Raw genomic sequence first — 57671 nt, forward strand, 5'->3', positions numbered from 1 at the left:
CTCAGCCCCGTGGGAGAGGGCCGGGGTGAGGGCATCAGGCCCCACCCTTTTTTAACTCTCTTTCACCTGCCCCCGTAAAACCGGCACCGGTAACCATGCGCGAATGCTCAAACCACCCCGTTCGCTGGTGCCAATTTCCAGCAGTCCGTTATGGTTATCAACAATACGCTGCACAATCGCCAGGCCTAAGCCGGTTCCGCTGGTGCTGCGCGCGCTGTCGCCGCGCACAAACGGCTGGAACAGGTGCTTACGCTGCTCAGGCTTGATGCCCGGGCCATCGTCTTCCACCTGGAACCAGGCGCGGTTGAGTTCCGTACCGCTGCTGACTTTGATCCAACCGTTGCCGTAGCGCGCCGCGTTGACCACCATATTCGCCACCGCGCGTTTGATGGAGAGCGGGTGCATACGTACCTGAATCTCGCCCGCCTGAAGGTCGGTCGCAATTTCACGTTCATAACCGCTTTCGGCGGCAACAACTTCGCCCAGAACCGCGTTCAGATCCGCCATCTCCATCGGCATCTCCTGCCCGGTGCGCAGGTAGTCGATAAACTGCTCGATGATGGCGTTACACTCTTCGATATCCTTGTTGATGGACTCTGCAAGATAACCATCCTGCTCGCCCATCATCTCTGTTGCCAGCCGGATACGTGTCAGCGGGGTGCGAAGGTCATGGCTAACCCCCGCCATCAGCAGCGTACGGTCGTCAGCCAGCTGTTTAACGCCTGCCGCCATGTGGTTAAAAGCACGCGTTACCGAGCGCACTTCCGATGCGCCATACTCGCGCAGCGGCGGTGGGATAATACCTTTACCAACCTGCAATGCCGCATGCTCCAGGTCGACCAGCGGTCGGTTCTGGATACGAATAAACAGCCATGCGCCACCGATGGCCAGCAGCATGATCGCCAGGGTGTATCGGAACAGCGGTGAGAAGTCGCCCTGATGAATCTCGGTGAGCGGAACACGCACCCAGATGTTGGGTGACAGCCAGGTTTTCAGCCAGACAACCGGCGAGCTTTTATTGACCTCAACGCGCACTTCCGTCGGGCCGCCAAGCTGCTGCGCCATCTGCTGGCTAAGGAATTCATAGTGCTGCGCCCAGCGCAGGCCGGCATCTTCCGCCGCTTCGTTCGAGTAGAGAGAAATGCCCAGCTCACGGTAGATTTCCCGACGGAACGCCGGGGGGACAACCAACTGCGTGCCGTCCTCCAGTTGCAGTTTGTCGGTCATCAGCATACGCACTTCGTATGCCAGCACCTTATTAAACTGCTGAAGGCTCGGCAGGATCGCAAAGTTCAGCACCACCAGGTAGGTCGTCACCAGGCTGACAAACAGCAGGGTGACGATCAATAACAGCGTGCGGGCAAACGAACTTCGCGGCGAGAAGCGCATTCGCCTCATGCTTTAGAGCCGTCCGGGACAAACACGTAGCCCAGACCCCACACGGTCTGAATATAACGAGGATGCGCCGGATCTTCTTCCACCATGCGGCGCAGACGAGAGATCTGCACGTCGATAGAACGTTCCATTGCGGAGTATTCACGGCCGCGCGCCAGGTTCATCAGCTTGTCACGTGAAAGCGGTTCACGCGGGTGGCTGACCAGCGCTTTCAGTACCGCAAACTCGCCGCTGGTGAGCGGCATTGGCTCATCTTCACGGAACATTTCACGGGTGCCGAGGTTCAGCTTGAACTTACCGAATGCAATGACGGCCTCTTCCTGAGACGGCGCGCCCGGCAGCTCGTTCGCCTGACGACGCAGCACAGCGCGAATACGCGCCAGCAGTTCACGCGGGTTGAACGGCTTAGGAATGTAGTCATCAGCGCCAATCTCAAGGCCGACGATACGGTCAACTTCTTCACCCTTCGCCGTCACCATGATGATTGGCATCGGGTTGCTCTGGCTACGCAGACGACGGCAAATAGAGAGCCCATCTTCGCCAGGCAGCATCAGGTCCAACACCATCAGGTGGAAGGATTCACGCGTCAGCAGACGATCCATCTGTTCCGCGTTCGCGACGCTACGAACCTGGAAGCCCTGCTCGGTCAGATAACGTTCCAGCAGCGCACGCAGGCGCATGTCGTCATCTACAACCAGAATTTTGTAGTTCTCTTGCATTGTGTGTACTCCCAAAGGTTCGGATAAGCCTGGAACAGCGTATTCTAAAAAAGTGCACGGGTTCGACCAGCAAATTCTGGTATAAATTCTAGACGAAATTGTTACAAAGCATATTTAACAGCAGCTTATCTGTTCATTTCATCACATAAATCATTATTAATCTTGTCTGTTACACTGTGCGCTACGTATTGTGCGCAAAGACAGTTAACCGGCATTAAAGGCAGCACCATGAAAACGCCTCTGATCACCCGCGAAGGGTACGAGAAACTCAAAAAAGAGATGGATTACCTGTGGCGCGAAGAGCGTCCGGAAGTGACCAAAAAAGTCACCTGGGCCGCAAGTCTGGGCGACCGCAGCGAGAATGCGGACTATCAGTACAATAAAAAGCGACTGCGCGAAATCGATCGCCGGGTACGCTACCTGACGAAATGCCTCGAGAATCTCAAAATTGTCGATTACTCCCCGCAACAGGAAGGTAAAGTGTTTTTCGGCGCGTGGGTCGAAATTGAAAACGACAACGGCGACACCCTGCGTTTTCGTATCGTTGGCTATGATGAAATTTTCGGTCGTAAGGATTACATTTCTATCGATTCACCCATGGCCCGCGCCCTGCTGAAAAAAGAGGTGGGCGATTTAGCCGTTGTCCAGACGCCCGCGGGTGAAGCAAGCTGGTACGTCAACGAAATCGAGTATGTTAAATAGTCCGAGAGCGCCCTCCCCGGCTGGCATTTTTTGGTGTCAGCCCGTATAACTATCCCCCTGATTTTCGATCCACAAGATGAACTGACCATGATGAAAGAGTCGCTCTGCCGGATTATTGCGGGTGATATTCAGGCCAGAGCCGAACAGGTAGAAGCTGCCGTTCGTCTGCTTGATGAAGGGAACACCGTGCCGTTTATTGCACGTTATCGTAAGGAAGTCACCGGCGGTCTGGATGACACGCAGCTGCGTAACCTTGAGACCCGTCTGGGCTATCTGCGCGAGCTGGAAGACCGACGTCAGGCGATCCTCAAATCTATCGGCGAGCAGGGCAAGCTGACCAGTGACCTGGAAAAAGCCATTAACGGTACCCTGAGCAAAACCGAACTTGAAGATCTCTATCTGCCGTACAAACCGAAGCGCCGCACGCGCGGGCAGATTGCGATCGAAGCCGGCCTTGAGCCGCTGGCCGACCTGCTGTGGAACGAGCCGTCTCACGATCCGGAAACCGAAGCCGCCAGATTTATCGACGCCGAAAAAGGCGTAGCGGACACCAAAGCCGCGCTGGACGGCGCTCGCTACATTCTGATGGAGCGCTTCGCCGAAGACGCGGCGCTGCTGGCCAAAGTGCGTGATTACCTGTGGAAGAACGCCCATATCGTCTCCACCGTGGTGTCCGGCAAAGAGGACGAAGGCGCGAAATTCCGCGACTACTTCGATCACCACGAACCCATTTCTACCGCGCCGTCTCACCGCGCGCTGGCGATGTTCCGCGGTCGTAACGAAGGCGTGCTGCAGCTCTCCCTGAATGCCGATCCGCAGTTTGACGAGCCGCCTAAAGAGAGCCACTGTGAGCAGATCATTATGGATCACCTCGGTCTGCGCCTGAACAACGCCCCGGCGGACAGCTGGCGCAAAGGCGTGGTGAGCTGGACCTGGCGCATCAAGGTGCTCATGCACCTCGAAACCGAGCTGATGGGCACCGTGCGCGAGCGCGCCGAAGACGAAGCGATCAACGTCTTCGCCCGTAACCTGCACGACCTGCTGATGGCTGCGCCGGCTGGCCTGCGCGCCACCATGGGTCTCGATCCGGGTCTGCGCACCGGCGTGAAGGTGGCCGTGGTTGACGGCACCGGCAAGCTGGTTGCCACCGACACCATTTACCCGCACACCGGTCAGGCAGCGAAAGCGGCTGTCGTGGTCGCCGCGCTGTGCGAGAAGTACAACGTTGAGCTGGTTGCCATCGGTAACGGTACAGCGTCCCGCGAAACCGAACGTTTCTATCTCGACGTGCAGAAGCAGTTCCCGAAAGTGACGGCGCAGAAAGTGATCGTCAGCGAAGCGGGGGCATCTGTCTATTCCGCCTCTGAGCTGGCAGCGCAGGAGTTCCCGGAACTGGACGTTTCCTTGCGCGGTGCGGTCTCTATCGCCCGTCGTTTGCAGGATCCGCTGGCGGAGCTGGTGAAAATTGACCCGAAATCCATCGGCGTGGGCCAGTATCAGCACGACGTGAGCCAGACGCAGCTGGCGCGCAAGCTGGATGCGGTGGTGGAAGACTGCGTTAACGCCGTCGGCGTGGACCTGAACACCGCTTCCGTTCCGCTGCTGACCCGCGTAGCAGGCCTGACCCGTATGATGGCGCAGAATATCGTCGCCTGGCGTGATGAGAACGGTCAGTTCCAGAACCGCCAGCAGCTGCTGAAGGTGAGCCGTCTGGGGCCGAAAGCTTTTGAGCAGTGCGCGGGCTTCCTGCGCATCAACCACGGCGATAACCCGCTGGATGCCTCTACCGTTCACCCGGAAGCCTATCCGGTTGTCGAGCGTATCCTGGCCGCCACCCAGCAGGCGCTGAAAGACCTGATGGGCGACAGCAGCGCGCTGCGTAACCTGAAAGCGGTGGATTTTACCGACGAACAGTTCGGCGTGCCGACGGTCACTGACATCATCAAAGAGCTGGAAAAACCGGGCCGCGATCCGCGTCCTGAGTTTAAAACCGCAACCTTTGCTGACGGCGTGGAAACCATGAACGACCTGCTGCCGGGCATGGTGCTGGAAGGGGCGGTAACCAACGTCACCAACTTTGGCGCGTTTGTGGATATCGGCGTGCATCAGGACGGTCTGGTGCATATCTCTTCCCTGGCCGACAAGTTCGTTGAAGATCCGCACACCGTGGTCAAAGCGGGCGACATCGTGAAGGTGAAAGTGCTGGAAGTGGATCTTCAGCGCAAGCGTATCGCCCTGACCATGCGTCTGGACGAGCAGCCGGGCGACACTAACGCGCGCCGTGGCGGTAATGGCGGTGGCCGTGAACAGCAGCGTCCGGCAGCGAAAGCCGCGAAGCCACGCGGACGTGACGCACAGCCAGCAGGCAACAGCGCGATGATGGATGCTCTGGCAGCGGCGATGGGTAAGAAACGCTAATCCTGTAAATGCCCCTCACCCTAACCCTCTCCCCAAAGGGAAGAGGGAACTTGAACACCCTCGCCCCTTTGGGGAGAGGGCCGGGGTGAGGGGAAAAATTATATCGTAAAATATGAAACCGATTGCATATCCATATTTAAACCGCTATTTATCACTCCATTAACAAATACGCTTTTTATTCCTTCCCGGATATTCCCGCAAATATTGAGCAAGGTCAAGCAGACCGCAAATTAATACGATTAACAACATCCCGTCACATTTTTATTATTGCTGATAAAAACTATTCTCATTATCATCGCAGTGTTGATTATTTAACCTCTCGTGGAATCAGGCGCTATGCAATTCACTCCAGAAAGTGCGTGGAAAATTATCGGTTTTACCCGTGAGATAAGCCCGGCCTATCGGCAGAAGCTACTGTCACTGGGCATGCTACCCGGCTCATCATTCCAGGTGGTGCGCGTGGCGCCGTTGGGCGATCCTGTTCATATCGAAACCCGACGCGTTAATCTGGTTCTGCGTAAAAAAGACCTCGCATTAATTGAAGTTGAATCTTTATCCCGTTAACAAGCCAGCGGTTTCAGTGAGTCCAAAACAATGAAAAAATTAACTATTGGCTTAATTGGCAATCCTAATTCCGGCAAGACAACCTTATTTAATCAGTTAACCGGCGCACGCCAGCGTGTGGGAAATTGGGCAGGCGTAACGGTTGAACGCAAAGAAGGCCAGTTCACCACGACAGATAATCAGGTCACGCTGGTTGATTTACCGGGGACCTATTCACTCACCACAATTTCATCTCAGACCTCTCTCGATGAGCAAATTGCCTGCCACTATATTCTGAGCGGCGACGCGGATCTGCTCATCAATGTGGTGGATGCCTCCAATCTCGAACGAAATCTGTACCTCACGCTACAGCTGCTGGAGCTGGGGATCCCCTGCATCGTAGCGCTTAACATGCTCGACATCGCCGAGAAGCAAAAGCTGCGCATCGACGTCGACGCCCTCTCCGCCCGTCTGGGCTGCCCGGTGGTTCCGCTGGTTTCTACCCGCGCGCGCGGCATTGACGCCCTGAAGCTGGCAATTGACCGCCACACGGGCAATGCCGACGTCGAACTGGTGCACTACGCCCAGCCGCTGCTGCGCGAGGCCGGGCAGCTGGCGCAGGAGATGGACAACGCCATGCCCGCCAGACAGCGCCTGTGGCTTGGCTTGCAAATGCTGGAAGGCGATATCTACAGCCGCGCCTACGCAGGCGATGCGGCGGATAAACTGAGCGTTGCACAGGCTCGCCTGAGCGACGAGCTCGACGACCCGGCCCTGCATATTGCGGATGCGCGCTATCAGGCCATCGCCGCTATCTGTGACGTGGTCAGCAATGCATTAACCGCTGAACCCAGCCGCTTCACCGCCGCCGTGGATAAGATTGTGCTCAACCGCTTCCTCGGTTTGCCAATCTTTTTAATGGTGATGTACGTAATGTTCCTGCTCGCTATAAACATCGGCGGTGCATTACAACCCATCTTTGATGGCGGCTCTGTCGCTATCTTCGTGCACGGTATTCAGTGGCTGGGCTACACCCTCCACTTCCCGGAATGGTTGACCATCTTCCTTGCGCAGGGGATCGGCGGCGGGATCAATACCGTCCTGCCGCTGGTGCCGCAGATCGGCATGATGTACCTGTTCCTCTCCTTCCTTGAGGATTCCGGTTACATGGCACGCGCCGCCTTCGTAATGGACCGCCTGATGCAGGCGCTGGGGCTGCCGGGGAAATCCTTCGTGCCGCTGATTGTCGGTTTTGGCTGTAACGTGCCGTCAGTCATGGGCGCGCGTACGCTGGACGCACCGCGCGAACGCCTGATGACCATCATGATGGCGCCGTTCATGTCCTGCGGCGCACGTCTGGCGATCTTCGCGGTCTTTGCCGCGGCGTTCTTTGGTCAGGAAGGGGCGCTGGCCGTCTTCTCCCTGTATGTGCTGGGTATCGTGATGGCTATTCTCACCGGCCTGATGCTGAAGCACACCATCATGCGTGGCGAAGCGTCGCCGTTCGTGATGGAACTGCCGGTTTATCACGTTCCGCACCTGAAAAGCCTGATTATCCAAACCTGGCAACGCCTGAAGGGCTTTGTTCTGCGCGCCGGTAAGGTGATTGTAGTGGTCAGCATTTTCCTGAGCGCCCTGAACAGCTTCACCCTGAGCGGCCAGGCAGCGGACAACATTAATGACTCTGCCCTTGCCTCCGTTAGCCGGATCATTACGCCGGTCTTCAAACCGATTGGCGTACAGGAAGACAACTGGCAGGCAACCGTGGGCCTGTTCACCGGCGCGATGGCAAAAGAAGTGGTTGTCGGCACCCTGAACACGCTCTACACCGCGGAAAACATTCAGGAAGAGGAGTTCAACCCGGCAGAGTTCAGCCTCGGTGACGAACTTCTGGGTGCAGTAGAAGAGACCTGGCAGAGCCTGAAAGACACCTTCAGCCTGAGCGTGCTGGCGAACCCGATTGAAGCCAGCAAAGGCGACGGCGTAATGGCGACCGGAGCAATGGGCGTGATGGGCCAGAAATTTGGCAGCGCGTCGGCGGCCTACAGCTACCTGATCTTCGTCCTGCTCTATATTCCGTGCATCTCGGTCATGGGCGCCATTGCCCGTGAGTCCAGCCGCGGCTGGATGGGCTTCTCCATTCTGTGGGGGCTGAACATTGCCTACTCGCTGGCGACCGTGTTTTATCAAACCGTCAATTACAGCCAGCATCCGCGCTACAGCCTGGTCTGTATCCTCGCGGTGATCCTGTTTAACGTGATGGTGATTGGCCTGCTGCGCCGGGCACGTAGCCGCGTTGACGTTAACCTGCTGGCAACGCGCAAAACCCCAACGACCTGCTGTAGTAGCCCTGCGGGCGACTGTCACTGAGGGGAAAAAAGATGGCATCGTTGATTCAGGTCCGTGACCTACTGGCGTTACAGGGACGAATGGAGGCGAAGCAGCTCAGCCTCAGCCTGCATACGCCGCAGCCGATGATCGATGCCATGCTGGAACGGCTGGAGGCGATGGGGAAAGCCGTGCGCATTCAGGAAGAGCCGGACAGTTGTCTGTCCGGCAGTTGTAAAAGTTGTCCGGAAGGTAAAGCCTGCCTCAGGGAGTGGTGGACGCTTCGCTGATAAAACCGGTCAGCACCGAACAAAACTCAGCAGGATGAGAGATGAACGGCGCATGTGCCGCTTTGGCAACCACCATTGATTTACTCTCCGGCCACAGCGCATCCAGCAGCGGAACCACCTTGCGCGGGACCAGCCCATCCAGATAGCCATAAATACGCAGATGCGGCACCGTCAGTGACGCCAGCGGCTCACGCAGATCGGCCGTTTTCAGGATCTCCAGTCCACCGTTCAGCACCTCAACCTCCGGCATCGGCAGGGAAAGCACCGTCTGCTTCAGCATCCGCGCGTCCTGACGGGCGGTTTCTGTTCCCATCGTCTGCAACGCCAGGAAACGCTCCAGCGTCCGCTGGAAATCTTCGCTAAGCTGGTGCTGGAACCCGGCCAGCACCTCAGGTTTGATGCCCGGCCACGCCTCGCGGGCGCTGAAACAGGGTGATGAGGCAACGGTGATCAGCGCCTGGACCCGCTCAGGATGGCGCAGCGCAATCTGGCTTGCCACCAGCCCGCCCAGGCTCCAGCCGAGCCAGACGGCTTTTTGCGGCGCCGCTTCCAGAACCTGCTCCGCTATGTCGTCGAGCGTCATCGCGCCGTAGCCGTGGCTACGGCCATACCCCGGCAGATCCACCAGGTGTACCGTAAATTGCGAGGCCAGTTCCTCACTTATGCAACGCCACACTTCGGCGTTCAGTCCCCATCCGTGCAGCAGCACAAGATGACAATTTCCCGTCCCAACGGTCTGCCACCACAGCGTCTTCATCAGTTAACGTTCTCTTTTTTCACATGGAGGTTGCGTATGCTAACAGTGCCCGGCTTGTGCTGGCTATGCCGAATGCCACTTGCGCTGAGCGCGTGGGGCGTCTGTTCCGTTTGCACGGGAGCGCTGGGTTACCTGAAGGGCTGTCCGCAATGCGGCTTGCCTGCCGTAAGCCAGACGCTCCCCTGTGGTCGATGCCTGAAAAAAGCGCCGCCGTGGAGCGCGCTGGTGGCGGTGGATGATTACGTTTTGCCGCTGAGTCGTCTGGTTCATCAGTTTAAGTTTTCCAGCCAGTTCGCGCTGGCGCAGCCACTGGCACGCCTGTTATTACTGGCGGTATTGCAGGCGCGAAGAACGCGCGGGCTACCGTCGGTCGACACGCTCGTGAACGTGCCACTCTTTCAGCGTCGGCACTGGCGGCGGGGATACAATCAGAGCGACCTGCTGTGCCGTCCGCTCGCCCGCTGGCTGGGTTGCCGGTACCCCGCCTCTGCGCTGAAACGTATTCATGCCACTGCCGTTCAGCACCGGCTCAACGCCCGGTCGCGCAAAAGAAACCTGAAAAACGCCTTTCGCCTTGAATTGCCGGTCAACGGTCTCCATATCGCGATTGTGGATGATGTCGTCACCACGGGCAGTACCGTGGCTGAACTTTCCCGACTGCTTTTGCAAAGCGGCGCCGCGTCAGTTCAGGTATGGTGTCTGTGCCGTACCTTGTAGCCCTTCTTCAATGGGCGTATGATTATACCCAGGTAATTTAGTCAACTATTAGGCCAAAGCTATGATCCGTATTTCCGATTCTGCACAAGCGCACTTTGCCAAACTGCTGGCAAATCAGGAAGAAGGGACGCAGATCCGCGTGTTTGTGATCAATCCAGGCACTCCGAATGCAGAATGTGGTGTCTCTTATTGTCCTCCGGATGCTGTGGAAGCAACTGACACTGCCCTTAAATTTGAACAGCTCACCGCATACGTTGATGAGCTGAGCGCGCCGTATCTTGAAGATGCGGAGATTGATTTCGTCACCGACCAGCTGGGTTCGCAGCTGACGCTGAAGGCGCCAAACGCGAAGATGCGTAAAGTCTCTGACGATGCCCCGCTGATGGAGCGTGTGGAATATCTGCTGCAATCGCAGATCAACCCGCAGCTGGCCGGCCACGGTGGACGTGTTTCCCTGATGGAAATCACCGAAGATGGTCTGGCGATCCTGCAATTCGGCGGCGGCTGTAACGGCTGCTCCATGGTCGATGTAACCCTGAAAGAAGGGATCGAGAAGCAGCTGCTGAACGAATTCCCGGAACTGAAAGGCGTGCGCGATCTGACCGAACACCAGCGCGGCGAGCACTCTTACTACTAATTCAGTGCCCGTCTGTATTGCCCGGTGGCGCTGCGCTTACCGGGCCTGCTTTTTCTTGCTTCCCCCTCTATATGTTGACCTGCGTCTCATAATTCAAATTTTGCCTCCCTGGGTGATTCTCAATCACGCCATGTTACCCGTATCATTCCCATGGGCACTCAACACCCTTATAACAGCCGACTAAACTTATCGTTTTCGCAGGCATCAGTATGAGTGCCGTTAATACTCTGTTCCCAGTTGGGACAACCGGAATTTGTCGTTGAAACAATGACGTTACCCATAACAATTCAAAGGCCAGGTCAATCATGCCATTAGTCATCGTCGCTATCGGTGTTGTGTTATTACTGCTCTTGATGATCCGCTTCAAAATGAACGGATTTATCGCTCTGGTTCTGGTGGCACTTGCAGTCGGTCTGATGCAGGGAATGCCGCTGGTTAAAGTTATCAGCTCCATTAAAGCCGGTGTCGGCGGTACGCTCGGCAGCCTGGCGCTGATCATGGGCTTCGGCGCCATGCTCGGTAAAATGCTCGCGGACTGCGGTGGCGCGCAGCGTATTGCCACTACCCTTATCGATAAATTTGGCAAGCAGCACATCCAGTGGGCGGTGGTGTTAACCGGTTTTACCGTCGGTTTCGCACTGTTCTATGAAGTGGGCTTCGTCCTGATGCTGCCGCTGGTGTTCACCATCGCCGCTGCCGCCAACATCCCGCTGCTGTTCGTAGGCGTACCGATGGCTGCGGCGCTGTCCGTCACCCACGGCTTCCTGCCGCCGCATCCGGGTCCAACGGCTATCGCCACCATCTTCCACGCCGACATGGGTAAAACCCTGCTGTTCGGTACGATTCTGGCGATCCCAACGGTTATCCTGGCCGGTCCTGTTTATGCGCGCTTCCTGAAAGGCATTGATAAGCCCATCCCGGAAGGCCTGTACAGCGCCAAAACCTTCACAGATGCAGAGATGCCTGGCTTTGGCGTCAGCGTCTGGACCTCTCTGGTGCCGGTGATCCTGATGGCAATGCGTGCCGTAGCAGAGATGGTTCTGCCGAAAGGTCACGCGTTCCTGTCCGTTGCGGAGTTCCTGGGCGACCCGGTGATGGCAACGCTGATTGCGGTCCTGATCGCCATGTTCACCTTCGGTCTTAACCGTGGTCGTTCCATGGATCAGATCAACGACACGCTGACCTCTTCCATCAAAATCATTGCCATGATGCTGCTGATCATCGGCGGTGGCGGCGCGTTTAAGCAGGTGCTGGTCGACAGTGGCGTGGATAAATACATTGCTGCCATGATGCATGAAACCAACGTATCGCCGCTCCTGATGGCATGGTCTATTGCCGCGGTGCTGCGTATCGCGCTGGGCTCTGCAACCGTTGCGGCGATTACCGCGGGTGGTATCGTTGCGCCGCTGATTGCGACCACGGGCGTAAGCCCTGAGCTGATGGTTATCGCGGTCGGTTCGGGCAGCGTGATTTTCTCCCACGTGAACGATCCGGGCTTCTGGCTGTTCAAGGAGTACTTCAACCTGACCATCGGTGAAACCATCAAGTCCTGGTCCGCGCTGGAAACCATTATTTCGGTGTGTGGCCTGGTCGGGGTGCTGCTGTTGAATATGGTGGTCTGATGCCCTAAGTCGGGTGGCGGCTACGCCTTACCCGACCTACATGAGCACGACCTGATAATAAAAAACCCGCCACTGGCGGGTTTTTTATTATTTCTTCGCGGCTGCTTTTCGCCGTTTATCCAAATCCTTAATCAGCCTGTTCACCCCGTCATCGGCGAACATCGCTTCAAGCGTAGTGGACAGCTTGCGACGCCAGTTTTTGTACTGATAGCTGGTGCCGGGAATGTTTACCGGCTCCGCCATATCAATCCAGTCTTCCGGTTGCAGACCGAGCAACGCGCTGTTGCTGTCGGCAATATAGCGCTGTAAGCCACGGTTAAGCGTTGGCGTCATCGACATCAGCGACGCCTTATGCCCGGCGCGCTTCGGCAGACAGCCATGCTTATGCAGCGCATCCAGCAGCCCCTGTTTCGCCAGCTCGCGATCCTGATACAACCCACGCAGAACCTCTTCATCCGGGTAGAGACCCAGCGTTTTGCCGAGCGTCAGGTCGCCGCTTTCCCAGTAGCCTCTGAGCGTAGGAAGATCATGCGTCGTCGCGACTGCCATTGACTGTTCAGGGTACGCTTTCGGCGCGCGGAAGGTTTTCTCATGGTCGTTTTCAAAATAGAGCACTTTGTAGGAGTAAACCCCGCTGTCGCGGAGCTTGCTGACAATCTCAACCGGCACGGTACCGAGATCTTCGCCAATCACCATGCACTGATGACGTTTACTCTCCAGCGCGAGGATTGAGAGCAGATCGTCCACCGGATACTGCACGTACGCCCCGTGATCGGCCGTTTCACCGTACGGGATCCACCACAGACGCAGCACAGACATGACATGGTCGATACGCAACGCGCCGCAGTTCTGCATGTTAGCGCGCAGCAGATCGATAAACGGCTCGTAGGCACGCGCCGCCATCACGTGTGGATCCATCGGCGGCAAGCCCCAGTTCTGACCAAGCGGGCCCAGAATATCCGGCGGCGCACCGACGGAGGCTTTCAGACAGTAAAGTTCACGGTCACACCAGGTCTCCGCCCCGCCTTCCGCCACGCCGACGGCCAGATCGCGATACAGACCGATCGGCATGTTATAGCCCTGACTCACCTGCCAGCAGGCAGCAAACTGGCTGTACGCCAGCCACTGCAACCAGAGATAGAAATCCACCTCGTCGGCATGCGTCTCACAGAACGCCTTCACTTCCGGGGTATCCACGGACTGATACGCTTCCGGCCACACCGGCCAGCCCCAGCGCATCTCATCCTCCTGGACCTGATACGCATGCAGCGCATCAAACGCCGCCTGCCAGTAAAGGCTCTCGCCTTCCTGCATCACAAACTGGCGGAAGGCTGCCATCTGCTCGTCGTCACGCTTCGCAAAGCCCTTCCAGGCCAGACGCAGCGCCGCCATTTTCAGCGCGGTCACGGAGGCATAATCGACCCAGTCCGCATCGCGGGCCTGTTTCAGCATCTGTTGGGTGGTGTCCAGCTTCCACCACGCCTGCGCCTCTTTGCTGTTTTTGAAATCGTCTAACGCGTTAACGTCGATGTAGATCACGTTCAGCCAGCGGCGGGAAGACGGGCTGTACGGGCTCGCGCTTTCCGGATTCGCCGGATAGAGGGCGTGGATCGGGTTGAGGCCGATAAATGCCCCGCCGCGCTCACCAACAGATGCCAGCATCTTTTTCAGGTCGCCAAAATCGCCAATGCCCCAGTTGCTGTCTGAACGCAAGGTGTAAAGCTGCACACAGGCGCCCCACAGCTTTTTGCCTTCGAGTAGCGCCTGCGGCTCATAGCAGCGCTTCGGCGCGACGATCACCCGACAGTGGAAGCGGCTGTCATTCTGGGTGAGCGTCAGGCTGTGATAGCCCTCCGGCAGCTTCGCCGGAAGGGTGAGGGTTTTACCGCCGGTGGCATGGCCTTTATGCTGATGCCCCTCTTCGGTGGTGAGCAGCCAGCTGAACTCGCCGCGTCCTTCCACCGCCAGCGGCATCTTCTTGCCCGCGGTAAAGACCTTCACGTTCGGCACCGGCGCTCCCGACGCTTTCGCGTCGGTTTTGTGCATGGCATCCAGCAAACGTCTTTTGGTGTCCGCACCAATAGACTGCGGTTTGCCGTGCGCATTGATGTAACTGAGGCTAATTCCCGCCGCCTGCGCGGCACTGTCCAGACGTTTACTCTCCATCGCGCTTCCTTAGCGTTTTGCCTGCCAGATACGAGCCTGATAATCACGGATTGAGCGGTCAGAGCTGAACATACCGCAGCGCGCGGTGTTCAGGATACATGCGCGAGTCCAGGCATCCTGGTCACGGTACAGCACGTCGACCTGCTTCTGCGCTTCAACGTAAGCGGTAAAGTCCGCCATTACCAGGTACGGGTCGCCGCCCTGTTTGTCCATGCTGTGCAGCATCTGGTCAAACGCGTGCTTGTCGCCGTCGCTGTACTTCCCGCTTTCCAGCTCTTTCAACACCGCATCCAGCACTTTGTCTTTTTTACGCCATTTCACCGGGTCGTACCCTTTGGCTTTGATGGCTTTCACTTCTTCAACAGTATGGCCGAAGATAAAGATGTTCTCTTCGCCGACCTTCTCGGCAATTTCGACGTTCGCACCGTCCAGCGTGCCGACGGTCAGCGCGCCGTTCAGGGCCAGCTTCATGTTGCCGGTGCCGGACGCTTCTTTACCGGCGGTAGAGATCTGCTCGGAAATATCCGCCGCCGGGATCAGCATTTCAGCCGCAGAGACGCAGTAGTCCGGCAGGAACACCACCTTCAGCTTGTCGCCCACTTTCGGATCGTTGTTGATCGCCGCCGCCACTTTATTAATGGCAAGGATAATGTTTTTCGCCAGGTAGTAGCCCGGCGCCGCTTTCGCACCGAACAGGAACACGCGCGGGACGCGGTCGGCCTGAGGGTTCTCGCGGATCTCTTTGTACAGCGCCAGAATGTGCAGCAGGTTCAGGTGCTGACGTTTGTACTCGTGCAGGCGTTTGATCTGGATATCGAAAATCGCATTTGGGTTAATTTCAATTCCGGTACGCATTTTCACGAACTCGGCCAGACGTACCTTGTTCTCCAGCTTAATGGCGCGGTACTGCTCGCGGAACTTCGCGTCGTCAGCGTATTTTTCCAGGTTGATGAGCTGGTCCAGATCGTTGGCCCACTCTTTCTTCAGGGTCTTGTCCAGCAGGCCGGCCAGCAGCGGGTTGCACTGTTTGATCCAGCGACGCGGCGTAATGCCGTTGGTCACGTTGTGGAATTTGGTCGGCCACAGCTGGTGGTATTCCGGGAAGAGATCTTTCACCACCAGATCCGAGTGCAGCGCGGCCACGCCGTTCACCGCAAAGCCGCTTACCACGCACATGTTTGCCATGCGCACCTGTTTGTTGTGTACCACGGCCAGCTTCGCCCAGACGGCTTTGTCGCCCGGCCAGGTTTTCTCCACCAGCGTTTTGAACTGGTCGTTAATCTTATTGATGATCTGCATATGGCGCGGCAGCAGCGTTTTCACCAGCTTCTCATCCCAGCACTCCAGCGCTTCCGGCATCAGGGTGTGGTTGGTGTAGGCGAAGGTACGGCTGGTGATGGCCCAGGCGTCGTCCCAGCTCAGCTGATGCTCGTCGATCAGCACGCGCAGAAGTTCCGGGATGGCAATGGTTGGGTGCGTGTCGTTGAGCTGAATAACTTCGAAGTCCGGCAGCTGCGCCAGCTTGCGGCCTGCCAGGTGGTGGCGGCGCAGAATGTCCGCCACGGAGCAGGCGCACTGGAAGTATTGCTGCATCAGGCGCAGCTTTTTACCCGCCAGATGGTTGTCGTTCGGGTAGAGCACTTTGGTCAGCTTCTCGGCGTCGATACCCTGCTGCTCGGCGCGCAGGAAATCACCGTCATTGAATTTAGTCAGGTTGAATGGATGCGCGTGCTTCGCCTGCCACAGACGCAGCGGCTGCGCCACGCCGTTACGGTAGCCGAGCACCGGCAGATCCCAGGCTTCACCGGTAATGGTGAACGCTGGTTCCCAGAGCCCCTGCTTCGTGACTTTCCCGCCAATCCCGACCTGCACATCCAGCTGTTCGTTGTGGCGGAACCACGGGTAAGTATTACGATGCCAGTCGTCCGGCGCTTCCATCTGGTGGCCGTCAGCGAACGACTGGCGGAACAGACCGTACTGGTAGTTCAGACCATAGCCAATGGCCGACTGGCCCACGGTTGCCATGGAATCCAGGAAGCAGGCTGCCAGACGTCCCAGACCGCCGTTACCCAGCGCCGGATCAATCTCTTCTTCCAGCAGATCGGTCAGGTTGATGTCGTGTTCTTTCAGCACATCGCCGACGTCCTGATACCAGCCAAGGTTCAGCAGATTGTTACCCGTCAGACGGCCAATCAGGAACTCCATCGAAATGTAGTTGACGTGACGCTGGCCTTTCACAGGCTTCGTCGCGGGCTGAGCGTCCAGCTGCTCTGCGAGCGCCCCGCTCACCGCCTGCCACCACTGGTGAGGCGTCATCTCGTTTGCAGCATGAAGGCCAAAACGCTGCCACTGACGCGTCAGGGCAGCCTGGAATTGAGCTTTGTTGAAAGTAGGCTGTGACATAGGGAATCGGCATCCTGTAGAGAGAAAACACATTTGGCGCTAGTGTGCCTGGCTCATTGCGCCTCTTCCTCCTCCTGTCGGGGATTAGGCAGGGAGGAGTAGCGGGGATGAGCATAAAAGTGTGATCGAGGCCACTGTGTAAGTGTGCGCTTCGCTGAAAAAGCGATCCCGGAAGAGCGTCAAAGAAATGAAATGCAGTTTCGGAGGAAATTAATCATCGCTGAAATGATTACTTACGTAGAATAATATTTCTCACGTACAGCGGCTTTCCAGCAACACTATTAAGCCAGAGCAACTTTCCCCAAAGTTAATTAACTTCACCGTCATTATCTCTTTCTGAAACCAGTTTCAGCGCAACCGCGCGCCATGCAGACAAGCCAGTAACAGCGCGGCATCCAGCCATTTATGAAAAGTTCCACCAATGATGAGAATGTTTTGTGACAGAGTGCAAATTCAGAGCCTCCAAACCCAGACATAACTTGCAATAGTTCCTCTATTGGCCGAACTTATAGATATTAATTACGAAGCGCAAAAAAAAATAAATTCTCTCGTTCCCCACAGTGAAGTGAAAACTATGTTGATTCCGTCCAAATTAAGTCGCCCGGTTCGTCTTGACCATACTGTGGTCCGCGAGCGCCTGCTGGCTAAACTTTCCGGTGCGCATAATTTCCGACTGGCGCTGGTTACGAGTCCTGCGGGTTATGGAAAAACAACGCTCATTTCGCAATGGGCGGCAGGTAAAAGCGATCTTGGCTGGTACTCCCTGGATGAAGGTGATAACCAGCAGGAGCGTTTTGCCAGCTATTTAATTGCCGCGATTCAGCAGGCAACCAACGGACACTGCGTCACCAGCGAGGTGATGGTGCAAAAGCGCCAGTACGCCAGCCTGTCCTCTCTGTTCTCCCAGCTGTTTATCGAACTGGCCGAATGGCATCGCCCGCTGTATGTGGTGATTGATGATTATCATCTGATCACCAACCCGGTTATTCACGAGTCCATGCGGTTCTTCCTGCGCCATCAGCCGGAAAACCTGACGCTGGTCGTCCTGTCGCGCAACCTTCCGCAGCTGGGCATTGCCAACCTGCGGGTGCGCGATCAGCTACTGGAAATTGGCAGTCAGCAGCTGGCCTTTACCCATCAGGAAGCGAAACAGTTCTTTGACTGCCGTCTGACTTCTCCGATTGAGGCGTCGGAAAGCAGCCGCCTGTGTGATGACGTTGCAGGCTGGGCCACGGCGCTTCAGCTGATTGCCCTTTCCGCGCGGCAAAACAATAGCCCAACGCACCAGTCCGCGCGCCGCCTGGCGGGCATCAACGCCAGCCACCTGTCGGATTATCTGGTGGATGAGGTACTCAACAGCGTAGACCTCATTACCCGCCATTTCCTGCTGAAAAGCTCCCTGCTACGTTCGATGAACGATGCGCTGATTGTGCGCGTCACCGGTATTGAAAACGGGCAGCTTCAGCTCGAAGAGATTGAACGTCAGGGTTTGTTCCTGACGCGAATGGACGATCCCGGCGAATGGTTTAGCTACCATCCGCTGTTTGGCAGCTTCCTGCGCCAGCGTTGCCAGTGGGAGATGGCCGCAGAGCTGCCAGAAATTCACCGCGCCGCCGCCGAAAGCTGGATGGCGCAAGGTTTCCCGAGCGAGGCTATCCACCATGCGCTGGCCGCCGGAGATGCCGGTATGCTGCGCGATATTCTGCTCAACCACGCGTGGGGACTGTTCAACCACAGCGAACTGACGCTGCTGGAAGAGTCGTTAAAAGCGCTGCCGTGGGAGAGCCTGCTGGAGAATCCGCGTCTGGTGCTGCTCCAGGCCTGGCTGATGCAGAGCCAGCATCGCTACAGCGAAGTGAACACCCTGCTGGCGCGCGCCGAGCAGGAGATGGAAAGCGAGATGGATGCCACCCTGCACGGCGAATTTAACGCCCTGCGTGCGCAGGTGGCGATTAACGACGGCGACCCGGAAGAAGCCGAACGGCTGGCGATGGTCGCGCTGGATGAGCTGCCGCTGGCGAATTTCTACAGCCGTATTGTGGCCACCTCGGTACACGGCGAAGTGCTGCACTGTAAGGGCGACCTCACGCGTTCGCTTTCGCTCATGCAGCAAACCGAACAGATGGCCCGCCGCCACGATGTCTGGCATTACGCCCTCTGGAGCCTGATCCAGCAAAGCGAGATTTTATTTGCTCAGGGGTTCCTGCAGGCCGCCTGGGAAAACCAGGAGAAAGCGTTCCAGCTGATCCGTGAACAGCATCTGGAACAGCTGCCGATGCACGAGTTCCTGTTGCGTATTCGCGCTCAGCTGCTCTGGGCATGGTCGCGTCTGGATGAAGCAGAAAGCTGCGCCCGCCAGGGCCTGAATGTGCTTTCGAGCTTCCAGCCGCAGCAGCAACTCCAGTGCCTGGCCCTGCTGGTGCAGTGCTCGCTGGCGCGAGGCGACCTGGATAATGCCCGCAACCACCTTAACCGCCTGGAAAACCTGCTTGGCAACGGACAGTACCATAGCGACTGGGTCTCCAACGCCGATAAGGTCCGGGTGATTTACTGGCAGATGACCGGCGATAAAAAGTCCGCCGCCAACTGGCTGCGTCACACGCCTAAACCAGAATTTGCCAATAACCACTTCCTGCAAAGCCAGTGGCGCAATATTGCCCGCGTGCAGATCCTGCTGGGTGACTTCGAGCCTGCCGAAATCGTGCTGGAAGAGTTAAACGAAAACGCCCGTAGCCTGCGCCTGATGAGCGATTTAAACCGCAACCTGCTGCTGTTAAACCAGCTTTACTGGCAGGCGGGACGTAAAAACGATGCCCAGCGCGTGCTGCTGGAAGCGTTGCAGCTGGCGAACCGCACCGGGTTTATCAGCCACTTTGTGATTGAGGGTGAAGTGATGGCCCAGCAGTTGCGCCAGCTGATTCAGCTCAACACGCTGCCGGAACTCGATCAGCATCGCGCCCAGCGCATTCTGCGCGAGATCAACCAGCACCATCGCCACAAGTTTGCGCACTTCGATGAGAATTTTGTTGAACGTCTGCTGAACCATCCGGAAGTACCGGAGCTTATCCGCACCAGCCCGCTCACACAGCGTGAATGGCAGGTGCTGGGGCTGATCTATTCAGGCTACAGCAACGAGCAGATAGCCGGTGAGCTGGCGGTGGCGGCAACCACCATCAAAACGCACATTCGCAATCTGTATCAGAAGCTGGGCGTGGCGCACCGTCAGGACGCGGTACAGCATGCGCAGCAGTTGTTGAAGATGATGGGGTACGGAGTTTAGTTTTGTGCGGCCTGATGCCCTCACCCCGGCCCTCTCCCACAGGGCTGAGGGAGAACAATTTGTAGGTCGGGTAAGCGCAGCGCCACCCGACACAACCGCTAGCACAACTCCAGCTGCAAATTGTAATCCTTAATCACCTGCAACACGCCCGCCGGCGGCATCTCGTCGGTGTAGACCGCATTCACCATGCTAATGCTGCCCATGTTGACCATCGCATTGCGGCCAAATTTCGAGTGATCCACCACCAGCATCACGTGGCGCGAGTTCTCAATAATCGCGCGCTTGGTGCGCACCTCGTGGTAATCAAACTCCAGCAGCGAGCCGTCGGTGTCGATGCCGCTGATCCCCAGAATGCCGAAGTCGAGGCGGAACTGAGAGATAAAATCGAGCGTCGCTTCGCCGATAATGCCCCCGTCGCGGCTGCGCAGTTCGCCGCCCGCGAGGATGATGCGAAAATCGTCTTTCTGCATCAACGTGTTAGCCACGTTCAGGTTGTTGGTCACCACGCGGAGGTTCTCGTGATTCAGCAGCGCATGGGCGACCGCTTCCGGCGTGGTGCCGATATCAATAAACAGCGTCGCGCCGTTCGGGATCTGGCTCGCCACTTTACGGGCGATACGCTCTTTCTCTGCCGTTTGCGTCGCCTTACGATCATGCCATGAGGTGTTCACCGAGCTGGACGGCAGCGCCGCGCCGCCGTGATGGCGCAGAATACGGTTCTGATCGGCCAGGTCGTTGAGGTCACGACGGATGGTTTGCGGGCTGACGGCAAACTGCTCCACCAGCTCTTCAGTACTGACGTATCCCTGTTTTTTTACCAGTTCGATAATGGCGTCATGACGTTGTGTTTGTTTCATGAAATATCCCTGGGAATTATGTTCGTTTTCGCGCATGGAGCGTATCGGCCAGCGCCATCGCCAGCCCGACCGCCAGGCCGGTAACGTGCGCACCATTGGCGATAGACATACCAAACAGATCAAACCATCCGGCAATAAGCCATATTAACGCAAAGGTTATTAATCCACGTTGTAAATAGATGCCGCTTTCCGGGTCGCGCTCGCCTCTGAGCCAGGCGTAACCCATCAGGGCGTACACCACGCCGGATAACCCGCCAAACCACGGACCGCTGAATTTATGCTGCACATAGCCGCTTAACAGGGCGCTGATAAGGGTGATCACAATCAGCTTGCCGCTGCCGAGCCGCTTCTCCACTGCTCCGCCGAGATACCACCACCACAGCAGGTTAAAGAGGATATGCATCACCGAGAAGTGCATCAGCGCATGCGTGAAGTAGCGCCAGACGTCAAATTGCAGGGAGGGATCGTACGGCCATGCGAGGGCAATCATCACGCTCTGGTCGCCCACCACGCTCATAATAATGAAGACGATGATGCAGGCTGCCATCAAAAGCAGCGTAAACGGTCCTGCGCGCTCGCGGAGGGTGGCGAGAAACGGAAAACGTTGATAGTGCAGGCCACTGTCGGTCTGGCCGGATTGCCAGCTTGCTGCCAGATAACGCGGGTCGCCCGGGTTTTCCAGGAAACGCGCCAGCTCGGCGTTCACGCGCCCAGCCTGGCTTTCGTCTGCCAGCCAGACATCCGTCTGTGTATGCTGCTGAATAGTCAGGATAATGCCCTGCGTCGCCATATAGTCGACAAACGCCTGGGCGACGCGCGGGTTGCTAAAAGAGGTGATCATCAACATGGGCAGCGGTCGCTTATTTCCACACAAAAGGGGACAGTATAGCGGGATCAGCGCTCAAACGCGTATTCAACTTCTGCCGGGAAATGACGATGCCATGCATCGAAGCCGCCATCGACGCTGTATACCGCGTCGTAACCCTGCTGGAGCAGATACTGCGCCGCGCCTTTACTGCTGTTGCCGTGATAGCACATCACCATCACCGGCGTGTCGAAGTCGTTATCGCGCATAAACGCGCCCAGCGTGTCGTTGGTGAGATGGAACGCGCCCGGCGTGTGGCCCATCGCAAAGCTCTGCGGATCGCGGATATCCACCAGCACCGCGGTTTTCTGGTGCATCTTCTGATGGGCTTCTTCTACGTTAATACATTCAAACTGATCCATGGTGTTCTCATCTTATATTCAGGCGTGGTGCGGTTTTCCCCTCACCCTACCCTCTCCCGGAGGGAGAGGGAAACGGATCACCCTCTCCCCGTGGGAGAGGGCTGGGGTGAGGGCATCAGACCGCACCATTTTACCCCGTAGTGTACGTCCTGGCGGCGGGTAAACGCCATTATGTTATCCATATCACTCTAAATTGTTTTTTTGATGTTACCAAAAGCGCGTTCCTTTGCTATTATGAGCGATATCGAACATTTTTGAGCTTTAACGAAAGTGCATGAGGGTGTTATGGAAACCAAAGATCTGATTGTGATAGGCGGGGGCATCAACGGTGCCGGTATTGCGGTTGATGCCGCAGGACGCGGTTTATCCGTGCTGATGCTGGAAGCTAACGATCTCGCCTGCGCGACGTCGTCCGCCAGCTCCAAGCTGATCCACGGAGGCCTGCGCTACCTGGAACACTACGAATTCCGCCTGGTCAGCGAAGCGCTGGCCGAACGCGAAGTGCTGCTGAAAATGGCTCCGCATCTGGCGATCCCGATGCGCTTCCGCCTGCCTCACCGCCCGCACCTGCGTCCGGCGTGGATGATCCGCATCGGCCTGTTCATGTACGATCATCTGGGTAAACGCACCAGCCTGCCGGGTTCGACCGGTTTGCGTTTTGGCTCAGAATCGGTCCTTAAGCCTGAAATCGTGCGCGGTTTCGAATATTCCGACTGCTGGGTGGACGATGCGCGTCTGGTGCTGGCTAACGCGCAGATGGTCGAGAAGAAAGGCGGCGAGGTGAAAACCCGTACCCGCGCGATCGCCGCGCGCCGCGAAAACGGCCTGTGGATCGTGGAAGCGGAAGACGTGGATACCGGCGAGAAGTTTAGCTGGAAAGCGCGCGGCCTGGTGAACGCCACCGGCCCGTGGGTGAAACAGTTCTTCGATGACGGTATGCACCTGCCTTCTCCGTACGGCATCCGCCTGATCAAGGGCAGCCACATTGTGGTGCCGCGCGTGCATACCCAGAAGCAGGCTTATATCCTGCAAAACGAAGACAAGCGCATCGTGTTTGTGATCCCGTGGATGGACGAGTTCTCCATCATCGGCACCACTGACGTGGAGTACAAGGGCGATCCGAAAAACGTTGAGATTGAAGAGAGCGAAGTCAGCTACCTGCTGAAAGTGTACAACGCACACTTTAAGAAACAGCTGGCGCGCGATGACGTGGTCTGGACCTACTCCGGCGTGCGTCCGCTGTGTGATGACGAGTCTGACTCACCGCAGGCCATCACCCGTGACTATACGCTTGATATTCATGACGTAGACGGTCAAGCGCCGCTGCTGTCGGTGTTTGGCGGTAAGCTCACCACCTACCGTAAACTGGCGGAGCATGCGCTGGAGAAACTGGCGCCGTATTACAAAGGCATCGGCCCGGCGTGGACGAAAGGCGCCGTGCTGCCTGGCGGCGATATCGGCAATAACCGCGACGATTACGCCGCGAAGCTGCGTCGCCGCTTCCCGTTCATTACCGAAGGAATGGCGCGCCACTACGCCCGCACCTACGGCAGCAATACCGAACTGTTCCTCGGCGACGCAAAAGAGATTGCCGATCTGGGCGAGCATTTTGGCCATGAGCTGTACGAAGCGGAACTGCGCTACCTGGTGGAACACGAATGGGTGCGCCGTCTGGACGATGCCATCTGGCGTCGTACTAAAGAAGGGATGTGGCTGAATGGCGAGCAGCAGTCTCGCGTGGCGCAATGGTTGCAACAGCATGCGGGAAAGCGTGAATTGTCACTGGCGTCCTGAGGGTGACAAAAAATGCCCGGTGGCGCTGCGCTTACCGGGCCTACAGGATCGAGTAGGCCGGGTAAGGCGGAGCCGCCACCCGGCTTTGTTTTACAACCTCACCGGATCAATATGCCAGATATTCTCGGCATACTCTTTGATGGTCCTGTCTGACGAGAAGTATCCCATGTTGGCGATGTTATGCATCGCGGCGCTGGTCCACTTCTCCTGCTGACGGTACAGTTCGTCCACCTTATCCTGACAATCCACGTAGCTGCGGTAATCCGCCAGCACCTGATAGTGATCGCCAAAGTTAATCAGCGAGTCCACCAGGTCACGATAGCGCCCAGGCTCCTCAGGGTTAAACACCCCGGTGGCGATTTGCGTCAGCACCTGGCGTAACTCTTCATCCTCTTCATAATACTCACGCGGCGAGTAGCCCTGCTTGCGAAGCGCCTCTACCTCTTCCGCCGTATTCCCGAAGATAAAGATATTCTCCGCGCCCACATGCTCCAGCATTTCGACATTTGCGCCGTCCAGCGTGCCGATGGTCAGCGCGCCGTTCAGGGCAAACTTCATGTTGCTGGTGCCGGATGCTTCCGTCCCCGCCGTGGAAATCTGCTCAGAGAGATCCGCCGCCGGAATAATCAGCTGCGCCAGGCTTACGCTGTAGTTCGGGATAAACACCACTTTCAGCTTGTCGCCAATGTCCGGATCCTGGTTCACTACCTTCGCCACATCGTTGATAAGATGAATGATGTGCTTCGCCATGTAGTACGCGGAGGCCGCCTTACCGGCAAAAATTTTCACGCGCGGCACCCACTCCGCCGTCGGGTCAGCCTTAATGCGGTTGTAGTGAGTGATGACGTGCAGGACGTTCATCAGCTGACGCTTGTACTCGTGGATACGTTTGATCTGCACGTCGAACAGCGCTTTCGGGTTCGCCACCACGTTGAGATGCATCGCCAGCCAGACTGACAGCCGTTTCTTATTCAGCAGCTTGGCTTCCCGTACGGCTTTGTTCACCGTCGGAAAATCAATGTGCTGCTCAAGCTCGCTCAGCTGGCTCAAATCGGTGCGCCAGGTGCGGCCGATATTTTCGTCCAGCACGTCAGACAGCGGCTGGTTCGCCAGCGCCAGCCAGCGGCGCGGGGTGACGCCGTTGGTCACGTTGCAGAAACGCGTCGGGAAGATCTTCGCAAAGTCCGCAAACAGGGATTGCACCATCAGGTTCGAATGCAGCTCTGAAACCCCGTTGACCTTATGGCTGATCACCACCGCCAGCCAGGCCATGCGTACGCGGCGACCATTGGATTCATCAATGATCGAGGCGCGGCTCAGCAGGCCGGTATCGTTCGGGTACTGCTCCTGCAAGGTCTTGAGGAAGTAGTCGTTGATCTCGAAGATGATTTGCAGGTGACGCGGCAGAATTTTGCCGAGCATATCCACCGGCCACGTCTCCAGCGCTTCACTCATCAGCGTATGGTTGGTGTACGAGAACACCTGGCAGGTCACTTCAAACGCGTCATCCCAGCTGAACTTATGCTCGTCAATCAGCAGGCGCATCAGCTCAGGGATCGACAGCACCGGATGGGTATCGTTGAGGTGAATAGCGGTTTTTTCCGCCAGATTCGCATAGGTTTTGTGCAGCTGATAGTGACGGCTAAGGATATCCTGAATCGTTGCCGAGACGAGGAAATACTCCTGACGCAGACGCAGCTCGCGGCCCGAGTAGGTCGAGTCATCCGGATACAGGACGCGGGACACGTTCTCAGAGTGGTTTTTATCTTCCACCGCCGCGAAGTAGTCACCCTGATTGAATTTACCGAGGTTGATCTCGCTACTGGCCTGCGCGTTCCACAGGCGCAGTGTGTTGGTCGCATCGGTGTCGTAGCCGGGGATAATCTGGTCATAGGCCACGGCGAGGATCTCTTCGGTTTCCACCCAGCGGGATTTTTTCCCTTCCTGCTGAATACGCCCGCCAAAACGCACCTTGTAGCGCGTGTTGTGGCGCTTGAACTCCCACGGGTTACCGTACTCCAGCCAGTAGTCCGGCGACTCTTTCTGACGCCCATCAACGATGTTCTGCTTGAACATGCCGTAGTCGTAGCGAATACCGTACCCGCGTCCCGGCAGCGCCAGCGTCGCCAGTGAATCGAGGAAGCAGGCGGCAAGACGCCCGAGACCACCGTTACCCAGCCCCGGGTCGTTCTCTTCGTCAATCAGCTCTTCTAAGTCCAGCCCCATCTCTTCCAGTGCGTTTTTGACGTCGTCATAAATCCCGAGCGATAACAGCGCATTGGAGAGGGTGCGACCAATCAAAAACTCCATCGACAGGTAATACACCTGTCGCGTCTCCTGCGAGAGCTGGGCGCGGTTGGAGCGCAGCCAGCGTTCGACCATACGGTCACGCACCGCAAACAGCGTGGCGTTCAGCCACTCATGTTTGTTGGCAATAACGGGATCTTTCCCAATGGTAAACATCAGCTTATAGGCGATGGAGTGTTTCAACGCCTCAACGCTGAGCGTGGGGGAAGAGTAGCTAAATGGAGCATTCATATCAGTAACTTCGCCTCGTTACATCAAGCGTTGATAAAGGTCGCGGTAGGACTGCGCCGCAACGTGCCAGCCAAAGTCCATGGACATCGCCTGACGTTGTACGTAACGCCACAGGGATGGACGGGACCACAAGACGAAAGCACGCCGGATCGCCCGAAGTAGCGACCAGGCATTACTGTCCTCGAAAACAAACCCGCTGGCGATACCATCCGCCAGGTTTTCCAGGGAGCTGTCAGACACCGTATCCGCCAGCCCGCCCGTGCGGCGTACCAGCGGCAGCGTGCCGTATTTCAGACCATAGAGCTGCGTCAGGCCGCAGGGCTCGAAACGGCTCGGCACCAGAATCACGTCTGCGCCGCCCATGATGCGGTGCGAGAACGCTTCGTGATAGCCAATCTGCACGCCCACCTGCCCCGGATGTTCCGCCGCGGCCGCGAGGAAACCTTCCTGCAATACCGGGTCGCCCGCGCCGAGCAGCGCAAGCTGCCCACCCTGCTCCAGTAATCCCGGCAGCGCTTCCAGCACCAGATCCAGCCCTTTCTGGCTGGTCAGGCGGCTGACCACCGCAAACAGCGGTACCTTGTCGTTGACCTTCAGCCCCATCGCAATCTGTAGCTGACGCTTGTTCTCCGCTTTGTCCTCCACGGAGTCGCGACCATAGCGCGCTGCCAGCAGGAGGTCCGTTTCCGGATTCCAGATCTGTTCATCCACGCCGTTCAGAATGCCCGACAGACGACCTTCACGGTGGCGCTGTTGCAGTAGCCCTTCCATACCGTAACCGAACTCCGGCTGGGTAATTTCCCGCGCGTAGGTTGGGCTGACCGCCGTGATGTGGTCGGCGTAGTACAGACCCGCCTTCAGAAACGAAATCTGTCCGTTAAACTCCAGCCCGTGCATGTTAAAGAACGACCATGGCAGATCGATGTCATTCATATGATGCGCGTAATACATGCCCTGATACGCCAGGTTGTGCACCGTAAACACCGATTTCGCCGGATGCCCTTTCGCCGCCAGATACGCAGGAGCCAGCCCCGCATGCCAGTCGTGCGCGTGCACCACGTTCGGACGCCAGAACGGATCCAGCCCGACGGCCATCTCCGCCCCCACCCAGCCGAGCAGGGCAAAGCGCAGCACGTTATCGGTATAGGCGTACAGGTTGGTATCGTGATACGGGCTGCCGGGTCGGTCGTATAAATGCGGCGCATCAATCAGGTAAATCCCTACGCCATTGTAATGTCCAAACAGCAGGGTGATACGTCCCGCGAAGGTCTCGCGGCGGGTAACAACCTTCGCATCGGGAATACCACGCCGGATATCCGGAAAAGCGGGTAACAACACGCGGGTATCCACCCCTCCGGCAATTTGCGCCGCCGGTAATGCACCAAGAACATCCGCCAGTCCGCCCGTTTTTAACAACGGGAACATCTCAGAACATACGTGTAAAACCTGCATCATCGCTCCTGTTTGATTTGCAGCTTCCGCAACATTTCCCGTGTTACTAACACGATCCCCTCTTCCGATCGGTAGAAACGACGTGCATCTTCTTCCGCGTTTTCCCCAATCACCATCCCTTCGGGAATGACGCAGGCACGGTCGATAACGCAGCGACGCAGACGACATGAGCGCCCTACCCAGACATCCGGCAGCAGGACTGCCGAATCGATATTACAGAATGAGTTTATACGCACGCGCGGGAACAGCACGGACTGCACCACCACCGAACCGGAGATAATGCACCCGCCAGAGACCAGCGAGTTCAGCGTCATACCGTGGCTGCCGGAGCGATCCTGGACGAACTTCGCTGGCGGCAGCGATTCCATATGGGTGCGAATCGGCCAGTTCTGGTCGTACATATCCAGTTCAGGCGTCACAGATGCCAAATCGAGGTTGGCTTTCCAGTAGGCTTCCAGCGTGCCGACGTCGCGCCAGTAAGGTTCCGCATTTGGATCGGACTGCACGCAGGACAATGGGAAAGGATGTGCATACGCCATGCCAGCTTTGGTAATTTTCGGGATGATGTCTTTACCGAAGTCGTGGCTGGAGTTTTCGTCTTTGTCGTCTTCTTCCAGCAGCTCATAAAGATAATCGGCATCAAAGACATAGATCCCCATGCTGGCGAGCGATTTGGTGTCGTCTCCCGGCATGGTTGGCGGATTCGCCGGTTTTTCGACAAAGTCGATAATCTTGTCATCGCCATCTACATGCATCACGCCAAACGCGGTTGCTTCTGCAACAGGCACCGGCAGACACGCCACGGTGCAGCGCGCACCTTTTTCGACGTGGTCGATCAGCATGTGGGAGTAATCTTGCTTGTAGATGTGGTCCCCGGCGAGGATAACGATGTATTCCGCGTTGTAGCGGCGAATGATGTCGAGGTTCTGGGTCACGGCATCCGCCGTGCCGCGGTACCAGTTCTCCCCGTGAACGCGCTGCTGCGCCGGGAGCAGATCGACAAACTCGTTCATCTCTTCGCTGAAGAATGACCAGCCGCGCTGAATGTGCTGCACCAGCGTGTGCGACTGATACTGGGTAATGACGCCAATACGGCGAATGCCTGAGTTCAGGCAGTTGGACAGTGCAAAATCGATAATACGGAACTTACCACCAAAGTGAACGGCCGGTTTGGCGCGCTTGATGGTCAAATCTTTCAGACGGGTACCACGCCCGCCCGCGAGGATCAGGGCAACTGTTTTTAATGGTAGCTGGCGCGCCAACATTAACGGATCGTTCTTCTCTAATCTAACCATGACTAACTCCTTTTTTATCATCTTTGGAATACGCACACTCCGTGCGCAGGCCCGTGCCAGACAGCCATAACAACCGGATTATCCGCTCCGGCAAAGGGAGGAATGGCTCGCCATTCCCCGTCAGGTAAAACAATCTCTGCGACGTCATCCGTCGCGTTCAGCGTCACCAGCCACGCATCCGAAAGCAGGATTTGCAGACAGGGTATGCCGTGTTGCCACTCTTGCGCGCTTAACGGTTGCGCGTCTTTATTCAGCCAGCGAACGTTGCCGTCGCCCTCTTCCCACCAGCAGTCGGCGGTGAGCGCGGGGATGTGCTGGCGAAGATGGATCAGCGCCGCGGTGAAATGGGTCAACCCGCTGTTCGCTTCTTCCCAGTTGAGCCAGGTCAGGGTGTTGTCCTGGCAATAGGCGTTGTTGTTGCCGTGCTGGCTGTGACCGTGCTCATCGCCCGCCAGCAGCATCGGCGTGCCCTGCGACAACAAAAGCGTCGTCAGCAGCGCATGAACGCTGGCGCGTCGCCGCTCGATCACATCCAGACTTCCGCCTAACCCTTCTATACCATGGTTAAAGCTATGGTTGTTGTTAGTCCCATCGCGATTCTCTTCGCCGTTTGCCTCATTGTGTTTCTGATTGAAACAAACGCAGTCGCGCAGCGTAAAACCGTCGTGCGCCGTCACCAGATTAATGGTGGCCGACGGACGTTTGCCGTCACGCTTAAAGAGATCGCTGGAGCCGGCAAAGCGACCGGCAAACTCCCCCAGCGACAGATCGCGCGTCAGCCAGAAGCGGCGGACGGCATCGCGGAAGTGGTCGTTCCACTCGGCAAACAGCGGCGGGAAGTTCCCCACCTGATAACCGCCCTCGCCGATGTCCCAGGGCTCCGCAATCAGCTTCACCTTTGAAAGCACCGGACAGTTTTTGATGGCCTCAAACAGCGGCGCCTGCTGGCTGAACGCCGGGGTGCGCCCCATTACCGGCGCCAGGTCGAAACGAAAACCGTCCACGTGGAACGTCTCAACCCAGTATTTCAGGCACGCGTACGCGTAATGCGTAACGGCCGGATGACTGAGGTTGAGGGTGTTACCGCACCCGGTCCAGTTCTCGTAATCGCCGTCGTCCCTGATCCAATAATAGCTACGGTTATCGATTCCGCGCTGTGAGAGCGTCGGGCCATCAAGATCGCTTTCTGCACTGTGGTTCAACACCACGTCCAGAATGACCTCGATACCCGCCGCGTGAAGCGCCTTCACCGCATCGCGAAACTCATCCCGCGCCTTCTCCGGATGCACCGCGTAGCGCGGGTCGAGGGCGAACATCGCCAGCGGGTTGTAGCCCCAGTAGTTGCTTAACCCAAGACGCTGCAGCCGCGGCTCGCTGGCAAAATGCGCCACGGGCAACAGCTCCAGGGCGGTGATCCCTAAGTGCTTCAGGTACGCGATCATCGTCGGATGCCCAAGCGCTTTGTAGGTACCGCGCATCTCTTTGGGGATTGACGGATGCAGATACGTCAGCCCTTTGACGTGGGCTTCATAAATAACGGTGTTGCCCCACGGCGTGCGCGGCGGGGCATCGTCTTCCCAGTCGTAGAGATCGTGTACCACCACGCTTTTGGGCGCGACGGGTGCGCTGTCGCGGTGGTCTGGTTCGCCGTAGCCAACGTGGAACAGCGGGTCGTCTTTAAACTCGCCGTCCACGCGGTGCGCACATGGGTCAATCAGCAGCTTCGCCGGGTTAAACCAGTGCCCCTGAGAGGGCTCCCAGGGGCCGTGTACGCGAAAACCGTAGTGCATCCCCGGCCGTCCTCCGGGCAGGTAGCCATGCCAGGTATCCCCCGTGCGCGCCGGTAAATCGTAACGGTGTTCGTTACCTTCCCCGTCAAACACGCAGAGTTCCACCCGCTCAGCATGGGCAGAAAAGAGCGTGAAGTTCACCCCCTTTCCGTCAAAACTCGCCCCGAGCGGTTCGGGTTTACCTGCCGAGAGCTGCGTCATTCTCCCTCCCGCACCAGCCAGATTGTGCTCAGCGGCGGCAGCGTCAGGCCAAGGGAGTTCGGACGACCGTGGCTTTCGATGGCGTCGCTCTGTACCAGGCCACCGTTACCGGCGTTGCTGCCGTGGTAGTGCATGGAGTCGGTGTTAAGGATTTCGCGCCATTTGCCCGGCTGGTTTATGCCGAAGCGGTAGTGTTCGCGCGGTATCGGCGTGAAGTTGCTGGCGACGATGATCTCGTTACCGGCTTTATCACGTCGTACAAAGACAAACACCGAGCGCTCGTGGTCGTCCACCACCAGCCACTCAAAGCCGTACGGATCGAAGTCCAGCTCGTGCAGCGCTTTGTGGTGACGATAGGTCAGGTTCAGGTCGCGAACCAGACGCTGCACGCCGTGGTGCCAGTTGTCCGCGCCTTCCAGCAGATGCCAGTCAAGGCTGGTGTCGTGGTTCCATTCGCGCCCTTGCGCAAATTCGTTGCCCATAAACAGCAGTTTTTTGCCCGGGAAGGCGAACATCCAGCCGTAATAGGCGCGCAGGTTGGCAAACTTCTGCCACGCGTCCCCCGGCATGCGGTCGAGAACGGATTTCTTGCCGTGTACCACTTCATCGTGCGAAAGCGGCAGCATGAAGTTTTCGGTGTAGTTGTAGAGTAGCCCGAAGGTGAGCTTATCGTGGTGATACTGACGATAAACCGGGTCAAGCTTCATGTAGTCGAGCGTGTCGTGCATCCAGCCGAGGTTCCACTTGTACCAGAAGCCCAGGCCGCCCATTGCCGGTGGACGGGAAACGCCCGGGAAGTCTGTTGACTCTTCCGCCATGGTCACGGCGCCTTCCACCTGCTCGCCGATAATGCGGTTGGTGTTGCGCAGAAACTCAATCGCTTCGAGGTTTTCACGCCCGCCATACTCGTTTGGGATCCACTCACCCTCTTTGCGGCTGTAGTCGCGGTAGATCATCGACGCCACCGCATCGACGCGCAGGGCATCAATGCCGAAACGTTCGATCCAGTACAGCGCGTTCCCGACCAGGTAGTTTGACACTTCACGGCGACCGTAGTTGTAGATCAGCGTGTTCCAGTCCTGGTGATAGCCTTCGCGCGGATCGCTGTGCTCGTACAACTTCGTACCGTCAAACTCTGCCAGCGCAAAATCATCCGACGGGAAGTGGCCCGGCACCCAGTCGAGGATCACGTTCAGTCCGGCGGCGTGCGCGGCATCAATGAAATAGCGGAAGTCATCGCGCGTGCCGAAGCGGCGCGTAGGCGCATATAGCCCGGTCGGCTGATAGCCCCAGCTACCGTCGAACGGGTGTTCGTTGATTGGCAGCAGCTCCAGATGGGTAAAGCCCATCCATTTGGCGTACGGCACCAGCTGGTCCGCCAGCTCGCGATAGCTCAGCCAGAAGTTGTTATCGGTGTGGCGACGCCAGGAGCCGAGATGCACTTCATAGACGGAGATCGGCGCATCAAAGCGGTTGGCCTGCTTGCGCTCCTCGCTCTGGACAACCTTCTCCGGCAGGCCGCAAATCAGCGAGGCGGTATTCGGGCGCAGTTCGGCCTCAAAGGCGTACGGGTCGGATTTAATACGCAGCTTGCCGTTGGCATCGATCATCTCGAATTTGTAGAGCTGACCGTTGTGCGCGCCGGGGATAAACAGCTCCCAGATGCCGGTTTCCCGGCGCAGGCGCATGGGGTGACGACGACCGTCCCAGTAGTTGAACTGCCCGACGACGGAGACGCGCTGGGCGTTTGGCGCCCATACGGCAAAGCGCGTGCCGGTGATACCGTCCATGGTATCCGCATGGGCACCCAGCGTTTCGTAGGGGCGTAAATGGGTCCCTTCGGACAGCAGCCAGGCGTCCATCTCTTTTAAGAGCGGGCCGAAGCTATAGGGATCGTCAATCAGGTTTTGCTGACCGTGCCAGATAACGGCAAGCTGATAACGAAAAGGATTTTTACGGCGGGGCATGACGCCCGAGAAGAAGCCACGCGAGTCGAGGCATTCCAGATTACCCACCTTGCGGCCGGTTTTGGGTTCGATAACCCACACTTCTGTTGCATCCGGTAACAGCGCCCGAACTTCCAGTCCGGCCTCTGTACGGTGCATCCCTAGCACAGAAAAGGGGTCGGCAAAGTGACCCGCAATAAGCGCATTAATCACGTCTCTCGAAATACGATCGGACATGGTATTCATCCTGTTTTTTTATGTCGCCCTTTTTACGCGCTCCGGGACGACTTTTAATGTGACCTAAACGGTGCAGTTAATCCTCTCTGCTCCGCCCTACCCTCAGGTGAGAAATAAATCTTCCTTAAAGCATAGCCAACGTCGTGGGCCCTCCTGATAAAAAATAAGACATCTGCGTTTTACTCCATGTAGTACGCAAAAAAAGGGGGTGACATTCACCCCCGGTGTTTAACAAATTATTACGCCAGCTGGCGCAGCATGCGGCGCAGCGGCTCGGCGGCACCCCACAGAAGCTGGTCGCCAACGGTGAACGCGGAGAGGTACTCCGGTCCCATGTTCAGCTTGCGCAGGCGGCCAACCGGGGTGGTCAGCGTGCCGGTAACGGCTGCCGGGGTCAGTTCGCGCATGGTGATATCGCGATCGTTTGGCACCACTTTCGCCCACGGGTTGTGCGCGGCCAGCAGCTCTTCCACGGTCGGAATAGACACATCTTTTTTCAGTTTAATGGTGAAAGCCTGGCTGTGGCAGCGCAGCGCGCCGATACGCACGCACAGACCGTCAACCGGAATGGTGTTCGCGGTGGCGAGAATTTTGTTGGTCTCAGCCTGGCCCTTCCACTCTTCGCGGGTCTGGCCGTTATCCAGCTGTTTGTCGATCCACGGGATCAGGCCGCCGGCCAGCGGTACGCCAAAGTTATCCACCGGCAACTCGCCACTGCGGGTGAGCTGAGTAACTTTACGCTCGATATCAAGGATCGCGGACGCCGGGTTTGCAAGCTCGGTCGCGACGCTCTGGTGCAGCTGGCCCATCTGGGTCAGCAGCTCGCGCATATGACGCGCGCCGCCGCCGGACGCCGCCTGGTAGGTCGCTACGGAGACCCACTCCACCAGATCCTGTGCGAACAGGCCGCCGAGGGACATCAGCATCAGGCTGACGGTGCAGTTACCGCCAACAAACGTTTTCACGCCGTTGTTCAGGCCGTCGGTAATGACATCCTGGTTAACCGGGTCGAGAATGATGATGGCATCGTCTTTCATACGCAGCGAAGAGGCCGCGTCAATCCAGTAGCCCTGCCAGCCGCTTTCACGCAGCTTCGGATAAATTTCGTTGGTATAATCGCCGCCCTGGCAGGTCACAATAATGTCGAGTGCCTTCAGCGCTTCCAGATCGTAAGCATCCTGCAACGTGCCTGTGGTACCACCAAAGGACGGTGCAGCCTGGCCGAGCTGGGAAGTGGAGAAGAAGACCGGGCGGATGGCGTCGAAATCGCGCTCTTCAACCATGCGTTGCATGAGTACAGAGCCGACCATACCGCGCCAGCCGATAAAACCAACGTTTTTCATAGCATTTTTTTCCTGCAAGGGGTGTGTGCTGATTGTGCAAGCCAGTATTGAACTGGGATATGCTTCACATTACAAAATGCTGCCAAAGTCGCAAGCGAAATTAATCGATGATTGCCCGGCAATCAGAAAAAGTGCTAATCATCGCAATGACCACAATAAGTATCAGGGATAATTTAAGATGAGTGAAATCATTTCCGCAGCGGTTTTATTGATCCTGATTATGGATCCGCTCGGTAATCTGCCGATCTTCATGTCGGTGCTGAAGCACACCGAGCCGAAGCGCCGTCGGGCGATCATGATCCGCGAGCTGCTCATCGCCCTGCTGGTGATGTTTATTTTCCTGTTCGCCGGTGAAAAAATCCTCGCTTTCCTGAACTTACGTGCCGAAACGGTCTCCATTTCCGGCGGGATCATTTTGTTCCTGATTGCCATAAAGATGATTTTCCCGAGCGCGGAGGGCAGCAGCAGCGGCCTGCCTGCGGGTGAAGAACCGTTTATCGTGCCGCTGGCGATTCCGCTGGTCGCCGGGCCAACGATTCTGGCAACGCTGATGCTGCTGTCGCATCAGTACCCGAATCAGATGAGCCACCTGGTCATTGCCCTGCTGATCGCCTGGGGCGGGACATTTATTATTCTGCTGCAGTCGTCGCTGTTCCTGCGCCTGCTGGGCGAGAAAGGGGTGAACGCCCTCGAGCGCCTGATGGGGCTCATTCTGGTGATGATGGCGACGCAGATGTTCCTGGATGGGATCCGGGCATGGATGAAAGGGTGAAGATGTAAAAAAGCCGGGTGGCGCTTACGCTTACCCGGCCTACGGGACCTGATTTTTTTGTAGGTCGGGTAAGGCGAAGCCGCCACCCGACAAAATACGGTCTCGTTAGCTCAGCAGCGTAAACGCAATCATCCCGACAACCGCACCCGTCGTGCCGAGGATGGTTTCCATCAGCGTCCAGGTTTTCAGGGTTTGCGCTTCGGTTGCGCCGGTAAATTTACCGAACAGCCAGAAGCCTGCGTCGTTCACGTGAGAAACCACAATCGAACCGCCCGCGATACAGATAGAGAGCGCCGCCATCTGCGCGCCGGAGTAGTTCAGCTGTTCAATCACCGGCATCACCAGCCCCACCGCGGTTAAGCACGCCACGGTCGCGGAGCCCTGAATGATACGCACCGCCGCGGCCAGCACGAAGCAGGTGACCGCAATCGGCAGGCCCATCCCGGTCAGCGCTTCGCCCAGCGCCGGGCCAACGCCGGAATCCACCAGCACCTGCTTGAACACGCCGCCCGCCCCGATCACCAGCAGAATAATCCCCGCCGGTTGTAGCGCGGCACCGCATATCTCCATCACGCGATCTTTTGGCATGCCCTGACGCATCGCCAGCCCGTAAATCGCGACCAGACACGCCACCAGGATCGCAGTGAACGGATGGCCAATAAATTCGAACCATTCGTAAGCGGTTGACCCCACCGGCACAAAGCGGGCAGCGATGGTTTTCAGGCCCACCAGCACCAGCGGCAGCAGGATCAGCGACAGACTGAAGCCGAAGGACGGCATTTTGCCCTCGCCCAGGTGCGGCTCGGAGATGTCATCCGGAATGTGCAGCTCAACGTAACGGCTAATGAAGTTGCCCCACAGCGGACCGGCGATAATCATCCCCGGGATCGCCGCACACAGGCCAATCAGGATCATCCAGCCAAAGTCAGCATGCATCTGGGAAGCCAGCAGCATCGGCGCAGGCCCCGGCAGCAGAAACGCCGCCGCCGCCGCCACGCCCGCAAACAGCGGAATGACCAGCTTCACGAGGTTGGTACCGGTATGGCGTGCCATGGAGAACGCCACGCTAATCAGCAGCACCACCGCCACTTCAAAGAACAGCGGCAGCGCGCAAATCAGACCAGCCAGACCAATCGCGTAGTGCGCACGGCTGTGTCCGAAGGATTTCAGCATCTTGACGGCAATCTGATCGACCGCGCCCGTCTCGTGCAAAATCTTGCCAAACATCGCGCCGAGCGCGACTACGATGGCCAGGAAGCCGAGCGTGCCGCCCATCCCTTTTTCCATCGTCGCCGCAATTTTGTCGAGCGGCATTCCGGAAAAGAGACCGGCACCAATAGAAACCACCATCAAAGCAACGAAGGCGTGCATACGTGCCTTCATCACTAAAAACAGCAGCAGCAATACGGAACCCACTGCTGTCAAAACTAGCGTTAATGTACTCAAAACTTACTGCCTTTTATTAATAACCTCGATGGTGCTGGCAACAACACCTTCCAGCGGCTGATCGATATCAACCACTAAGACATCCTGTTCGTCAGCCCCCGGCTCCTGCAACGCTTCGAACTGCGTTACCAGCATCTGGGTTTTGAAGAAGTGGCCTTTACGCGCCTTCAGGCGGCTTTCAATTACCCCGAAATCGCCTTTCAGGTAGATGAAAGAGAGGTTCGGGTTGCCATCGCGCAGCAGGTCGCGATAGGTTTTTTTCAGCGCGGAACAGACTATCAGGGAGACTTTATTGGTGCGCTGCATCGCGAACGCGGCATCATTCAGCGCCTGCAACCAGGGTTTGCGGTCGTCGTCATTCAGCGGCTCGCCGGAAGCCATTTTCATGATGTTGCTGCGCGGATGGAGGAAGTCACCATCAAGAAACGCAGCCTGGAGTTGATGCGCCACTTCGCTCGCCACGGCAGATTTACCGCTACCGGACACGCCCATCAGGACGTAAACGTGGTGATCGTGATTAGTCGTGCTCAAAGGGTGTCCCTCAGTCAATTGTTACGGGTAACAGTTATCGGTAACATTGTCCTGCCGGGGCATAAGAGAAGCAATATCCAAACGTGCGCGAAGTGAATAAGTGTGAGCTACTTCAAATTTGTCGGATTAAATAGATCCACCCGGTGACAAGGTGAAACCTAAATCTAACATTTTAGGGGTAACTGCCTCACCACGAATGCGCGCCAGCAGGCGTTCTGCACCAATGCGGCCCATGCGTTCACGCGGGGTCAGGACGCTTGCCAGACGCGGCTCCATCACCTGGCCAATGTCGTGGCCGTGGAAACCGGCAATCGCCATATCATCCGGGATTTTTAAACCCAGACGCTGACATTCAAACGCGGCGCCGACCGCAAGGTCATCGTTGGTACAGAAAATACCGTCCAGTTGCGGATACTCGCGTCGCGCCTGACGCATCAGCTCAATACCCGACGTATAAGAGGAAGATTGCTCCACCATCACGCTGTACGGGGTTAAACCGGCGTCGAGCATCGCCTGCTCGTATCCCTTCTGTTTGATGATAGTACGTTCATCCAGACGCGCACCCAGATAGGCCACATGGCGATGACCGCGGGCGATGATCGCCGCCGTCATCTGACGCGCCGCTTCAAAGTTATCGAACCCCACGGCGATGTCGAGGCACGGCGACTGGCTGTCCATCAGCTCCACCACCGGAATGCCTGCCACTTCAATCATTTTCAGCGTGCGCGGGGTGTGAGTACGTTCCGTTAAAATCAGGCCGTCAATGTTCCAGGAAAGCATCGATTCAAGACGTTCCTCTTCCAGTTCCGGCTTGTACCCATAGTGGGCGAGCATGGTCTGATAACCAAAGGCATCGGTCACGCTTTCGATGCCACGCAGCACTTCAGCGAAAACCTGGTTGGTTAAGGAAGGAAGCAGGACGCCCACCGCACGGCTGGTCGCATTAGAGAGAATATCGGGCGCGCGGTTGGGGATATAACCCAGTTCATCAAGGGCGGCGGCAATCTTGCCACGCAACGCCACGGAAACCTGCTCCGGGTTACGTAAAAAACGGCTGACCGTCATTTTGGTCACACCGACGCGATCGGCGACATCCTGAAGTACGGGGCGTTTCTTTTTCATCGTCCTGAGAAATCTTGAAGTGAGAGATTTGCTCAGTTTATCACGGACAAAGCTCAACCTTCCCCGTTTAAAGGGAAGGTTGAGAAATTATTTAGACCGGCGGCAGATCAAACAGCAGAATTTCACTTTCGCTGTCGGCATGCACGGAGAGCGCCTGCTCATCCCAGACTGCCAGGCCATCGGCGGTGGTGGCTTTGGTGCCGTTGATGGACACCTCGCCTTTCACCACCTGGATCCACACGCGGCGGTTGGCGGCGATCTGGTGCACAGACTGTTCATCTTTCGCCAGCGCCCAGCGGTACAGCTCCATATCCTGATGCACTTTCAGGGAACCTTCACGCGCATCCGGGGAGAGCACCAGCTGTTTACCCTGTTTCGCATCGAAGCGGCGCTGTTCGTAGCGTGGCGTGATGCCGGTCTCTTCTGGAATGATCCAGATTTGATACAGGTGCAGTTTTTCCGTTTTGCTCGGGTTGTACTCAGAGTGACGCACCCCGGTCCCCGCGCTCATAATCTGGAACTCGCCCGCCGGAACCTGCTCTTTATTGCCCATGCTGTCCTGGTGCTCAACCGCCCCTTCCAGCACATAGGTCAGGATTTCCATGTCCTTATGCGGGTGGGTACCGAAGCCCTGGCCTGCATCAATCACGTCGTCGTTAATGACGCGCAGCGCGGAGAAGCCCATGAAGTTCGGGTCGTAGTAGTCGGCAAACGAGAATGAATGCCATGAGTCCAGCCAGCCATGATTCGCGTGACCACGTTCGTTTGCTTTGCGTAAGTAGATCATTGTTTTCACCCTCAGTTCGTTTCGATGGAGTAAGTGTGGACGCAAACGCTCAGGGATCATAGAGGGTGAAAATTGACTCCTCTGTTCAAAAATTTAGAACAAGCGCAAAGGAGCCATTTTTGCTTATCTGGCGAGGGTTACCGTGGCAGGGGAAGCCTGTTCGAAGGCCCGTTCAAGGATTTCCAGGTTCGTCAGAACGTCAGATTCCTTGACGTAATTCGGCGTGCCGCTGGAGAGGGTTTCATACAGCGCATCGTAGACGCGTCCATAATCGCCCGTTTCCGGCTTCAGCTCTTCCCTGACCGTCAGGCCCTCGTCGTTCACGTACTCCAGCACGCCCACGGAATCATCTGCCGCAAAGCCCGGTTCGCCCGGCATGATGTTGGCCTTCAGGCTGGTCTCCTGCTGGTCGATGCCGTACTTGATAAAGGAGCCTTTCTTGCCGTGAACGATAAATTTCGGGTAGTCGATTTTCACCAGATGACTGGTTTTGACGATGGCTTTCAGGTCGCCGTAGAACAGCTGTGCTTCGAAGGTATCGTCCGGATTGGCCTTATTGCGCAGGCTGCGGATGTCGTACGCCACGTGGTCCGGGCGGCCAAACAGGGAGATGATCTGGTCCATGGTGTGTACGCCCAGACCGTAGAACGAACCGTCCTGCGGCAGGCCGGGTTTGGTTTCTGCCACAGGGCGGTAGTAATCGAAGTGGCTTTCGATTTCAACGATCTCGCCGAGCTTGCCGCTTTCGATTGCCTTTTTTGCCGTCAGGAAGCAGCTGTCAAAGCGACGGTTCTGGTACGGCGTGACGGTCAGCCCTTTGCTTTTCGCCAGCGCAAAGAGTTCCTTCGCTTCGGCGATGGTCAGGGTGAACGGTTTTTCCACCAGCACGTTTTTACCTGCTTCCAGCGCGCGTTTTGCGTAGTCAAAGTGGCTGTCGGCGTGGGTACAGACCACCACCAGCTTCACCTGCGGATCATTTAACACTTCATCAAGATCGCTGGTGAAATGAATATGGGAATACTGCGGAGACTGCTCTTCTGGCTTCGCGCGGCGGCGATAGATATGGGCCACGTGCCAGGTCTCTTTTCGGTTAAGAACATACGGAAGGTGGTAACGCGTGGTGCTTTTGCCAAATCCAATAAATGCACAATGTAGTGTCATGGCTCAGTCCTTTTGGAAGGTTACTGAGTCTAACCATAACAAAAAAAAAGCCAGCGAGAAGCTGGCTAAAGTAATACTGGAAGCAATGTGAGCAATGTCGTGCTTTCAGGTTCCCGTAGGAGGTCTTCCTGAATGCAGAGCAATAATAATCATTCTCATTCGCACTTGTCCAACACTTTTTGCAAAAAATAGCGATTGACTCAACTTTTAAAGTCACTGATGTTGGAAGGGACTTTTAACTGACTGAGGAACAAGGAATGAGTGAGATAGTGATACGCCACGCTGAACCGAAAGATTACGACGCCATTCGTCAGATCCACGCCCAGCCGGAGGTGTACCACAACACGCTACAGGTTCCTCATCCCTCAGAGCAGATGTGGCATGACCGGCTAACCGATCAGCCCGGTATCAAGCAGCTTGTCGCCTGTATTGATGATACCGTCGCCGGGCATCTGTGCATTGCCGTAGCTCAGCGTCCGCGCCGCAGCCACGTCGCCGATTTAGGAATTTGTGTGGGTGCGCAGTGGCAAAACCGGGGCGTCGCCAGCGCGCTGATACGCACCATGATTGATATGTGCGATAACTGGCTGCGCGTCGACCGCATCGAGTTAACGGTGTTTGTCGATAACGAACCGGCAATCGCGGTGTACAAAAAGCACGGGTTTGAGATTGAAGGCACCGGCAGGCGCTACGCCCTGCGCAACGGCGAGTACGTGGATGCGTATTATATGGCGCGTATGAAGTAACCCCTCACCCCGACCCTCTCTCCGAAGGGGCGAGGGAGAAAAGACCGCACCGTGCAATCCCCTCTCCCCTATGGGGAGAGGGTTAGGGTGAGGGGAGCCCTCAATACCCCGCCGTTAAATCATCCACCGACCGCGGATCCGACGCGCCAAACAGTGCCCCGTCCGGCCCGACCATAATGCTCTGGGTGCTGCCCATCGCCTCCTTCACCGCCACCTTCTGCCCGCGCTGCTCAAGCAGCTTGAGGGTATCCGGGCTAAAGCCCTTCTCCACGCGCAACTCGTCCGGCAGCCACTGGTGATGGAAACGCGGCGCATTGGTCGCTTCGGCGACGTTCATCCCAAAGTCGATGCTGTTCACCACCATTTGCAGCACGGTGGTGATAATCCGGCTCCCGCCCGGGCTGCCGGTCACCAGCCAGGTTTTGCCGTCTTTCACCACGATGGTGGGCGACATGGACGACAGCGGGCGCTTCTTCGGCCCGACCGCATTTGCATCGCCGCCGACCAGCCCGTAGACGTTCGGCACGCCCGGCTTGGCCGAGAAGTCATCCATCTCGTTGTTCAGCAAAATACCGCTGTTGCCCGCCACAATCCCGGTGCCGAAGGTGGTGTTGAGCGTGTATGTCACCGCCACCGCGTTTCCGTCTTTGTCCACGACCGAGAAGTGGGTGGTCTGGTTACTTTCATACGGCGCCAGCTTGCCCGGGCGGATCTCGCTGGACGGTTTAGCCTTGTTGATGTCGATCTCATCGGCAATCGATTTGGCATAGGCTTTGTTAGTCAGCGCCTGCCACGGCACCTTCACGAAATCCGGATCGCCAAGATATTCCGAGCGGTCCGCGTAGGCGCGCTTTTCCGCCTCCGCCATCACCTGCATGGCATCGGCACTACCGAAGCCGAACTTGTGCATATCAAAGTTTTCCAGAATATTGAGGATCTGCACAATGTGAATGCCCCCGGAGGACGGCGGCGGCATGGAGAAGACCTCGTAGCCGCGATAGGTGCCGCTAATCGGCTCGCGCTCCACCGCCTTATATTCCGCCAGATCCGCTTTGGTGATCAGCCCGCCGTTCTTCTGCATCTCATCGGCAATCTGATCGGCAATCGGCCCCTTATAGAAGGCGTCCGGACCGTTTTCGGCAATCAGTTCGAGACTTTTTGCGAGGTTCTTCTGCACCAGCTTATCGCCCTTCTTCAGCGGCTCGCCGTCTTTCCAGAAGATAGCCTTGCTGTTTTCATGATTGGGAATAACTTCGCTGCCGTAGGTTTTGAGGTCGTCCGCCAGCGCGTCGTTGACGACGAAGCCGTCGCGCGCCAGCCTGATGGCAGGCTGTACCACTTTATTCAGCGGCAGCGTGCCGTATTTTTCCAGCGCCAGCGAGAACCCCGCAACGGTGCCCGGCGTGCCGGAGGCAAGGTGCGAGGTCAGGGATTTTTTACTGTCCGGATTGCCCTGATCGTCGAGGAACATATCGCGGGAGGCCTGATTCGGTGCCATCTCACGGAAGTCGATGGCCGTGGTTTTACCGTCTTTCGTGCGCAGCATCATAAACCCGCCGCCGCCCAGGTTCCCCGCCTGTGGATGCGTTACCGCCAGTGCGTACCCGACCGCGACCGCCGCATCCACCGCGTTACCGCCCTGTTTAAGAATATCGACGCCCACCTGAGTTGCCAGCGCGTCAACCGAGGCCACCATGCCGTGCGTCGCCCGCACGGGATGAAAAACATCCTCCTCCACGCCGTAAGAGACCGGAGGAGCGGCGGGCGGGTTGGCCGCCACGGTAAATGTGCCGCCTGCCATCAGCGCAGCGATGGCGACCCAGCGCAAAAAGGTTGGTTTCATCATTATTGTTCTCCAGGTGAAGGGGCCTATATTCCCCGCTTAAGCCTGGTTCACAACTCTTAAAAAATCATCGTTATGCCGGAATCAGGATAAACTTAAGAGAAGCCTCAAAGGAGGAGATAACCATGAAACGATTACCGATCCTGATCGCGCTGCTTCCGTTCGCCGCGCTCGCACAGCCGATAAACACGCTGAACAACCCGAACCAGCAGGGCTATGTCATTCCGAGCCAGCAGCGTATGCAGACGGAGATGATGAGCCAGCAACAGCAGCAGAAAGGGATGCTTAATCAGCAGTTAAAGACGCAGACCCAGGTGCAGCAGCAGTACCTGCAAAACCAGATGAACGCTAATACCCAGCGCGTGCAGCAGGGCCAGATGCGCGAGCAGCCGCTGCCAAACTCAAACGGTGGGATGTTAGGGGGCGGGATGTCGCAAAGCAGCGGTCAGCAGCATATGCTGCCGACCCAGCAGAACGGCAGTATGCTTAATAAATAAAGTTCGGCCCGATCTGGTCAATCGCATCGGTACAGATGCTGTCCACGCCCCAGCGCAGCAGCTCGGCTGCACGCTGGGGTTTGTTGACGGTGTAGACCAGGATATGCAGACCGGCCTCTTTCAACAGCGTCACGCGCGCTTCATCCAGCAGCTTATGGTTGAGGTGGATCGACACGCAAGCTAAGCGGGCAGTCAGCGCGCGCCAGTCTTCTCGCCACTCATCCAGCAGCAGCCCGCGCGGCAGCTCTGGTACGGCCGCCTGTGCCGCTTCCAGCGCGTCGATGTCAAACGACGACAGCAGCGGTACCGTCATCCCTTCCCACAGCTCACGCGCGGCCAGCGCGATGACTTTGCCCGTCAGCGGCCCGGTGCCGGTGGTCGGTTTGATTTCGATGTTGGCCATCATGCCGTGCTGGCGGCAGCGGTCCGCCACTTCCGCCAGCAGCGGCAGCGGTTCACCTTTGAATTCCCCGCTGAACCAGCTTCCGGCATCCACCTTCAGCAGATCGCACCACGGCAGTTCGCCCGCCACGCCCCAGCCGTTGCTGGTGCGTTCAAGGTTGTCGTCATGTAGCAGGAAAATTTCGCCGTCCTTCGACAGCTTGGCATCGAACTCGATCATCGTGTGGCCGTAGCGCGCGCCAGCGTCAATTGCCGCCAGGGTGTTTTCCGGCGCCAGTTTACCGCCGCCACGGTGGGCGACAATGTGGGGGTAAGGCCAGTTGCTCATACTCGTTGTCCTGTTTCACCGTCAAATAAGTGCAGGTGATTTTCCGGCATATGCAGCCACAGCGTGCTGCCTGCCTTCGGGCGCTCCTGATGCGGCAGGCGCACCACCAGCTTTTGTTCGCCCCAGCGTCCGTGCGCCAGGTTGTCTGCGCCCAGCATCTCCAGCGTGTCCATCACCAGCGGCACGCCGCCGTCCGCCTGAGACGTCAAACCAATATGCTCCGGGCGGATACCGAGCGTCATCTTACGCCCGGCGTAGCCACGATAGTACCAGTTGATCGGCAACGCCATCCCGCTTTCCAGCTCAAAATGGGTTCCTGCAGCATTGATCCGCCCGTCCAGCAGGTTCATCGCCGGGCTGCCGATAAAACTCGCCACAAAACGGCTGGCCGGTTTTTCGTAGACTTCCACCGGGGTGCCAATCTGCTCGGCGATGCCTTTGTTCATCACCATCACGCGCTGGGCGAGAGTCATGGCCTCTACCTGATCGTGGGTCACGTAGAGGGACGTGGTTTTAAGGCGGCGATGCAGCTGCTGTAGCTCAAGGCGCATCTGCACGCGCAGCTTGGCGTCGAGGTTTGACAGCGGTTCGTCGAACAGAAAGACCGCCGGGTCGCGCACGATGGCGCGCCCCATCGCCACGCGCTGACGCTGGCCGCCGGAAAGCTCACGCGGGCGACGCTTGAGCAGGCCGTCAAGCTCCAGAATGCGCGCGGCTTCTTTCACGCGCTCCTCGATATGGCCTTTGCCCATGCCGCGAATTTTCAGCCCCCAGGCCATGTTCTCTTCCACGCTCATGTGCGGATAGAGGGCGTAGTTCTGGAACACCATCGCGATGCCGCGATCTTTGGGTTCCATCTCGGTAACGCGCTGGCGGTCAATCCAGATATCCCCGGACGTCACGCGTTCCAGCCCCGCCACCATGCGCAGCAGCGTGGATTTCCCACAGCCGGACGGACCGACCATGACGATAAATTCCCCGTCCGCCACGTCGAGCGTCAGCGGCTGAATGACCTGGGTTTTGCCGTCCCAGCTTTTGGTTACTGCCTGTAATTTTAAACCTGCCATCTTATTTCTCACTGTCCACTAAACCACGCACAAACGCACGCTGCATGGCTAAAACGATAACGACCGGGGGGATAAGGGTGAGCAGCATCGCCGCCATTACCTGGTTCCAGAGGGTGGTGCCTTCGCCGGTGGCGATCATGCCTTTGATGCCTGCCACGGCGGTGCCGAGGTTGACGTCCTGAACGATCAGCAGCGGCCACAGGTACTGGTTCCAGCCGTAGATAAAGGTGATCACAAACAGCGCCGCAAGGTTGGTTTTCGACAGCGGCAGCACGATGTCGCGGAAGAAGCGCATCGGCGAGGCGCCGTCAATACGCGCGGCTTCAATCAGCTCATCCGGCAGGGTCATAAAGAACTGGCGGAACAGGAAGGTGGCGGTCGCCGAGGCCATCAGCGGCAGGGTTAAGCCCGCGTAGCTGTCGAGCATCTTCAGGTTGGCGATCACATCCACCGTCGGGAAGATACGCACCTCCACCGGCAGCATCAGAGTGATGAAAATCATCCAGAAAAACAGGTTACGCAGCGGAAAGCGGAACCAGACGATGGCGAAGGCCGAGAGCATCGACACCGTGATTTTGCCGATGGTGATGCCGAACGCCATGATGAAACTGTTGAGCATCATCAGCCAGAACGGCGCGCTGTTGGCCCCCACGCCCTGGGTCCAGATAGTTTTCATGTTCTCGAAAAGATGCCCGCCGGGGACGAGCGTCATCGGCGTGTCGAACACCGCTTTGGTGTCCAGCGTGGCGGCGACGAAGGCCACGTACAGTGGAAACAGGATGACGAGGATGCCCAGGATCAGCAGGGTATGGCTGAAAATCGTCAGCCCGCGACGGTTCTCAATCATTGGTAGCGCACCTTACTTTCGACATAGCGGAACTGCACCACCGTGAGGATGATGACGAGGAACATCAGCACCACGGACTGGGCGGCAGAGGCAGAGAGATCAAGCCCGGCAAAGCCTTCGCGGTAAATTTTATAAATCAGCGTGGTCGTCGCCTGTACCGGACCGCCCGCAGTGGCGGCGTCGATCACCGGGAAGGTGTCGAAGAAGGCGTACACCAGGTTTACCACCAGCAGGAAGAAACTCACCGGGGCGATCAGCGGCAGCGACAGCCGGAAGAAGCGGCGCACTGGCCCTGCGCCGTCAATCGCGGCGGCCTCCACCAGCGAACGCGGGATAGACTGTAGCGCGGCGAAGAAAAACAGGAAGTTATAGCTGATCTGCTTCCACACCGAGGCGAACACCACCAGGAACATGGCCTGACCGCTGTTCTGGGCGTGGTTCCAGTCATAGCCAAACTCGCCCAGGAAGTGGGTAATCAGCCCGCGCCCCGGGTTAAACAGGAAGATCCACAGCACGGCGGCCACGGCGGGAGCCACAGCGTAAGGCAGCAGCATCAGGGTCTGATACAGACGGCTGCCGCGCACTACGTAATCCACCAGCGCGGCGAAGAACAGCGACGCGACAAGACCGCTGACGGTGACCAGCGCGCTGAATTTGATCGTCGTCCAGAAGGAGTCCAGGTAGTAGCTGTCATGGAACAGCGCGGTAAAGTTGTCCAGCCCGACAAACTGGCTGGAAAGCCCGAACGGATCGACGCTTTGTACCGAGTACCACAGCGCTTCGCCCGCAGGCCAGATAAAGAAGATAACGGTGATGACCAGCTGCGGCGCGACCAGCAGGTACGGCAGCCAGCGGGAACGGAACACCGGACGGGATGATGACATAGGTTAGCTCAAGTAGGTTTTCGCCCCTCACCCCGGCCCTCTCCCCATAGGGGCGAGGGAGAAAAGACGGCTCCGTGCAGTCCCCTCTCCCCTATGGGGAGAGGGTTAGGGTGAGGAGTAAGATTTTAATTAAGACTTCGTCGACTGCTCAAAGCGGCGTAACAGTTGGTTGCCGCGCTCTACCGCTGAATCCAGCGCCTGCTGAGGCGTTTTCTTCCCGGTCCAGACGCTTTCCAGCTCTTCATCAACGATGGTGCGGATCTGCGGCATGTTGCCCAGACGCAGGCCTTTGGTGAACGGCAACGGCGGCTTGTTCAGCATCTGACGCGTCGCGATGTCCGCGCCCGGGTTCTTGCTGTAGAAGCCCTGCTCCCGGGTCAGGTCGTACGCGGCTTTGGTGATCGGCAGGTAGCCGGTCTTCTGGTGCCACTCGGCGGCGTTTTCCGGCTTGGCCAGGAAGTCGAGGAACTCGGCCACGCCTTTGTAGGTGCCGTTGTCTTTACCCTGCATCACCCACAGGCTCGCCCCGCCGATGATGGCGTTCTGCGGCGCGCCTTTTACATCAGCGTCGTACGGCATCATGCCCACGCCGTAGTTGAATTTGGCGTAGTGACGGATGTCCGCCAGCGAACCGGAAGACGCGGTAGTAATGGCGCAGTCACCGTTGTAGAACTTCTCGGTGGATTCGTCTTTGCGCCCGAAATAGCTGAAGTCGCCCTTCTTGTTCAGATCGGCCAGCAGCGCGATGTGCTTCACCTGCTCCGGCTTGTTAAATTCCAGAACCGCGTCGGTGCCATCGAAGCCGTTGTTTTTGGTGGCAACCGGCAGGCCGTGCCAGGCGCTGAAGTTTTCAATCTGGATCCAGCCCTGCCAGCCGCTGGCGTAGCCGCACTTCATCCCCGCCGCTTTCAGCTTCGCGGTGTACTCCGCCAGATCCTGCCAGGTTTTTGGCGGCTGTTCCGGATCTAAACCGGCTTTTTTGAAGGCATCTTTGTTGTAGTACAGCACTGGCGTGGAGCTGTTAAATGGTTGGGACAGCAGGTGGCCGGTTTTGGAATCGGTGTAGTAACCGGAAACGGTCGGCACAAACTGGGATTCGTCAAAGTTGATGCCCGCGTCTTTGAACACTTCATAGACCGGCTTGATGGCTTTGGAGGCCATCATGGTCGCGGTGCCGACTTCATAAACCTGTAACAGGGCTGGCGCATTGCCGGTACGGAAGGCGGCGATGCCCGCGCTCAGGCTCTGCTCGTAGTTGCCTTTGTACACCGGCACAATTTTGTAATCCGGGTGGGTGTCGTTGAAACGTTGCGCCAGGGAGTCAACCTCTTTACCCAACTCCCCTTCCATAGAATGCCAGAACGGAATGGTGGTCACAGCCATTGCGTTCGTCGCAAAAGCCAGACCGATTGCCAGACCCAAAGCTGTGTGTCGTAACGATGTCATTGTCATCTCTCTTATTATGCCGGATGCGCGATATCACGCGTTTTGTGCTCGCGAGGTAACATGACATGCTCGAATGACAGAAAAATAACTGTTTGTTTACAGATAGGTGACAGCCAGGCGTCAGAGGGATGATGGTTGTGTGAAGGGGTTAATATGAAAAAAAGCCGGGTGGCGGCTGCGCCTTACCCTGCCTGGAGGGTATCCGTAGGCCCGGTAAGCGCAGCGCCACCGGGCGATACAGACGGCTTAACCGCCCAAATACGCGCTCCGCACCGCTTCGTTCGCCAGCAGCGCATCGCCGGTATCGGAGAGCACCACGCGGCCGTTCTCCAGCACGTAGCCACGGTCAGCGAGCTTCAGCGCCTGGTTGGCGTTCTGCTCGACGAGGAAGATGGTCATCCCCTCTTTGCGCAGCTGCTCGATGGTGTCGAAAATCTGCTGAATGATGATAGGCGCCAGCCCGAGCGACGGTTCATCCAGCAGCAGCAGACGCGGCTGGCTCATCAGCGCGCGGCCAATCGCCAGCATCTGTTGCTCCCCGCCGGACATGGTGCCCGCGCGCTGAATTCGCCGCTCCCACAGGCGCGGGAAGAGTTCGTATACCCATTTGATGCGGGTCTGGTATTCATCCCGGTGGGCGAAGAAACCGCCCATCGCCAGGTTCTCTTCGACCGTCATGCGCGAGAACACGCGACGCCCTTCCGGGACGATCGCTACCGCTTCACGCATGATCTTAGCCGTCTGCCAGTCGGTAATATCTTTGCCGTCAAACACAATCCGCCCGCTGGTGGCGCGCGGATCGCCGCACAGGGTGCCGAGCAGCGTGGTTTTCCCCGCGCCGTTGGCACCAATCAGGGTGACGATTTCGCCCTGATTGATATGCAGGCTGACGTCGTGCAGCGCCTGGATCTTGCCGTAGTGCGCATTGACCTTGTCGAACGTTAACATCGCTTTTTCCATCTTATGCCTCACCAAGGTATGCGCGGATCACGTCCGGGTTGCTGCGGATCTCTTCCGGCGTGCCGTTTGCCAGCGGCGTGCCCTGGTTAACCACGTAGATACGGTCCGAAATGCCCATCACCAGCTTCATGTCATGCTCAATCAGCAGGATGGTGGTGTCGTGATGATCGCGAAGCTCGGCAATCAGCTCGTCCAGCTCTTTGGTCTCTTTCGGGTTGAGGCCCGCCGCCGGTTCGTCGAGCATCAGGATCTCCGGCTGGGTCACCATGCAGCGCACGATCTCAAGGCGACGCTGGTCACCGTAGGCAAGGTTGCTCGCCTGACGGTTGGCGTGCTGGAGCAGGCCGATACGGTCGAGCCAGGTGGCGGCGCGATCGAGCGCCTCCTCCTGCGCGCGGCGGAAGGCCGGGGTTTTCAGCAGGCCGGAAAAGAGGCCGGTTTTGAGCTGCTGATGTTGCGCCACCAGCAGGTTCTCAATCACCGTCATCTCCCGGAACAGACGCACGTGCTGGAAGGTACGCACCACGCCCATGCGGGCAATCTGCTGGCCCGGTAGCCCTTCGAGGTGCTGGTCGCGCAGCATGATGGTGCCACCTGTCGGCTTGTAAAAACCGGTCAGGCAGTTGAATACTGTGGTTTTCCCTGCGCCGTTCGGGCCAATCAGGGAGACAATCTCTTTCTTATGCAGATCCAGATTCACGTTGTTGACCGCCAGCAGGCCACCAAAACGCATCATCAGACCGTTAACGGATAATAATGGCTGACTCATGCCTGCTCTCCTTTCGCTTCCGCGCTCTTAAGCTTCAGCTGTGGACGCGTCATCGGCAGCAAGCCCTGCGGACGCCAGATCATCATCAGCACCATCAAGCCACCCAGCATCAGCATGCTGTATTCGTTAAAGTCGCGCATCAGCTCGCGCGAGACCACCAGCAGGATGGCCGCGAGGATCACGGCGAACTGGGAACCCATCCCGCCGAGCACCACAATCGCCAGCACGAAGGCCGATTCGGCAAAGGTGAACGATTCCGGGCTGACGAAGCCCTGACGCGCGGCAAACAGCGTTCCGGCGAAACCGGCAAACGCGGCGCTGATGGTAAACGCGGTCAGCTTGATACGGGTCGGATTCAGGCCCAGGGAGCGGCAGGCGATCTCATCCTCACGCAGCGCTTCCCATGCGCGGCCCAGCGGCATGCGCAGCAGACGGTTGATCACAAACAGGGTAATCACCACCAGCAGCAGCGCCACCAGGTAGAGCCAGATCACGCGGTCGGACGGGTCGTATTTGATGCCAAAGAAGTTGCTGAAGGTATCCCAGCCGCCTTCGCGGGCGGTACGGCTGAACTCCAGGCCGAAGAAGGTCGGTTTCGGGATCTGGCTGATGCCGTTCGGACCGCCGGTCACTTCGGTATTGTTGAGCAGCAGGATACGGACGATTTCACCGAAGCCTAAGGTCACAATCGCCAGGTAGTCACCGCGCAGGCGCAGCACCGGGAAGCCGAGCAGGAAGCCCGCGGCGGCAGAGACCAGCCCCGCCAGCGGCAAACAGGTCCAGAAGCCGAGGCCGTAATAATGGTTCAGCAGCGCGAAGGTGTACGCGCCGATGGCGTAGAACCCGCCGTAGCCCAGCACCAGCAGGCCAGACAGCCCCACCACCACGTTCAGACCTAGCCCCAGAATCACGTAGATCATGGTCAGGGTGGCAATATCCACCGTCCCGCGCGATACCATAAACGGCCACGCCACGGCAGCCACCAGCAGCGCCACAAGGAACAGCTTCTGTTTCACGGTTGTACCGTCGATCGCCGGAAGGACGAATTTCGGCCCGGAGACGTTCTTCAGCGTCTTCTGGAACAGCGGACGCAGCAGCTGGAACAGGAACACCACGCCAGTACCGATAAACACCCACTGCCAGCGGATGTCGGGGGCGGTATCCACCACCAGCTTCGTGCCGTCCAGCCCTAACTGGACGCCCATAAAGACGCCCGCCAGCACGAAGAACATGGCGGCAGAAAGCAGCGCCATCGCAAAATGCATCGGTTTCATACTTTCTCTACCTCCGGACGGCCCAGAATACCGGTAGGCATCACCAGCAGAACCAGAATCAGCAGGGCAAACGAGACCACATCTTTATATTCGGTGCTCAGGTACGCCGAGGAGAGCGCTTCGGCCACGCCCAAAATCAGGCCGCCAATCATCGCGCCCGGAATGCTGCCGATACCGCCCAATACCGCGGCAGTGAAGGCTTTCATCCCGGCCATAAAGCCGATGTACGGGTTGATTACGCCGTAGAACTGGCCGAGCAACACGCCCGCCACCGCCGCCATCGCTGCACCGATCACGAAGGTCAGGGCAATCACGCGGTCGGTGTTGATCCCGAGCAAGCTCGCCATCTTCAGGTCTTCCGCGCAGGCGCGGCAGGCGCGTCCCATGCGGGAGTAGCGGATGAAAACGGTCAGGGCCAGCATCGCCAGGAAGGTCACAATCCAGATAACCAGCTGCATGGTGGTGACAGAGGCAGAGAAGTTTTCGCTGGCCCCCACAATCCACTGGCCGTTAAACAGGCTTGGCAGCGCCACGTCACGCGAACCTTCTGTCAGGCTGACGTAGTTTTGCAGGAAGATGGACATACCGATGGCGGAGATCAGCGCAATAAGGCGCTTGGAGCTGCGCACCGGCCGGTAGGCCACCCGTTCGATGCTCCAGCCGTAGGCGCTGGCAATCACAATCGCGCCGACAAACCCGGCGGCCACTAGCAACCAGCTGCTGTCGATGCCCATCATCATCAGCGCAGCGATGATCATAAAGGAGACGTAGCTACCGATCATGTACACCTCGCCGTGGGCGAAGTTGATCATGCCGATAATGCCGTAAACCATCGTGTAGCCGATGGCGATCAGCGCGTAGGTGCTTCCCAGCGTGACGCCGTTAAACATCTGCTGCAAAAAGTAGAGAAACTGCTCGGACATATGCAAACCTTTTTATATCCGCCCGGTAAACCGGGCGGTGGGATTATTATCTGGCGACCGAGGACGAACCGTCGGCGTGCCACTTAAAGACACCAAATTCAAATCCCTTCAGATCGCCTTTCTCATCCCAGTTCAGCGGCCCAATCACGGTGTTCGCCCCGTGTGCTTTTAAATCTTTCACCAGATCCAGCGGCTCTTTGCTGCCGGTGCGATCCATGGCCGTGGCCAGCGACTGCACGGCCGCGTAGGTGATCCAGACGTATGGGCCACTCGGATCTTTCTTCTGTGCCTTGAGCGCATCCACGATAGCTTTATTCGCCGGATCCTGGTCATAGCGTTTTGGCATCGTCACCATCATGCCTTCGGCAGAATCGCCCGCGATGTTCGACAGGGAGGCATTACCGACGCCCTCAGGCCCCATAAACTGGGTTTTCAGACCGGTGGCGCGCGCCTGGCGCAACATCTGCCCCATTTCCGGGTAGTAGCCGCCGTAGTAAACGAAGTCGATATTCTCTTTTTGCAGGCGGGCGATCAGCGCGGAGAAGTCTTTCTCACCGGCGGTAATGCCGTCGAAGAAGACGATATTCGCCCCGCCTTTTTTTAGGCCGTCCTGTACAGAGCGCGCCAGGCCTTCACCGTACTGCTGTTTGTCATGAATGATGGCAATGCGCTGTGGCTTAACGGTCTCGAGGATGTATTTGGCGGCGGTTGGCCCCTGCGAGGAGTCCAGACCGGCGGTACGCATAATGTGCTGGTAACCGCGCTGGGTCAGTTCCGGGTTGGTGGCGCCCGGGGTGATCATCAGGATGCCTTCGTCTTCGTAGATATCAGACGCAGGCTGCGTGGAGGAGGAACACAGGTGCCCGATGACGTACTGGATACCGTCGTTAACGATTTTGTTGGCGACCGCGACGGCCTGTTTTGGATCGCAGGCGTCGTCATACTCCACGCCCACCAGCTTGTCGCCTTTGATGCCGCCTTTAGCATTGATATCTTTGATGGCCTGACGCGCGCCGTTGAACTCCATATCGCCCCACTGGGCAACGGGGCCGGACATCGCACCCACTACCGCAACTTTAATGTCGTCTGCCATAGCGGCATGCGAGATCGACAGTGCGACCATCCCCGCGATTAACGTCTTCGCGTTCCTTTTCATCTCAGAATCCCCATTCGTGAAGTGATGTTTATATTTTGTTTTATTATGGTTAAAAAGCATTCTGTACTTTTAATGAACAACGCTATTTTTACCAGTGCCTTTAATGGTTTAGCGCAGGTTTTTAACAAAAACCAGACTAATATCTCTATTTTTCAGGCGATTAAGCAAAGATAATATTCTGAAATCAGACGGAGATAAACAAATAAAAGCGCAGTTTGCAGCATAAAATAACGGTACAAAGCGCCGAATAAATCACTACCATTCAGGTTAAAATTCTGCTTATTTTTCGATCCATGTGTTTTCAAACTGCCCATCGCGTTGCCAAAAAACTAATCACCTGGTAAATGGGAAGAAAAAGAGAAAGTGCCTGAGCAATTAAATTGAGTACACTGGCCGTACTCTTTTTGATTTGGACAAGCAGCTAATGAAACTGACTATCGTGCGTCTGGTGACCTTTAGCGACCAGGATCATATCGACCTGGGCAAGATCTGGCCGGAATATTCCTCTTCATCGCTGGCCGTCGATGAGAACCACCGCATCTATGCCGCGCGCTTTAACGAGCGCCTGCTGGCCGCCGTCCGCGTAACGCTGAGCGGCACGGAAGGGGCGCTGGACTCCCTGCGCGTGCGCGACGTGACCCGTCGTCGCGGGGTCGGGCAGTATTTGATTGAAGAGGTGATCCGCGAAAACCCGAGCGTGACCTCCTGGTGGATGGCCGACGTGGGCGTGGAGGATCGCGGCGTAATGGCGGCGTTTATGCAGGCGTTAGGGTTTACGGCGCAGGCGAACGGGTGGGAGAAGCGCTAAAAGAAAGCCGGGTGGCGGCTGCGCCTTACCCGGCCTACATTGTCTGCCACATTGTGTGCCGCATTTTCCCAGGCTGATTGTAGGCCCGGTAAGCGAAGCGCCACCGGGCAAAAGCGGGGCTCTGCGGCCTGATGCCCTCACCCCGGCCCTCTCCCACGGGGAGAGGGAGAAAACATTAAAAAAGGCAACTTATGTTGCCTTTTTGCTTTTATTTGGCGTCTGTCGCCGTGCCGTTGGCATGCCAGTCAAACACGCCGAACTCGAAGCCCTTCAGGTCGCCCTTCTCATCCCAGGACAGCGGCCCCATCACGGTTTCCACCGAGTTCGCTTTCAGCCAGGTGGCAATCTCCGCCGGATCGGCTGACTGGTTCAGGCCCGCTTGCAGAGACTGCAACGCTGCGTAAGTGGTCCAGACGAACGCACCGCTTGGATCCTGTTTCTTCGCCTTGATGGCATCTACAACAGGTTTGTTCGCAGGCACCTGGTCGTAGTTTTTCGGTTTGGTCACCAGCAGCCCTTCAGCAGACTCACCCGCGATGTTAGACAGGGAAACGTTCGCCACGCCTTCTGGCCCCATGAACTGTGTCTTCAGACCCGCCGCACGCGCCTGACGCAGGATCTGCCCCATTTCCGGGTGGTAGCCGCCGTAATAAACGAAATCGATATTTTCTTTCTTCAGACGCGCTACCAGAGTCGAGAAGTCTTTCTCACCGGCGGTGATACCGTCAAAGAACACCACGTTGGCGTTCGCTTTTTTCAGGTTATCCTGCACCGCACGGGCCAGGCCTTCGCCGTACTGCTGTTTGTCATGAACAATCGCGATGCGCTGCGGCTTCACTTTTTCCACGATGTATTTCGCGGCGGTTGGCCCCTGATCGGAGTCCAGACCGGTGGTACGCAGGATCAGCTTATAGCCGCGCGCGGTCAGCTCTGGTGCCGTCGCAGCCGGCGTGATCATCAGAATGCCTTCGTCTTCGTAGATGTCAGACGCGGGCTGGGTGGAAGAGGAGCACAGGTGACCGATAACGTATTTGATCCCGTCATTTACCACTTTGTTCGCCACCGCGACCGCCTGTTTCGGGTCACAGGCATCGTCATATTTTACGATTTGCAGCTTTTCGCCCTTGATGCCGCCCTTAGCATTAATGTCTGCAACCGCCTGTTCCGCGCCCGTAAATTCCTGGTCGCCGTACTGTGCTACCGGACCGGACATCGCGCCCACCACGGCCACTTTAATATCGGCCTGCGCCATAGTGCTGAATGCCAACGCGATACATCCTGCCAGTAACGCTTTACCCTTCATGTTCATCCTGAGATTCCCCATTATTATGGTTATAACGATTGTTGTGATGTTGTTGTGTAGCGCTTTATTTCAATTATAGGCGTGCTGTTCGCGCTTTTTCAGCATACTCTGCTAAAACATACCCCATTTTTATGATTTTGGAATAGCTAATTTGAAATGAAAATATGATAAGCCCGACTGTCATTTGAGCCGGGCTTTTGGCTTTATCGTGTCAGCGAGGCGGAAATAATATCCAGCGCTTTACGGAACTGCGCTTCGGGGATGGTGAGCGGGTAGAGGAAGCGGATAACGTTGCCGTAGACGCCGCAACTCAAAAGCAGCAGCCCTTCGTTCAACGCGCGTTCCTGAACCTGACGGGTAAATTCCGGCGACGGCTGTCCGGTTTGCGGATCGGTAAATTCCACCGCCACCATCGAGCCCTGCCCACGGATATCGGCGATCCAGGGACAGCCATCCTTCGCTTTATTCAGCACCTCGACAAGATGATGGCCGAGATGAGACGCGCGCGTGCAGAGATCTTCCTCGTCAATCACGTCCAGCACCGCATGGGCCGCCGCAATCGCCAGCGGGTTACCCGCGTAGGTGCCGCCCAGTCCGCCCGGAGCGGGCGCGTCCATCACCTCTGCCCGGCCAGAGACGGCAGAGAGCGGCATTCCGCCCGCCAGGCTTTTCGCCATGGTGATCAGATCGGGCTTCACGCAGTGGTTTTCTATGGAGAATAGCTTGCCGGTACGGGCGAAGCCGGTTTGCACTTCGTCGGCGATCAGTAAAATCCCGTGGGTATCGCACAGGGCACGCAGCGCCTGCATAAAATCAGCGGGCGCGACGTTGAACCCGCCCTCGCCCTGAACCGGTTCAATAATGATTGCCGCCACCTGATCGGGCGCGATATCGGCTTTGAAGATGCGCTCCAGGCTTTTTAACGCTTCGGCGGTACTGACGCCGTGCAGGTTGTTGGGGAATTGCGCGTGGTACACCGAGCCGGGGAACGGGCCGAAGCCGAGCTTATAGGGCGCCACTTTGCCGGTCAGCGCCATGGTCATAAAGGTACGGCCGTGGAACGCGCCGTCGAAGGTGATAAGGCCGGGACGTCTGGTGTACGCGCGGGCAATTTTCACCGCGTTTTCGACCGCTTCTGCACCCGTTGAGAAGAAGGCGGTTTTGGCTGGCCCCTCTATGGGTACGCGCTGGTTGATGCGCTCGGCAAGCGCCACATAACCTTCATAGGGGACGATCTGGTAAGCGGTATGGGTAAAGGCATGAAGCTGTTTTTCGATGGCGGCGATAACTTTAGGATGGCGATGCCCGGTATTCAGCACGGCGATCCCGGCGGCAAAATCAATATACTCGTTACCTTCTACATCCCACACCGTGGCGTTTTCGGCTTTATCGGCATAGAAGTTACACATGACGCCGATACCGCGCGGCGTCGCCTGTAAACGCCGGTCGTTCAGTTCGTTATTTTTCACCCTGTCACCCTCTGAAAGTCGCCTGCTTAGCGCATCAGTAAGTGTTTGCCAGGGGCAGGGAATTCGCCAGAGCGGGCGCTAAAAAAACAAAACCCCCAGACTCTCATCCAGGGGTTCTCGGTGTACTTCGCGAAAATTACGCTTCGATAGCGGCGCGAAGTTTTTTCATGGCGTTCTTTTCAAGCTGACGCACACGTTCAGCGGAGACGCCGTAGCGGTCGGCCAGTTCCTGCAACGTGGACTTGTTATCTTCGTCCAGCCAGCGGGCACGGATGATATCCTGGCTACGCTCGTCGAGGCCTTCCATCGCGAAGGTCAGCTTGTTTGCCGCCTGGTCTTCCCAGTTATCCTCTTCAATGCCGTCAGCAAAGTTAGAGGTTTTATCCTGCAGATACAGGACCGGGGCCATCGGCTGGCTGTCGGAGGCATCGTCGTCGGCAGACATATCAAACGTCATGTCCTGCGCGGCCATA

47 protein-coding genes (1 of these 47 running past the window's edge) are annotated in these 57671 nt (G+C 57.4%); 14 read left to right on the forward strand and 33 right to left on the reverse strand.

The genetic code is table 11. From position 1 onward, the window contains the following. Positions 1-51: 51 nt before the first annotated feature. Together envZ and ompR are read right to left on the reverse strand one after the other, a co-directional pair. On the reverse strand, positions 52-1398 hold the full coding sequence (gene envZ, locus IPZ49_RS09000) for a two-component system sensor histidine kinase EnvZ (RefSeq protein WP_003861615.1): 1347 nt from the start codon (positions 1396-1398) through the stop codon (positions 52-54). Next, positions 1395-2114 (reverse strand): two-component system response regulator OmpR, encoded by a 720-nt coding sequence (gene ompR / locus IPZ49_RS09005; RefSeq protein WP_001157751.1) that lies wholly within the window; start codon positions 2112-2114, stop codon positions 1395-1397. The genes envZ and ompR overlap by 4 nt, the downstream gene beginning before the upstream one ends. 228 nt (positions 2115-2342) lie before the next feature. Between ompR and greB the strand changes: the two genes are divergently transcribed. The 5 genes from greB to feoC all read left to right on the forward strand — a co-directional run bounded on the left by greB (position 2343) and on the right by feoC (position 8395). Continuing rightward, entirely contained in the window at positions 2343-2816 is a 474-nt protein-coding gene (greB, locus tag IPZ49_RS09010) for a transcription elongation factor GreB (protein WP_022649631.1), read from the forward strand. Between the two features lie 87 nt (positions 2817-2903). Further along, positions 2904-5234, forward strand: coding sequence for a Tex family protein (locus tag IPZ49_RS09015; RefSeq protein ID WP_046620723.1), 2331 nt, complete (start codon positions 2904-2906; stop codon positions 5232-5234). 336 nt (positions 5235-5570) lie between these two features. Beyond that, complete coding sequence (gene feoA, locus IPZ49_RS09020; RefSeq protein WP_022649633.1) at positions 5571-5798, forward strand: ferrous iron transporter A; 228 nt, start codon at positions 5571-5573, stop codon at positions 5796-5798. Between the two features lie 30 nt (positions 5799-5828). Continuing rightward, positions 5829-8147, forward strand: coding sequence for a Fe(2+) transporter permease subunit FeoB (gene feoB / locus IPZ49_RS09025; protein WP_063146785.1), 2319 nt, complete (start codon positions 5829-5831; stop codon positions 8145-8147). An 11-nt stretch (positions 8148-8158) separates the two neighbouring features. After that, on the forward strand, positions 8159-8395 hold the full coding sequence (gene feoC, locus IPZ49_RS09030; protein ID WP_015571443.1) for a [Fe-S]-dependent transcriptional repressor FeoC: 237 nt from the start codon (positions 8159-8161) through the stop codon (positions 8393-8395). Here the strand turns inward: feoC and bioH are convergent. Further along, a complete protein-coding gene (gene bioH / locus IPZ49_RS09035; RefSeq protein WP_063932854.1) occupies positions 8370-9152 on the reverse strand; it encodes a pimeloyl-ACP methyl ester esterase BioH in 783 nt (260 codons plus the stop codon). The genes feoC and bioH overlap by 26 nt on opposite strands. 36 nt (positions 9153-9188) lie before the next feature. Between bioH and gntX the strand changes: the two genes are divergently transcribed. The 3 genes from gntX to gntT all read left to right on the forward strand — a co-directional run bounded on the left by gntX (position 9189) and on the right by gntT (position 12128). Then, positions 9189-9869 carry a DNA utilization protein GntX gene (gene gntX / locus IPZ49_RS09040; RefSeq protein ID WP_023298787.1) on the forward strand — a complete coding sequence of 227 codons (681 nt, stop codon included), beginning with the start codon at positions 9189-9191 and terminating at the stop codon, positions 9867-9869. Positions 9870-9930: 61 nt separating this feature from the next. Further along, positions 9931-10506, forward strand: a complete 576-nt coding sequence (gene nfuA, locus IPZ49_RS09045) for a Fe-S biogenesis protein NfuA (RefSeq protein ID WP_003861601.1) — start codon at positions 9931-9933, stop codon at positions 10504-10506. Positions 10507-10811: 305 nt separating this feature from the next. Next, positions 10812-12128, forward strand: a complete 1317-nt coding sequence (gene gntT, locus IPZ49_RS09050; protein ID WP_022649637.1) for a gluconate transporter — start codon at positions 10812-10814, stop codon at positions 12126-12128. 87 nt (positions 12129-12215) lie between these two features. Here gntT and malQ read toward each other — a convergent pair whose 3' ends face one another. Further along, on the reverse strand, positions 12216-14294 hold the full coding sequence (gene malQ / locus IPZ49_RS09055) for a 4-alpha-glucanotransferase (RefSeq protein ID WP_023298789.1): 2079 nt from the start codon (positions 14292-14294) through the stop codon (positions 12216-12218). Positions 14295-14303: 9 nt separating this feature from the next. Continuing rightward, the gene (malP, locus tag IPZ49_RS09060) at positions 14304-16697 is read right to left on the reverse strand and encodes a maltodextrin phosphorylase (RefSeq protein ID WP_032626817.1); all 2394 of its coding nucleotides are present in this window, start codon (positions 16695-16697) and stop codon (positions 14304-14306) included. 574 nt (positions 16698-17271) lie between these two features. On the opposite strand from malP, the gene malT reads away from it, so the two are divergent. Then, entirely contained in the window at positions 17272-19977 is a 2706-nt protein-coding gene (gene malT / locus IPZ49_RS09065; protein WP_063146787.1) for an HTH-type transcriptional regulator MalT, read from the forward strand. A 98-nt stretch (positions 19978-20075) separates the two neighbouring features. On the opposite strand, the gene IPZ49_RS09070 is transcribed toward malT, so the two are convergent. The 3 genes from IPZ49_RS09070 to glpE are packed head-to-tail and all read right to left on the reverse strand — an operon-like array spanning position 20076 to position 22061. Then, entirely contained in the window at positions 20076-20834 is a 759-nt protein-coding gene (locus IPZ49_RS09070) for a DeoR/GlpR family transcriptional regulator (protein WP_063146788.1), read from the reverse strand. Positions 20835-20850: 16 nt separating this feature from the next. Further along, positions 20851-21681 carry a rhomboid family intramembrane serine protease GlpG gene (gene glpG / locus IPZ49_RS09075; protein WP_022649642.1) on the reverse strand — a complete coding sequence of 277 codons (831 nt, stop codon included), beginning with the start codon at positions 21679-21681 and terminating at the stop codon, positions 20851-20853. 47 nt (positions 21682-21728) lie between these two features. Next, positions 21729-22061 (reverse strand): thiosulfate sulfurtransferase GlpE, encoded by a 333-nt coding sequence (glpE, locus tag IPZ49_RS09080; RefSeq protein WP_022649643.1) that lies wholly within the window; start codon positions 22059-22061, stop codon positions 21729-21731. 285 nt (positions 22062-22346) lie between these two features. Here glpE and glpD point away from each other — a divergent pair, with 285 nt between their 5' ends. Next, complete coding sequence (glpD, locus tag IPZ49_RS09085; protein WP_063146789.1) at positions 22347-23855, forward strand: glycerol-3-phosphate dehydrogenase; 1509 nt, start codon at positions 22347-22349, stop codon at positions 23853-23855. Positions 23856-23945: 90 nt separating this feature from the next. Here glpD and glgP read toward each other — a convergent pair whose 3' ends face one another. From glgP to asd, 6 genes are all read right to left on the reverse strand, one after another. After that, on the reverse strand, positions 23946-26393 hold the full coding sequence (glgP, locus tag IPZ49_RS09090; protein WP_023307123.1) for a glycogen phosphorylase: 2448 nt from the start codon (positions 26391-26393) through the stop codon (positions 23946-23948). An 18-nt stretch (positions 26394-26411) separates the two neighbouring features. Continuing rightward, complete coding sequence (gene glgA, locus IPZ49_RS09095) at positions 26412-27845, reverse strand: glycogen synthase GlgA (RefSeq protein WP_022649646.1); 1434 nt, start codon at positions 27843-27845, stop codon at positions 26412-26414. Then, the gene (glgC, locus tag IPZ49_RS09100; protein WP_003861582.1) at positions 27845-29140 is read right to left on the reverse strand and encodes a glucose-1-phosphate adenylyltransferase; all 1296 of its coding nucleotides are present in this window, start codon (positions 29138-29140) and stop codon (positions 27845-27847) included. The genes glgA and glgC overlap by 1 nt, the downstream gene beginning before the upstream one ends. Positions 29141-29157: 17 nt before the next feature. Beyond that, positions 29158-31131: a glycogen debranching protein GlgX gene (gene glgX / locus IPZ49_RS09105; protein ID WP_063146790.1), complete on the reverse strand. Its 1974-nt coding sequence runs from the start codon at positions 31129-31131 to the stop codon at positions 29158-29160. Next, the gene (gene glgB / locus IPZ49_RS09110; RefSeq protein ID WP_023298793.1) at positions 31128-33314 is read right to left on the reverse strand and encodes a 1,4-alpha-glucan branching enzyme; all 2187 of its coding nucleotides are present in this window, start codon (positions 33312-33314) and stop codon (positions 31128-31130) included. Before glgB ends, glgX begins: the two co-directional genes overlap by 4 nt. A 239-nt stretch (positions 33315-33553) precedes the next feature. Next, positions 33554-34657, reverse strand: coding sequence for an aspartate-semialdehyde dehydrogenase (gene asd, locus IPZ49_RS09115; protein WP_022649649.1), 1104 nt, complete (start codon positions 34655-34657; stop codon positions 33554-33556). Between the two features lie 178 nt (positions 34658-34835). Between asd and yhgN the strand changes: the two genes are divergently transcribed. Further along, positions 34836-35429: an NAAT family transporter YhgN gene (gene yhgN / locus IPZ49_RS09120; protein ID WP_003861574.1), complete on the forward strand. Its 594-nt coding sequence runs from the start codon at positions 34836-34838 to the stop codon at positions 35427-35429. 105 nt (positions 35430-35534) lie between these two features. Here the strand turns inward: yhgN and gntU are convergent, their stop codons facing one another. The 5 genes from gntU to IPZ49_RS09145 form a co-directional block, all read right to left on the reverse strand. Continuing rightward, positions 35535-36875 carry a gluconate transporter gene (gene gntU, locus IPZ49_RS09125; RefSeq protein ID WP_017693851.1) on the reverse strand — a complete coding sequence of 447 codons (1341 nt, stop codon included), beginning with the start codon at positions 36873-36875 and terminating at the stop codon, positions 35535-35537. Between the two features lie 3 nt (positions 36876-36878). Further along, on the reverse strand, positions 36879-37406 hold the full coding sequence (gntK, locus tag IPZ49_RS09130; RefSeq protein WP_003861569.1) for a gluconokinase: 528 nt from the start codon (positions 37404-37406) through the stop codon (positions 36879-36881). Positions 37407-37532: 126 nt separating this feature from the next. Continuing rightward, positions 37533-38528: a gluconate operon transcriptional repressor GntR gene (gene gntR / locus IPZ49_RS09135; RefSeq protein WP_003861567.1), complete on the reverse strand. Its 996-nt coding sequence runs from the start codon at positions 38526-38528 to the stop codon at positions 37533-37535. 91 nt (positions 38529-38619) lie between these two features. After that, a complete protein-coding gene (locus tag IPZ49_RS09140) occupies positions 38620-39315 on the reverse strand; it encodes a pirin family protein (protein ID WP_003861565.1) in 696 nt (231 codons plus the stop codon). A 123-nt stretch (positions 39316-39438) separates the two neighbouring features. Then, positions 39439-40476: an oxidoreductase gene (locus IPZ49_RS09145; RefSeq protein ID WP_063929369.1), complete on the reverse strand. Its 1038-nt coding sequence runs from the start codon at positions 40474-40476 to the stop codon at positions 39439-39441. Between the two features lie 257 nt (positions 40477-40733). On the opposite strand from IPZ49_RS09145, the gene yhhY reads away from it, so the two are divergent. Beyond that, the gene (yhhY, locus tag IPZ49_RS09150; RefSeq protein WP_063146792.1) at positions 40734-41222 is read left to right on the forward strand and encodes an N-acetyltransferase; all 489 of its coding nucleotides are present in this window, start codon (positions 40734-40736) and stop codon (positions 41220-41222) included. Between the two features lie 100 nt (positions 41223-41322). On the opposite strand, the gene ggt is transcribed toward yhhY, so the two are convergent. Next, on the reverse strand, positions 41323-43068 hold the full coding sequence (gene ggt / locus IPZ49_RS09155) for a gamma-glutamyltransferase (RefSeq protein WP_072201895.1): 1746 nt from the start codon (positions 43066-43068) through the stop codon (positions 41323-41325). A 122-nt stretch (positions 43069-43190) separates the two neighbouring features. On the opposite strand from ggt, the gene IPZ49_RS09160 reads away from it, so the two are divergent. Then, positions 43191-43562 (forward strand): DUF2756 family protein, encoded by a 372-nt coding sequence (locus IPZ49_RS09160; RefSeq protein WP_063146793.1) that lies wholly within the window; start codon positions 43191-43193, stop codon positions 43560-43562. Here the strand turns inward: IPZ49_RS09160 and ugpQ are convergent. From ugpQ to livK, 10 genes are all read right to left on the reverse strand, one after another. Further along, a complete protein-coding gene (gene ugpQ, locus IPZ49_RS09165; RefSeq protein ID WP_063146794.1) occupies positions 43552-44292 on the reverse strand; it encodes a glycerophosphodiester phosphodiesterase in 741 nt (246 codons plus the stop codon). The genes IPZ49_RS09160 and ugpQ overlap by 11 nt on opposite strands. Beyond that, on the reverse strand, positions 44289-45359 hold the full coding sequence (locus IPZ49_RS09170) for a sn-glycerol-3-phosphate import ATP-binding protein UgpC (protein ID WP_022649656.1): 1071 nt from the start codon (positions 45357-45359) through the stop codon (positions 44289-44291). The genes ugpQ and IPZ49_RS09170 overlap by 4 nt, the downstream gene beginning before the upstream one ends. Position 45360: 1 nt before the next feature. Next, positions 45361-46206 (reverse strand): sn-glycerol-3-phosphate ABC transporter permease UgpE, encoded by an 846-nt coding sequence (gene ugpE, locus IPZ49_RS09175; protein ID WP_063146795.1) that lies wholly within the window; start codon positions 46204-46206, stop codon positions 45361-45363. Continuing rightward, positions 46203-47090 carry a sn-glycerol-3-phosphate ABC transporter permease UgpA gene (gene ugpA / locus IPZ49_RS09180; RefSeq protein ID WP_003861551.1) on the reverse strand — a complete coding sequence of 296 codons (888 nt, stop codon included), beginning with the start codon at positions 47088-47090 and terminating at the stop codon, positions 46203-46205. Before ugpA ends, ugpE begins: the two co-directional genes overlap by 4 nt. A gap of 129 nt (positions 47091-47219) precedes the next feature. Further along, positions 47220-48536: a sn-glycerol-3-phosphate ABC transporter substrate-binding protein UgpB gene (gene ugpB, locus IPZ49_RS09185; protein WP_022649659.1), complete on the reverse strand. Its 1317-nt coding sequence runs from the start codon at positions 48534-48536 to the stop codon at positions 47220-47222. A gap of 246 nt (positions 48537-48782) precedes the next feature. Then, positions 48783-49496 carry a high-affinity branched-chain amino acid ABC transporter ATP-binding protein LivF gene (livF, locus tag IPZ49_RS09190; protein WP_023298801.1) on the reverse strand — a complete coding sequence of 238 codons (714 nt, stop codon included), beginning with the start codon at positions 49494-49496 and terminating at the stop codon, positions 48783-48785. 1 nt (position 49497) lies between these two features. Beyond that, the gene (gene livG, locus IPZ49_RS09195; RefSeq protein ID WP_022649661.1) at positions 49498-50265 is read right to left on the reverse strand and encodes a high-affinity branched-chain amino acid ABC transporter ATP-binding protein LivG; all 768 of its coding nucleotides are present in this window, start codon (positions 50263-50265) and stop codon (positions 49498-49500) included. Beyond that, positions 50262-51539 carry a high-affinity branched-chain amino acid ABC transporter permease LivM gene (locus IPZ49_RS09200; RefSeq protein WP_006812275.1) on the reverse strand — a complete coding sequence of 426 codons (1278 nt, stop codon included), beginning with the start codon at positions 51537-51539 and terminating at the stop codon, positions 50262-50264. Before IPZ49_RS09200 ends, livG begins: the two co-directional genes overlap by 4 nt. After that, positions 51536-52462, reverse strand: a complete 927-nt coding sequence (livH, locus tag IPZ49_RS09205; RefSeq protein ID WP_022649662.1) for a high-affinity branched-chain amino acid ABC transporter permease LivH — start codon at positions 52460-52462, stop codon at positions 51536-51538. Before livH ends, IPZ49_RS09200 begins: the two co-directional genes overlap by 4 nt. 46 nt (positions 52463-52508) lie before the next feature. Next, a complete protein-coding gene (gene livK, locus IPZ49_RS09210; RefSeq protein WP_063146796.1) occupies positions 52509-53618 on the reverse strand; it encodes a high-affinity branched-chain amino acid ABC transporter substrate-binding protein LivK in 1110 nt (369 codons plus the stop codon). 424 nt (positions 53619-54042) lie between these two features. Here livK and panM point away from each other — a divergent pair, with 424 nt between their 5' ends. Then, positions 54043-54426, forward strand: coding sequence for an aspartate 1-decarboxylase autocleavage activator PanM (gene panM / locus IPZ49_RS09215; RefSeq protein ID WP_022649664.1), 384 nt, complete (start codon positions 54043-54045; stop codon positions 54424-54426). Between the two features lie 208 nt (positions 54427-54634). On the opposite strand, the gene livJ is transcribed toward panM, so the two are convergent. The 3 genes from livJ to rpoH all read right to left on the reverse strand — a co-directional run. Continuing rightward, positions 54635-55735: a branched chain amino acid ABC transporter substrate-binding protein LivJ gene (gene livJ / locus IPZ49_RS09220; RefSeq protein WP_015571474.1), complete on the reverse strand. Its 1101-nt coding sequence runs from the start codon at positions 55733-55735 to the stop codon at positions 54635-54637. A gap of 197 nt (positions 55736-55932) precedes the next feature. Then, on the reverse strand, positions 55933-57198 hold the full coding sequence (locus IPZ49_RS09225; protein WP_063146797.1) for a 4-aminobutyrate--2-oxoglutarate transaminase: 1266 nt from the start codon (positions 57196-57198) through the stop codon (positions 55933-55935). Positions 57199-57334: 136 nt separating this feature from the next. Beyond that, positions 57335-57671, reverse strand: the 3' end of a protein-coding gene (gene rpoH / locus IPZ49_RS09230) for an RNA polymerase sigma factor RpoH (RefSeq protein ID WP_000159624.1). It continues 521 nt past the right edge of the window; 337 of the gene's 858 nt are visible here — the last part of the coding sequence; its start codon lies off the right edge, out of view — the gene reads right to left on this strand; its stop codon occupies positions 57335-57337.

The sequence above is a fragment of the Enterobacter cloacae complex sp. S2 genome (genome assembly GCF_015159675.1).
GTDB classification, from domain to species: Bacteria; Pseudomonadota; Gammaproteobacteria; order Enterobacterales; family Enterobacteriaceae; genus Enterobacter; species Enterobacter intestinihominis.

Excerpts from the sequence above, each read along its gene's own strand:
- livJ (WP_015571474.1), bottom strand. The coding sequence starts at position 55,735 with ATGAACATGAAGGGTAAAGCGTTACTGGCAGGATGTATCGCGTTGGCA.
- ugpE (WP_063146795.1), bottom strand. The coding sequence starts at position 46,206 with ATGATTGAGAACCGTCGCGGGCTGACGATTTTCAGCCATACCCTGCTG.
- IPZ49_RS09160 (WP_063146793.1), top strand. The coding sequence starts at position 43,191 with ATGAAACGATTACCGATCCTGATCGCGCTGCTTCCGTTCGCCGCGCTC.
- yhgN (WP_003861574.1), top strand. The coding sequence starts at position 34,836 with ATGAGTGAAATCATTTCCGCAGCGGTTTTATTGATCCTGATTATGGAT.
- ugpQ (WP_063146794.1), bottom strand. The coding sequence starts at position 44,292 with ATGAGCAACTGGCCTTACCCCCACATTGTCGCCCACCGTGGCGGCGGT.
- greB (WP_022649631.1), top strand. The coding sequence starts at position 2,343 with ATGAAAACGCCTCTGATCACCCGCGAAGGGTACGAGAAACTCAAAAAA.
- IPZ49_RS09070 (WP_063146788.1), bottom strand. The coding sequence starts at position 20,834 with ATGAAACAAACACAACGTCATGACGCCATTATCGAACTGGTAAAAAAA.
- bioH (WP_063932854.1), bottom strand. The coding sequence starts at position 9,152 with ATGAAGACGCTGTGGTGGCAGACCGTTGGGACGGGAAATTGTCATCTT.
- ugpB (WP_022649659.1), bottom strand. The coding sequence starts at position 48,536 with ATGACATCGTTACGACACACAGCTTTGGGTCTGGCAATCGGTCTGGCT.
- livF (WP_023298801.1), bottom strand. The coding sequence starts at position 49,496 with ATGGAAAAAGCGATGTTAACGTTCGACAAGGTCAATGCGCACTACGGC.
- ompR (WP_001157751.1), bottom strand. The coding sequence starts at position 2,114 with ATGCAAGAGAACTACAAAATTCTGGTTGTAGATGACGACATGCGCCTG.
- feoB (WP_063146785.1), top strand. The coding sequence starts at position 5,829 with ATGAAAAAATTAACTATTGGCTTAATTGGCAATCCTAATTCCGGCAAG.
- asd (WP_022649649.1), bottom strand. The coding sequence starts at position 34,657 with ATGAAAAACGTTGGTTTTATCGGCTGGCGCGGTATGGTCGGCTCTGTA.
- glpE (WP_022649643.1), bottom strand. The coding sequence starts at position 22,061 with ATGGATCAGTTTGAATGTATTAACGTAGAAGAAGCCCATCAGAAGATG.
- ugpA (WP_003861551.1), bottom strand. The coding sequence starts at position 47,090 with ATGTCATCATCCCGTCCGGTGTTCCGTTCCCGCTGGCTGCCGTACCTG.
- livG (WP_022649661.1), bottom strand. The coding sequence starts at position 50,265 with ATGAGTCAGCCATTATTATCCGTTAACGGTCTGATGATGCGTTTTGGT.
- nfuA (WP_003861601.1), top strand. The coding sequence starts at position 9,931 with ATGATCCGTATTTCCGATTCTGCACAAGCGCACTTTGCCAAACTGCTG.
- IPZ49_RS09170 (WP_022649656.1), bottom strand. The coding sequence starts at position 45,359 with ATGGCAGGTTTAAAATTACAGGCAGTAACCAAAAGCTGGGACGGCAAA.
- IPZ49_RS09200 (WP_006812275.1), bottom strand. The coding sequence starts at position 51,539 with ATGAAACCGATGCATTTTGCGATGGCGCTGCTTTCTGCCGCCATGTTC.
- glgP (WP_023307123.1), bottom strand. The coding sequence starts at position 26,393 with ATGAATGCTCCATTTAGCTACTCTTCCCCCACGCTCAGCGTTGAGGCG.
- IPZ49_RS09140 (WP_003861565.1), bottom strand. The coding sequence starts at position 39,315 with ATGATCTACTTACGCAAAGCAAACGAACGTGGTCACGCGAATCATGGC.
- gntT (WP_022649637.1), top strand. The coding sequence starts at position 10,812 with ATGCCATTAGTCATCGTCGCTATCGGTGTTGTGTTATTACTGCTCTTG.
- feoA (WP_022649633.1), top strand. The coding sequence starts at position 5,571 with ATGCAATTCACTCCAGAAAGTGCGTGGAAAATTATCGGTTTTACCCGT.
- feoC (WP_015571443.1), top strand. The coding sequence starts at position 8,159 with ATGGCATCGTTGATTCAGGTCCGTGACCTACTGGCGTTACAGGGACGA.
- glgX (WP_063146790.1), bottom strand. The coding sequence starts at position 31,131 with ATGACGCAGCTCTCGGCAGGTAAACCCGAACCGCTCGGGGCGAGTTTT.
- glgB (WP_023298793.1), bottom strand. The coding sequence starts at position 33,314 with ATGTCCGATCGTATTTCGAGAGACGTGATTAATGCGCTTATTGCGGGT.
- glgA (WP_022649646.1), bottom strand. The coding sequence starts at position 27,845 with ATGCAGGTTTTACACGTATGTTCTGAGATGTTCCCGTTGTTAAAAACG.
- livH (WP_022649662.1), bottom strand. The coding sequence starts at position 52,462 with ATGTCCGAGCAGTTTCTCTACTTTTTGCAGCAGATGTTTAACGGCGTC.
- IPZ49_RS09015 (WP_046620723.1), top strand. The coding sequence starts at position 2,904 with ATGATGAAAGAGTCGCTCTGCCGGATTATTGCGGGTGATATTCAGGCC.
- livK (WP_063146796.1), bottom strand. The coding sequence starts at position 53,618 with ATGAAAAGGAACGCGAAGACGTTAATCGCGGGGATGGTCGCACTGTCG.
- glpD (WP_063146789.1), top strand. The coding sequence starts at position 22,347 with ATGGAAACCAAAGATCTGATTGTGATAGGCGGGGGCATCAACGGTGCC.
- glgC (WP_003861582.1), bottom strand. The coding sequence starts at position 29,140 with ATGGTTAGATTAGAGAAGAACGATCCGTTAATGTTGGCGCGCCAGCTA.
- malQ (WP_023298789.1), bottom strand. The coding sequence starts at position 14,294 with ATGGAGAGTAAACGTCTGGACAGTGCCGCGCAGGCGGCGGGAATTAGC.
- malP (WP_032626817.1), bottom strand. The coding sequence starts at position 16,697 with ATGTCACAGCCTACTTTCAACAAAGCTCAATTCCAGGCTGCCCTGACG.
- ggt (WP_072201895.1), bottom strand. The coding sequence starts at position 43,068 with ATGATGAAACCAACCTTTTTGCGCTGGGTCGCCATCGCTGCGCTGATG.
- IPZ49_RS09145 (WP_063929369.1), bottom strand. The coding sequence starts at position 40,476 with ATGACACTACATTGTGCATTTATTGGATTTGGCAAAAGCACCACGCGT.
- panM (WP_022649664.1), top strand. The coding sequence starts at position 54,043 with ATGAAACTGACTATCGTGCGTCTGGTGACCTTTAGCGACCAGGATCAT.
- gntR (WP_003861567.1), bottom strand. The coding sequence starts at position 38,528 with ATGAAAAAGAAACGCCCCGTACTTCAGGATGTCGCCGATCGCGTCGGT.
- glpG (WP_022649642.1), bottom strand. The coding sequence starts at position 21,681 with ATGTTGATGATCACCTCTTTTAGCAACCCGCGCGTCGCCCAGGCGTTT.
- yhhY (WP_063146792.1), top strand. The coding sequence starts at position 40,734 with ATGAGTGAGATAGTGATACGCCACGCTGAACCGAAAGATTACGACGCC.
- envZ (WP_003861615.1), bottom strand. The coding sequence starts at position 1,398 with ATGAGGCGAATGCGCTTCTCGCCGCGAAGTTCGTTTGCCCGCACGCTG.
- malT (WP_063146787.1), top strand. The coding sequence starts at position 17,272 with ATGTTGATTCCGTCCAAATTAAGTCGCCCGGTTCGTCTTGACCATACT.
- gntX (WP_023298787.1), top strand. The coding sequence starts at position 9,189 with ATGCTAACAGTGCCCGGCTTGTGCTGGCTATGCCGAATGCCACTTGCG.